This is a genomic window from Oceanobacter sp. 4_MG-2023 (genome assembly GCF_030689165.1).
In the GTDB taxonomy this organism is placed as follows: domain Bacteria; phylum Pseudomonadota; class Gammaproteobacteria; order Pseudomonadales; family Oceanobacteraceae; genus Oceanobacter.
Window position 1 is genome coordinate 1 of record NZ_JAUYVV010000010.1, and the last position, 57,671, is coordinate 57,671.

The window sequence follows — 57,671 nt, forward strand, 5'->3', positions numbered from 1 at the left end:
GATCGGCCATCGTTTGTTGATGCTGCCTTCCCAACCTTCCCAACCTTCCCAACCTTCCCAACCTTCCCAACCTTCCCAACCTTCCCAACCTTCCCAACCTTCCCAACCTTCCCAACCTTCCCAACCTTCCCAGTCGTTTCAGGCTTTGGCTGCCTGCACACCAGATATCATGGCTGCAAAGGCCCCTGACCCGTCACAACCACCATCGACGCTTGATTGTCGTCGTGTTTGAATCCAGCCATCACCGCCTCCTGCGTTTCAACATTCGATCAGACCATGGTTATGTAGGTTTTTCTACAGTTTGAACGGGTTGGTACAGGGCCGAAAAGCACCATGCAATACAAAAAAGAAAGGAACCCGGTGTAGAAAATCAATACCTTGTTACCAACCACTGGCACTATTTCAAAGCCTGTAAACACAGGATTTTCGCTATCTCGGCAGCGGCAGGCAGGACAAAATTTTTACCATGAGTCAGTCTATATTATCAAAATTGAATCACCTGTCCGGTTTATCAATTACCCTGCAGACAGAGCCGATGCTAGATTAAAGTTCTCGAACTTGGTCGTTTTGAGTGTTGTGACATTACCCGTCGCCACTGCTCCCCGGTGTATTCCTTCTCATCGTTACAAGCAGTGGCCGACGGGCTTTTTTCAAGACCGTTCGATGTCCATCGTCAATACGCTTGCCCATGACCAGCAGTGAGCCAAATAACGCCTCGCGGATAACCGGCTAACCCGTAACATGGACAAGCGGCACCATGCATGACTAACCCGGCCAACAACCGGCATCCGGTGCTACAGATACACCGATCAGGAGAATAAAATGAGATTATGTGTTGCAGGTGCCGCAGGCGCCTTTGGCCAGAAACATCTGGACGCCGTCGCTAACATCGACGGTGCTGACGTCGTATCCGTTGTCGGCACCCGCCCCGACGTGATCAAACAAGTCGCAGAAGAACGTGGTATTCCACACTATTGCACCGATCTGGCAGAAGCCCTCGCCCGCGACGATATCGATGGTGTCTTGCTCGCTACGCCAACCGGCATGCACGCTGCCCAGGCCATCCAGTGTCTGGAAGCTGGCAAGCACGTCATGGTTGAAATTCCGATGGCGGACAACATAGAGGATTCCCGCAAACTGGTGGAAGTCCAGCAGCGTACCGGCTTGGTGGCGATGTCTGGTCAGACTCGTCGCTTCAACCCTTCTCATCAGTGGATTCATAACAAGATTCAGGCCGGTGAACTGAACGTGCAGCAAATGGACGTGCAGACTTATTTCTTCCGCCGCACCAATACCAACGCCAAGGGGCAGGCCCGCTCCTGGACTGATCATTTGCTGTGGCATCACGCCTGCCACACGGTTGACTTGTTCCAGTATCAGACGGGTGAAACCTGTAGCCAGGTTCAGGCTTTGCAAGGGCCGATTCATCCGGATCTGGGCATCGCCATGGACATGAGTATTGGTCTGAAAGTCCCTGGTGGCGCTATTTGCACGCTGTCGTTGTCGTTTAACAACGAAGGGCCCTTTGGCACTTTCTTCCGCTATATCTGTGACCAGGGCACCTATATTGCCCGTTACGATGATTTGGTGGATGGTTATGAAAAACCGATCGACCTGTCTGGTGTCGCGGTCTCCAACAACGGTATCGAACTGCAGGATCGTGAGTTTATCGCCGCGGTCAAGGAAGGCCGGGAGCCAAATTCCAGCGTCGCGCAAGTGTTGCCGGCGATGGAAACCCTGGATCAGCTGGAGCAACTGCTGAACGCAGACTGAGCAGCCAGCAGGCCTCTGCCTTGAAAGCTTGAAAAGACAGGGGCCGATGTACCATCCAGATGTTTCCAGAAACCGGCTTGGCCGGTTTTTCCGTTTCTGACACGAGGTATTTTATGACTGCGCTGAACACTGAATTTAATCATCCCGGCATCGGTCTTGGTTGTATGAACCTGTCTCATGCCTACGGTGTGCCACTACCGGAAGACGACGCCATCCGGGCCTTACACGCCGCTTTCGATATGGGCTACCGCCATTTTGATACCGCCACCCTGTACGGCGGCGGCAAAAACGAACAGCTGCTGGGCAAAGCCCTGAAACCACTGCGCAACGATATTTTCCTGGCCTCCAAAGGTGGCATGCAGATTGGCGAGCAAAGCGGCCTCAAGGAAATCAACGGCTGCCCGACGACCTTGCAGCAACAGGTCGAAAACAGTCTGCGCCGCTTGCAAGTTGATCATATCGACCTCTACTACCTGCATCGCCTTGACCCCAACACGCCGATTGAAGAATCCGTTGGAGCACTGGCCGAGATGGTCAAAGCGGGCAAGATCGGCGCGATCGGTTTATCCGAAGTCTCCGCCGCAACCTTGCGCCGGGCCCATGCGATACATCCGATTGCCGCACTGCAAACGGAGTATTCACTGTGGAGCCGTAACGCCGAGATTGCCGTACTGCAGGCCACCCGGGAACTGGGCACGGCATTTGTGGCCTTTTCTCCCCTTGCCCGTGGTTTTCTGGCAGATGGCCTGCAAGAGGTTGACTCGCTGGAGCCAAAGGATATCCGTCGCAATATGCCACGCTTCCATCCAGACAACTTTGCCGCCAACCTCACCTTGCTGGACGCATTCAGACTAGTGGCAAAACGGGTTGGCTGTACGCCAGCACAGCTATCTCTGGCCTGGGTCTGCGCGCAAGGAGATCATATTGTGCCGATCCCGGGTACCCGCAGCGTTGCCCATATGCAAGAAAACCTGCAAGCCGCCACGGTCTCGCTATCGGCCGATGTTATCCATGAGCTGAATCAGTTGATCAATCAGCAGACGGTCAGCGGCAGACGCTATAACCTGGCACAGCAAGTCGAAGTGGATACCGAAGAATTCGCAGAGTAAGTGGCTTCGATGACCGCCATGGCATGCCGCAATCGGCAACACCGGTTCGGGCCATGGCACTTATGCTATAAAAATAACAAACATGTATAACAACGCCTTATGAATACCACCCCGTTACACCTTATAGTCGATCAGGCCCGCCCACCTGCTGGCAGCCATCAACGCATTTCCCGCTACACCCTGTATAGTGAGGCCCCATCGGACAGCGATCCCGAATTTGTCCATATCGAGGACATACCCAGTCGAGCCAGACTGTTCGACTGGGCCATTAATATTCATACCCATCCGAACATGTTCCAGCTGATTTTTGTGCGCAGCGGTTCGGTACGCGTCTTTATTGATGGTCAGGAAGAACATCATCAGGCCCCTGTGATTGTTTCGGTGCCTGCCGGTGTCGTGCATGGCTTTGAGTTTGAACGGGAAGCCACCGAAGGCTGTGTGATTACCGTTTCCCGGCTGTTGATTCAGGATGACCAGTTTGCCCGCCAGTTTCCGTTCGGGCAGGAACTGCTGCAAAGTGCCCGGATTATTCAGCTGAGCCAGCACCCAAAAGAGCTGACCTTTATCGACCAGACGGTACAGCAGCTGACCGAAGAGTATCTGGGTAACGCCCTGGGCAAAAAATCCATGTTTGCCTGGTTGCTGTTTGGTTTGTTACTCAAACTTGGACGCCTGCTTGAAGAACACCCGGACAACACCCCGGAAGACATTCATAGTGAGCGTTTTCGCCACCTCAACAGCCTGATCGAAGGGCATTACCGCCAGCATCAATCGGTCGAATTTTACGCCCAGGCACTGCACACCACTCCCACCAGCCTCAGCCGCACCTGCAAACAAATCGCCGACAAGAACATCACCGATCTGCTCTACGACAGGCTGGTTCTGGAAGCCCAGCGCATGCTGATTTACTCCTCCGTCCCGGTATCTCTGATTGCCTACGACCTCGGATTCCACGACCCGGCGTATTTCTCACGTTTTTTCCGCCGCCGGGTGGGTTTGGCACCCACCGCCTTTCGAGAGCAACGTGACGGCACTCATGTGTCCGCTGGATCAGCCGATTGAACGAACATTTGAACGAACGATCAAGTAGGTGGTCTGAAAGCACCATCGACCGCTGCCTGTAACTACTCACGCAGTGATTATTCTCATGCTTGATTTGACAGGCTTCCCCTATGAAACTCACCGCCCCATGTACGCCTATCGAGTTCTCAACCAAAGATATTTATGGCAACTCCGTCAGCTTGAGCCATTACTCGGGCAAAAAAATTCTCTTGGCTTTTTTTCGCGATGCCGCCTGCCCTTTTTGTAATGTGCGCCTTTATGAACTCACCAACCAATACAATGCTTTTCAGGAGGCCAATGTTGAAATCATTGCAGTCTTCAGCTCAACAGCGGAAGAAGTCCGGCGTTTTGTGGCCCGCAACCCGCGTCCGTTTATCTTGCTCAGTGACCCCGATCTACAGCTGTACGAACGTTATGGTATCGAACACTCCACCACCGCCCTTATCAAAGCCATGTTGTTCCGTCTGCCACAGATGATCCGCGGCTTGCTCAAAGGAGGAAAAAGCGATATTCACAACCCGCACATGAAGCTGGTACCGGCGGATTTTTTGATTTCGGAGCAAGGAGAAGTCCAGCTCGCGTGGTACGGCCGCGACACCGGCGACCATGTTCCAATGACTACCCTGAAACAGTTTGCAGCGGGCCAACTCAGTAGCGCAGAGAGCTGCCCAACCCGTTAAACCAACAACTTGCCACACTGTGTGAGCCGAAAGGACCCTGGCTCAGTTCCCCACCAATGACTCTTGCGCCAGCAACTGCTCTACCCAATGTCCCCACAAGGTGCAATAGGACGCCATCGGCGCGGTAAAATAATTGAGGGTGCGAGCATTCAGAAACAACATCCCCAGCAAACGACCGTCACTCATCATCGGCATGGTCAGACTGGAACGATAACCCTGTCCCAGTAACGCCGCACTGTGTGCCGGCAACTCTTCCACCCGAAACTTGCGCATATCCCCCACCACCCGAATACCCGGACTGGCGACCAGGGATTGCAGCGATGGCACATTTTCCAGCAACATCTGATAACCGTCCAATAGCCGGGTATCGTCTCCGGCGCAGGTCAGGCTGGACAAGTAACCTGTGTCGGCTTGATAGCGCGCCAGAGAAAAACGATCGATACCGGAGTACTGCTCACGTAAGACACGATAGAGATGGTGTACATGATCCTCAAACGACCGCGATGGCGATAACTGCCGATAAGGGTCGATATAGTGTTGTTCTGAGGCTGGGTTATCGGCCATAGCGGTCTCCGGGGGCTGAAAGCTGAAAGAATACGGCAAAAGCCATTGTTTTCAGTCTAGCCAACGCAACCGGCGATACCGCTGACTCATATCAAGGCAGCCAGGTAACAGCCAGGGCCATTAAACAGACAGACACGCCAATAACACGCCAAACAAGTCAGCGTTGATTAAATCAAATTATTCAGGGAAGCCGGTTTCAGCAGAGCGGCCGGTTACTGACCAGCCGCTTGTTACAATGATTATTGGACGGAGTACGGCGTTCGGCGTTACCCCGTGTCCAACCGTTGGCTAGCGTGGGTTAACCTCAACCTCGCACAGTACCGAGTTGGCAATAAAGCAGTGTTCATGGGCTTTGTGATGCATGGCCAGAATGGCTTCAGCATCGGGAATTTTATCACCTTCAAAGACCGCCAGTGGCGACAGAAGAATACGGCTAATATGAAAGCGACCGTCGTCTCGCTGGGCCAGTTCCGCAACCGCGTGGTCTTCATACGACACCACGTTCAGACGTTTTTTGGCGGCCAACGCCAGGAAGGTCATCATATGACAACTGGCCATGGAGGCTGCCAGCATTTGCTCCGGGTCACTGCCATAATCGTTACCGGCACCGCCAGCGGCCAGCTGTACCTGATGGCCAAAGTCGAGTTGATGGCGGCGCTCAAACCCCTGGTGAGAAAATTCACCTTCGCGCTGCCAGTGTAAATCCATGCTGTGTTCTGAAATCTTCTGGGTCATTCTCTATCCTTCCTGAAACAGGCGGCTGTCCAATCCATTCGTTTACTTGATCCAATACCTACGGCCTGCCAATACCCTGATGCAGGCGATACCTTGGCCATCAAATCATAAAACGCCTCGGTATTATTGCTGCAAGCAGGGTAGTTATTCACATCGGGTATTACTCGGCCAATGTTTTACGCAAGGTAAACGCACCCCGTAGCTGACCGGCCTGATAACCCACAGCCCTGTCATGCGGATACAGTTTACTGAGACGGGTTTGTACTGGCTCTGCCAAGGCCGAACCATGGCAGTTCAGACACAATGCCCCTGTTGGTATCGCTTTCATATAACGATATTCGCCGTTTTCAACGGTACTGGCTTCCAGCGTAGCCGGGGTTTCTCCTGCAGCCAGGCGCTGGTCAAAGTCCTTCAGCGTGGCCAGCTCCCAGCTGTCCGGGGCATTGTCCGGGTTACGTATTTTTAATGAGGTACGTCCTACCGCCCAGTCTCCCTGACTATGTGCTGTAGCAATCTCGGGGGCCTCCACATTGCACAGATGGATCGCTTCGGTTGGGCCACCCGCCTTCATACCTTTTTGTACGGTTTGCATCAGCTGCTTGCCAAACATCATGGCTTGCTGCCGCGCTTCCTGGTTGAGGCTGCCTTCTTCAGGCTGCTCGGCACGAACGGCAGTACTTGCCAGCGCACCTGCCAGGCCGCCAACCAGACACGTCAACGTTAATAGTTTTTTCATTGTTATCTCTCTCAAAAATAACCAAATATGCACAAAGGAATACAATCAGCCTGAAAAAGCGGATTGGTTATCACCAAATCCGCTGTCTGGGTTGTACTGGAATTATCGGTAAACGCTTGGATCAATTTCCACTTTGTGGACATCGCCACTCCAGCCATCAAAACCACCCACCAGCATTTTTACCTGATCAAACCCCATACGTTTCAGGGTATGGGCGGCCAATGTACTGCGGCCACCATTTTTGCAATACAACAGGATGCTGGCGGTGTTATCAGTCAACGCCGGATGATCCCCCACCCTGAATTCCAGCACACCACGCGGTACATTGACCGCTCCCGGCAAGTGGCCCATCTCGAACTCAGCCGGTTCCCGTACATCCAGCACGACTGCGCCATTGGCCAGCAGTCCTTCAGCTTCCTCTGCGTTGACCGGGTTAACGGACACTGAGGCTTCAGACAATAAATCTTCTTTTTTGAGTACCATTGGGTTTCCTCTCGATGATCGATCGTATCAGAACAACATGCCTGCATGGCTATATTGACAGTGTGCCACGTAACGTCAATCGTCACCAACTGGCGTGTGACCCGCTGGCCCAATCTGAGCATGGTTTATCAGTCGTGACATCGTCAGCTGCTCAGAGCAGCCACAGGCCAGCACAGAGACTCATCAATGGCCAACCCGCATAAGGACTGAATAGATAACGCCAAATGCGCAGCACAGGGACATAACCAATACCGTGAACCAAACCCGCCGCAATACCCCACAACCCGAGTGGTAGTAATATGTGCGTCTGTTCATCCGGTGCAACAGCCACCAGTTGCGGCATGGCCAGCCATAATCCAGCCAGTCCCAGCGCTCCCAGGAAGGATAACCCGCGCGCCCAAAAAGCATACAGCGGCCCGTAGGCCGCATAATCCACTGGAGGTTTGTCTGGAACAGGCATTGCCTTACTCCGCATCCCGATCCATATCTTCGTAAAACTCCAGCCACATAGCGTTTATCAGGCCAAATGAGCAGGCCAGTAATACACCGAGAATCCAGGCAAAATACCACATACTATTTTCCTCGTAGTGCGAGCCAGACGTCTGTGTCTGGCTACCTGTTTGGGTTTTGCTGTTTCCGTTTACCGGGTGTGGCCAGGCCAGATCATCCGAGCACTGCTCGGCTGATCTGGACGCTGCCAGCAACAGCCTTGATTCATTAATACGTGCTGTATTTGTTGTCTTCAATAAACTGATTGGTCAGGCGACCCCACATTTTGTAGTAGCCCCAGATGGTGTAGCTCAACACAATCGGTACAAACACCATGGCGACCCAGAACATGATATTCAGCGTCATTTCACTGGATACCACATCCCATACGGTCAGGCTGTGAGACGGCTCCAGACTGGATGGCATAATGAACGGGAACAGTGAGAACCCAGCGGTCAGAATAATGCCGGTAATCGCCAGCGAGCTGGAGACAAAAGCCATCACACCACGATTCATCATCGACATCAGTACCGTCAGTGCCAGTCCGGCAAAACCCAACAAGGGTGCGATCATCATCCAGGGATGCTGGCCATAGTTGCTCAGCCAGGCCCCTTCTTGCGTTGTCACCACTTTATCCAGAGGGGTCACTGCCGCAGCGGTGCTTTTGATATCCATGATCACATAGCCATCAATACCCATCCAGATCCAGACACCGGCGAGGGCAAACAGCGCCGCCACCAGTACTGCCAGCGCAACCGTAATCCGGCGGGCGCGCTCATGGAGTGCTCCGTCAGTCCGCATTTGCAACCAGGTGCCACCGTGCATCATCAACATTCCCAGACTCACCAGACCAGCCACCAGACCAAAGGGATTCAGCAAGGCCCAAAAAGAACCGGTATAGGTAGAACGCATAAACTCATCCAGACTGAATGGCACTCCCAGAATCAGGTTGCCAAACGCCACACCAAACACCAGGGCAGGCACTGCACCGCCGATGGTCAGGCCCCAGTCCCACAGGCTGCGCCAGCGGGGATCATCCACTTTGGCGCGGTATTCAAACCCGACCGGGCGAAAAAACATGGCGAACAACACCAGTAACATTGCCCAGTAAAAGCCCGAAAATGCCACCGCATAAACCACAGGCCAAGCGGCAAAAATGGCCCCACCGGCAGTAATAAACCAGACCTGGTTACCATCCCAGTGCGGCCCGATGGTGTTCAGCATCACCCGGCGCTCGGTATCGGTACGGCCGATGATTCGCAGCAGCGCACCAACCCCCATATCAAAGCCATCGGTAACAGCAAAGCCGACCAGCAATACGCCAATCAGTACCCACCACACCAGTTTCAATACTTCGTAATCCATAATTCCCCCTTACGCCTGTTCGTTACGGGCTTGCAACGGCTGCGCTTTTGGCCCAGCTGCTGTACCGCCTGTCATGGAGTGACTTGCCTCTTTCTCGAAATGATAACGACCAGTATGCAGAGCAGATGGCCCCAGACGGGCAAACTTGAACATCAGATACACTTCGGCAACCAACAAGGCGGTATAGAACAGTACAAAACCGGCAATACTCATCCACAGCTCTTCAACCGACCGGGTTGAGGTGGATAAATGAGTTGGCAGGACTTCACCAATAGACCAGGGCTGACGACCGTATTCCGCTACAAACCAACCCATTTCACAGGCCAGGAAAGGTAATGGGATCGCCCATAACAAGGCTTTTTGCAGCCAGGTCTGCTTATCGATGGTTTGACGGGCAGAATGCCAGAACGCCAGCGCCACCAGCAGGAACATGGTAAAGCCAATAGCCACCATGATACGGAAGGTAAAGAACATGGGGGCAACGCCCGGAATAGTGTCCCGTGCGGCCGACTTGATCTGGTCTTCTGTAGCGTCAATAACGTCCGGAGTATATTTTTTCAGCAGCAGGCCGTACCCCAGATCGTCCTTGACCTCATCGAATGCCGCCATGGTTGCAGGTGATTCATCCCCGGCTTTCAGTTGCGTAAAGAGGTCGTAAGCACCGATACCATTACGCACGCGCTCCTCGTGTTCGACCAGCAGGTCCTTGATACCCACCACTTGTTCGTCCGTTGATCGGGTCGCAATCAGGCCCAGCACCCAGGGAATCCGAATCGCGTAGTCGGTCTCCATGGTTTCTTCATTAGGCAAACCAAACAGGGTAAAGGCAGCAGGAGCCGGATGGGTTTCCCATTCCGCTTCAATGGCAGCCAGCTTGGTTTTTTGTACATCGCCAATTTCGTAACCTGATTCATCACCCAGCAGAATCACACTCAGAATGGCCGCCAAACCAAAGCTGGAGGCAATGGCAAACGAGCGACGGGCAAAGGGCAGGTCACGTTTTTTCAGCAAATAATAAGAGGAAATCCCCAGTACAAACATGGCACCGGTGACATAACCAGCCGACACGGTATGCACAAATTTGACCTGGGCAACCGGGTTAAACAACACCTCAACAAAGCTGGTCATCTCCATACGCATGGTGTTGTAGTTGAATTCAGCGCCGACCGGGTTTTGCATCCAGCCATTGGCAATCAGAATCCACAAGGCCGACAGGTTCGAACCCAGTGCCACCAGCCAGGTGACGATCATATGCTGTATCCGTGTCAGGCGATCCCAGCCGAAGAAAAACAGGCCGATAAACGTACTTTCAAGGAAGAAAGCCATCAGACCTTCAATCGCCAGCGGTGCGCCAAAAATGTCACCGACATAATGGGAGTAGTAAGCCCAGTTGGTACCGAACTGGAATTCCATCGTCAGGCCTGTCGTCACACCCAAGGCGAAGTTAATACCAAACAGCTTGCCCCAGAACTTGACCATGTCCTGATAGACCTGCTTGCCTGTCATCACATAAGCCGATTCCATGATGGCAAGAATAAACGATAACCCCAACGTCAGGGGTACAAACAAAAAGTGGTACAGCGCGGTCATAGCAAATTGCAGCCGCGACAAGTCCACCATACTTTCACTGATCATGGTTGATCCTCCAAAGGCAGTGCCGTGGAACGTTCAGTTGAGTGTTGTGAAACGAAAATTCAGCGACTGAACCTGGCGGAAATACAACGCTCCGCCATCGCTCAGCGACTGTAACAAAACAGCTTGTGGATCACGCAGATCTCCAAGCTGAGACAAAACCGGTCTTACAAAACAATGATCAATCTGCCCCGCAAACAACCACCAGTACCAGAGATATTCCGGCAGCAGCGAAGCAGCTGTACTAACCCGATGGAGCGCCAGCACAAGCCGGAAGCGGGTCGTAACACAGGGCTTTTTCCTGTGCCACCGAACTGATACACAAAGACCCGATCGCCCGGCCGGGATACAGTACATAGTCATCGGGAAGTTGGAGAAGCGGCAATTTATCAACGTCAGCTTCCGGCTCAGATGCAACAAAGGGACGTAACCCACCGGGAAGCCACCACATACCGCTAAAAATCAGTCCATCACACACATAGGCAACCCGCAGCGCCGCAGGGTCCACCACCACCCGGATGTAGCTTTCACCCAGTGCCAGTGTGTCTGGAGCGGCCGAGCCTGACAGGGCGCCAGCATCCAACATCTGACCCGGTATATTCATGATCTGGGTCATTTCTCCAGTAAACAGTAAATAGGCATTGGCGACCCCCAACTGCTCCAATGTCTGGATGTAGCAAGACACCAATGCAGGTTGCGGATCAATCAGCGCACCACGGCGAGAAATAGGATCAAACAATAAATAACTAAGCTGTTGGTTAACCCGCCACTGCTTTACTCTAGCCATAGCCTTCCTGCCAATTCCGCCGAATTTGTCACCACAGACATCCGTCTGTACCCCATCAGGGTGAAATAGCAATTCACGGGCCAGTCCGTTCCCACCAGCAAGAATTCATATTAAAAACCCCGGAGTCTTGCCACCAGCCACAGCAATCGCGGCTATCATCAGCGTTTCAGGGGTGGCTAACAAGATCACTGCGACAGTTTGCCCCGCTGCCAATCCTTTGCAAAATGGCCGACATCCACTAATATCATGTCAATATTGACAGCCTGGTGACACCAATGTCAGATCCCCGCAGTTACAACCACTTGCCTGGTATCTCTTCTTTACTGGACGCCATTGCTGCTCCCGCCATTCTGATGGATCGCGAGTATCGTATTTGTGCTGCCAACCAGGCATACCGGGAACACTTTTCCGGCAACAGCGCCCTGCTCGGTCGGCATTGCTACGAGGTCTCCCATGGCTACAAAGTCCCTTGTGACCAGGCCGGAGAAACCTGCCCGCTACAGGGCTGTCTGCGTACCGGCCAGCGCCAGCGTATCCTGCATATTCATAACACCTGCCAGGGCAAGGAACACGTTGATGTGGAGCTGAGCCCGGTACGTAATGACGATGGCCAGATTGAGTTTTTTGTTGAAATCATGTCGCCCGTACGCACTCCGGACACCCCAGGGTCGCGGCCCATGCTGGGGTTCAGTCAGGCCTATACCGACATGCTGGCCATGCTCAGCCGAGCGGCTCCGACCGAGATCAATGTACTGCTGCTGGGTGAATCCGGCACCGGCAAAGAGCTCGCCGCCCGACACATTCATCAGCACAGCAGCCGCGCCAACAAGCCATTTGTAACGGTGGAATGTTCTGGTCTGACCGAAAGCCTGTTTGAAAGTGAACTGTTTGGTCACGAAAAAGGCGCCTTTACCGGAGCCACCCAACGCAAGCCAGGCCTGGTCGAAGCCGCCCGGGGCGGAACGTTGTTTCTGGATGAAGTAGGGGATATTCCGCTTGCCATGCAGGTCAAGCTGCTGCGTCTGATCGAAACCGGCAGCTACCGCCCGGTGGGCAGCGTAACGCTGCAACAGGCCGACTTCCGGTTGGTGTGTGCCACCCATCGGCAACTGACCCAGATGGTTGATGCCGGCACTTTCCGGCAAGATCTCTACTACCGGATATCACCCTTTCCGATTCTGTTGCCCTCGCTGGCAGAACGGCGGGCTGATATTGTTCCACTGGCCCGCAAACTGCTGCAACAACTGAGTCAGGAACGGCCACACGTACTGTCTGCTGCCGCCTGCGACTGGCTCGAACAACAGCAGTTTCCCGGTAATATTCGCGAACTGAGAAACCGCCTCGAACGAGCCACTATCTTATGTGATGATCGCGAAATCGAACCACGTCACCTGACGTTACCCGATGCCCTGAGACCGGAAGCCACGGAGACTCCCAGCCATTCCGCCACCCGGATACCAACAAAACGGATCACCGGTCTGGCCACCGATCCAGATCAGGCCATGCCACTGGACCAACTCGAAGCCCGTTACCTGCTTGCCATTACCCAACAATTTGATGGCGACAACACCCGTTTAGCCAAACAACTGGGCATCAGTGAGCGTACCTTGTACCGCAAGCTGGCCAATGCCCGAGCCAGTCAAACCAACAACGCCAGTGATTCGTCAACCGACTGAGCCATCAGCAGCAGCAAAACACTGAATTTTGCTGCAATAATGACCACTTCAGGGCGGTTATGACTATTGTTCATTAGATACCAGCGTTCAGGTGTGTACAATTGCGCCAAATTTTTACAAGCACCCGTGACTATGAAACGACTCACTATTGCACTGGCCGCTTTGGCACTGAGTGCCTGCTCGGTTGGCAACCTGCCCAAGAACCTCTCACGCTCGATGATGAACAACGACAATCCGGAAGTCGTGGCCGCGGGAGCACCGGCATATCTGCTTTTGCTCGACGCGCTGGTACTCACCTATCCCCATGACGAAGACTTCTTGCTGTCTGCGTCCCAGCTGTATGGCGCTTACTCGGGTGTCTTTTCCCGCGACCCAAGCCAGGCACAACGGATGGCCGACAAGGCTCTGGAATACGCCACCCGCGGCTTGTGTGAATACGATGACGACGCCTGTGAAGCCGTCGAGTTACCGCAGGACGACATACTGACGGCGCTCGACCGGCACTTTGATGAAGACGATATTCACGTCTTCTATGCCTATGCCGCCGCCAAGGCCGGCTGGATTCAGGCCAACAGCAGCGACTGGGGTGCCATTGCCGAACTGGGTAAAACCAAGGCTTTGATGCAGTGGGTCGCCAATATCCAGCCGGACTACGACCAGGGAACCTTGCAGGTATATCTCGGCGTCATGGAAACCCAGCTGCCACCATCTCTGGGTGGTCGCCCGGAAATCGGCCGCGAGCATTTTGAAAAGGCCCTGCAATACAGTGATGGCAAACATCTGATGGCCAAGGTGCTGTACGCCAAACAATATGCCCGCTTGATGTTTGATCAGGAACTTCACGACCGTCTGCTCAACGAAGCTATTGCGGCCGACCCGGAAGCCGAAGGTCTGACCCTGATTAATCATCTGGCCCAGAGCCAGGCCACTGAACTGTTGGCAGAATCTGCCGATTTTTTTGAATAATCGCCTTTTGAATACCAGCCAAGAGTAACCACACATGAAAAACAAACTGATTGCCCTGGGTCTGATGCTGCTATGCCTGAGCCCGCTGTCCCAGGCTGCAACATTAAAAATAGCCACCCTCGCTCCCGATGGCACCAACTGGATGAAGCAGATGCGTTCCGCCGCAGCTGACATCAAAAAAGCGACCGATGGCCGCGTCAAAATCAAATACTTTCCTGGCGGTGTGCAAGGCAGTGACAAAAGTGTGCTGCGCAAAATGAAAATCGGCCAGCTGCAAGGTGGCGCCGTTTCGGCAGGGGCGCTCGCGAATATCGCCAACGAAGTGCAGCTGTACAGCTTGCCATTTACCTTTCAGAACCCGGCAGAACTGAGTGCTGTTCGCCCCGAATTTGACCACTACATTATTGATGCGCTGGAAGCCAAGGGTTACGTCGTCCTCGGTCTGACCGAAGGTGGCTTTGCCTATGTCATGGGCAACAAACCCCTGAAAACCACGGCCGACTTCAGTGGCCAGAAAGTCTGGACTCCTGAAGGTGACCTGGTCACCCAGACCGTATTCCAGAAAGCCGGTGTCGAGCCGATTTCGCTGCCGATTTCGGATGTCTACACCAGCTTGCAAACCGGCCTGATCGATACTGTTGGTGTTAACCTGACGGCCTCTATCGCGCTGCAATGGCACAGCAAACTGAGCCACGCAACCGACCTGCCATTACTCTCGCTGCTGGGCATGATGGTGGTCGATCAAAAAGCCTTTAACAAACTGTCGGCGGAAGACCAGACCACCGTGCGCAGCATTATGAAATCCACCTACGCCCAGATGGACAAACAGAATCTTGTTGATGAAGCCGGCGCACGTCAGGCACTGGAAAACAGCGGCATGACATTTGTACAACTGACCGATGCCGAAAAAGCCACCTGGCAACAACTGGCCAATGACAGCCTGACCGAACTGGCCAGCCAAGGTGTTTACCCGGTTGAATTGTATCGTCAACTACAGGCACATATTGCCGGTATCCGTGCAGGTCAATAACCTTGAAACACTCCCCTTTGCGGCGTCTGCTCGGCGCCATTCACACCCTGGAAGATGGCATTCTGGTGCTGGTGCTGATGGTCATGGTGTTGCTGGCCGGTATTGATATTGTCGCCCGCAGTGTCTTCGGCGGCGGTATCATGTGGATTCCTCCCGCCCTGAGGGTGATGGTGCTGTGGCTTGGTCTGATCGGAGGCATGGTCGCCACCCGTGGCCGTGAGCATATCGCCATCGACCTGGTTAACCGACTGGCTCCCAAGGTTGTCGCTGACACCATCGCGATTATCACCTCGGCCTTTGCCGCCTTTATTTGCGCAGTTATCGCCTGGTACGGCTATGCCTATATCGAACTGGCCATTGAATTTGGTGATATCGCCTTCGCCAATATTCCTGCCTGGCCCTTACAGTTGATTATCCCCTTCAGCTTTGCCGTGATGGCGTTGCGCTTTGCCATTCAAAGTATTGAATCCTTGCTCAACATACTGGGTAACCATGCTGTAGCCGACGAGGCCCACTCATGAGCGTTCTGGTTCCACTGATTTTATTGGTATTGGCGCTGTCCGGTACGCCGCTGTTTGTGGTTATTGCTGCCAGCGCCATCTGGGGGTTTTACCAGACGGACGTTGATCTGATGGTTATGGCCATCGAGATTTACCGGATTGCCGAAATGCCGGTACTGATCGCCATCCCATTGTTTACCTTTGCCGGTTATTTGCTCGGGGAAAGCAAGGCACCGCAGCGGCTGGTACGTATTACCGATGCCTTCCTTGGCTGGATGCCCGGCGGACTGGCGATCGTTGCCCTGGTGACCTGTGCCCTGTTTACTGCCTTTACCGGTGCCTCCGGCGTTACCATTGTCGCCCTGGGCGCCCTGCTGGTACCAGCGTTACAGAAGTCCGGTTATCCGGAGCGCTTTAATCTTGGTCTGGTCACCACCTCTGGCTCCCTCGGGTTGCTGTTTGCACCGTCGCTGCCCTTGATCCTGTACGGCGTTGTAGCGCAGCAAATGTCGCTCGACGTCGCAGTCAGTATCGATGACCTGTTTCTGGCTGGGTTACTGCCCGGCGGCCTGATGCTGGTTGCGCTGTCGCTGTACAGTGGCTGGGTATCCCGTAATGCTGAACGTAATCACCACCCGTTCGACAAGGCCGAGGCCTGGGCTGCACTGAAGGATACCAAGTGGGAAATGCCGCTACCCTTTCTGGTACTGGGAGGTATTTATGGTGGCTGGTTTGCGGTTTCAGAAGCGGCGGCCATTACTGCGTTTTACGTACTGATTGTTTCCACTCTGATTCGACGTGAAATTCCGTTCAAGCAGCTAGTGACCGTGATGCGGGATTCCATGAAGCTGGTTGGCGCAATCTTGCTGATTCTGGCGGTTTCCATGGCATCCACCAATTACATGATTGATGCCGGTGTGCCGGAAAAAATCTTTGGTTTTATTCAGCAGCACGTCAGTGACAGCTTTACTTTCCTGCTGTTACTCACCCTGTTCCTGCTGATACTGGGCATGATGCTGGATATATTCTCCGCGATTGTGATCATGATTCCCATTATTCTGCCGATTGCGGTGGAATATGGTATTCATCCGATTCATCTGGGGATTTTATTCCTCGCCAATATGCAGCTGGGGTACTTTACTCCACCGGTCGGGATGAACCTGTTTATTGCCAGCTTCCGCTTTAACAAGCCGGTGATGGAGTTGTATCGCGCTACCTTGCCGTTCTTCTTTATCCTGCTGGCAACAGTGCTGATCATTACCTTCTGGCCCGGCCTGAGCCTGGCCTTTATCGGGGAATAAACGCCACTCCCGGAGAGTCGTCGTGAATGGCGGCTCTCTTTTTTCTCTCCTCGCTACAAAACCTCTACTCTCTTATCCATACCTTCTGATTCGCACCCTGTTCCCTATCGGCTTGTTATCCGCGTTAGCCAGTCCAGAACCAACGGTCAGGTCGAGATCGACGCCCTTGTTTGTTTGTGTACAGAACATCAGCTGCAATCAATCACAACCAGATCTGGCAACCACAAGCAATAGCCGACAGCACTGGCTTGACTGCTGTCTCTGTCTATATTGGTGCGGGTGCGGGTAGCGGAGCAGTTGGTGCAGGGTTAATCCCCACACCAAAACAATTTAATGCGCGTGGCCCCGGCTTTTGCGAATCAGGGCATAGGAGGTTTGGATCTGCTGGGTTTTTTCCTTGGCCAGTCGCAGCATTTCTTCAGGCATACCGCTGGCAGAGAGTTTGTCAGGATGGTTCTGGCTCATTAATCGCCGATAGGTTTTTTTCAGGGTATCGTCATCCACATCGGCCGGGACACCCAGCGTGGCGTAGGCTTGTTCCAGCTGATCACTTTGGCTGACACCGCCATTACGGGCCTGGAACATGGCCGCTTCAATACGATCCCGTACCCGCTCAATCTGGGTCTGACTGATCCCCAGCACATTACTGAGGCGTTCGATCATCGCCCACTCCAAAGGCGACAACTCACCATCGGAATAACCGATGGTCATCACCACCTCAAGAAACATTTGCGCCATCGGCAAACTCAGTTGTGGTCGTAGCTGTTCCAGGTCGGCATTAAAGTCACAGTCCATATCCTTGCCTTCCTGAAACCAGGCAATCGCCCGTTGGCGGTCATCGCCCTTGAGCTGCATGCGGTCCATCACAAAATTGGCGGCGGCGATTTCTTCTTCGCTGACGCGGCCATCGGCTTTGGCTATCCGCCCCATGCAACGGCATAACGATGAAATATAAAGCAGTCGCACGTTATTGGCTGTACTGGTACGAACCAGAACAGGAAATTGACCGCTCCAGATATTTTCAAGATTCTGGTCAAACATATGACCAACAAATGCGCCTATCATCATGCCAAACGGGCCACCGGTCATCAATCCGACCATGCCGCCCATGGCTTTTCCCATCCATAGCATCAGAACGTCTCTCTGGTGAGTTGCTGTTCCAGTTCAGCCAGACGTTGTGGCGTTCCCACATCCGTCCAGCGGCCATCCAGCAGGCAACCCTTGACTCGCCCACTGTCCATTGCCTGTCGCAGTATCGGAGCCAGTGGCTGCTTTGCCACCGGCAAGGCTGCCAACAGATCCGGGTGGATCAGGCTGATCCCGGTAAAGGTGAAACCGGGGCCATCAGCCTCTGCCGCAACGTCGGTACCGTCAAGGAAAAAATCACCCGTCGGGTTATGATCAGGATTATCGGTTAACCAAAGCCAGGCCAATGTGTTCCCCGTCACCATTTCGGAAGATGCCACTTGCACAGCTTCCCGGTAATCCCAATCAGTCCAGACATCGCCATTGATCACTAAAAACGGCTGATCACCTAACAATGGTAACGCCTTGCGAATACCACCAGCGGTTTCCAGTGCATCGGTTTCGGCGGAGTAGCGAATGTTGGCGCCAAACTGATGGCCATCCTGCAACCGGGCCTCGATCATCTCCCCCAGCCAGGCGTGGTTGATGACCAGATCGGCCATGCCGGCGGCAACCAGTTTGTCAATATGGTGTTCAATCAGAGGCTTGCCGGCCAGCGCCAGCAGCGGCTTCGGGCAGTGATCCGTGAGCGGCGCCATACGTTGACCTCGCCCGGCTGCCAGTATCATGGCTTTCATCGTGATAACTGCACCAATTCTGGCATCAAACGCTGGTTCAGCCAGTGACTGAAGTCACTCAACTCGTCATACCGTCTGGCGATATCGATCAGGTACTGGCAGGTATTGGGAATATCCGCCAGGTAGGTCGGCTTGTGATCGCGCAGGTTCAGACGGGCAAAAATACCCGCGGCCTTGAGGTGTCGCTGCAATCCCATCCAGTCGACGTCACGCACACACTGTTGCCAGTCGCCGAGGTAATAACCACAGGGCCGCGCCAGCTCCCAATAATAGGCCACCAGCTCATCCACCAGCCCCTGTGGCCAGCGTACGTAACAATCCCGCACCAATGACACCAAATCGTAAGTGGACGGGCCTGCCAGAGCGTCCTGGAAATCAATGATGCCCAACATGCCATCCGGCTTCAGCATCAGGTTGCGGGAATGGTAATCCCGGTGCACAGTGACAACCGGTTGCGCCAAGGCCTGCCGAGCCAGCAAATCAAACACGCGGTCAAACATGGCCCGTTCAGCGTCCGTCAACGTCATTTGCAGCTGCTGTTCACATAACCAGTCACGGAACAGCGCCATCTCCTGCAGCAGGAGAGTGTTATCGTAAGCAGGCAGGTCGCGACAGCTGACACCCTGAAGCTGCACCAGCTGCTCTATCGCCTGGCGATACAGGCCCAGTATCTGTTTTTCGGTCACATCCGGCTCATGCAGGGCAGTCCATAACAGCTGGTCACCAAAGTCTTCCAGTAGCATAAAGCCCTGATCAAGATCGGCGGCCAGCACCTGTGGCACCTCGACCTGCTGGTGACGCCACTGTTTGGCGATACGGATAAAACGCGGATTATCTTCCTTGTCTGGTGGAGCATCGACAAGAATCCAGCTCTTGCCCAGACCGCGCAGGCGGAAGTAACGACGGAAACTGGCATCACCGGATACCGTTTCCAGGCTGGCATTGACGTCCAGATTCGCTTTGCGGCGAATGGTGCTGGACGCCCAGTTGATCAGGTGATCAAGGCGCGGGTCCATGTTGGCCTCACATTTGTTATCGATCTAAAATTGCGCGCATTGAGCGCCCCCCGTATCATCTGCGCGCTAAGATACCACACTTCACTGTACAGGCACCCACGCTCAGCCATGGCGGATCACAGACATTCAGATGCAATATCCCTCCAGCGGCTCCCCATCCGGGTGTCGTTTCTGCCAGCGCGTCTGGCGCTTTTGGGCAGCTCCGAGCGGTTCCTGGCGGTGCTGTGCCTGACCGCGACCAGTATGATCACCAGTGTCTCCGTCCAGGCGGACACACCGGCATTAAACTGGTACCCACGGGCATTACTGAGCGATGCCGAGCAGGCCGACCTGCCATCGTTTTGCTCCGGGCGTTATTTGCCCAATACCTTGCAACCTGTACCTGATGGCCGTCTCGAAGCAGAATCCGAGCAAGCCTTTGTTGATCGTCTTGGCAACGCAGAGTTTACTGGCGACGTCATCATGCAGCGGGAAGATTACGTTTTAAAGAGCCGGTCAGCGTACTGGGATGCGGACTTGCGTCAGGCCGAATTTGAAGGCGATGTCAGCTTTTTGAATAATGAAGTGACCGTCCACAGTGACAGCGCCCGTTTTCGCGAGCGTCTGAACGATACGGCAACAAGCCCAGATAGCACCGACAGCACGAATAGCAGCGAGCTGGTTCTGCAAAACGCCCGCTATGCCCTGCCCGCTCGCCATATGCGCGGCACCGCCACCCGCATGATCACCCGCTCGGAAGGGACTATTGAGCTGAATGAAGCCACCGTCACCTGGTGCGAACCCGGGCAGAACGACTGGCGTATTGCTGCCAGCAATATTTATCTGGATCAGGAACGCGGTGTCGGCAGCGCCTGGAATACCCGTCTGGAAGTGATGGACGTACCGGTTTTTTATATTCCCTACTACCGCTTTCCGATTGATGACCGTCGCACCACAGGTTTTCTCGACCCCAGTTTCTCTCTTGGTGGCGACGCCGGACTGGACGAGCTGAAAATGCCGTTCTACCTGAATCTGGCCAGCAACCTGGATGCCACCATTACGCCCCATTACTTCAATCAGCGTGGCTGGTTATGGGAAAGCCAGCTGCGTCATAAAACCGGGTTATTCGGCGATGGTGAGCTGAACTACGCCTATATCGATCAGGATGCCACGGAAGATAGTGAACGCTGGCTGATCAATTACCAGCAATCCGGCAGGTTTGGCCAACACTGGCAACATCGCTGGATCTACAACCATGTCAGCGATGACGACTACCTGTCCGACCTGAACTCCTCGGCCACCATCGACCGCACCACCCACTTGCCGCGAATGGGGCTACTGAGCTACCAGAAAGACGCCTGGCAGCTGGATCTCCTGGTCGAAGGGTTCCAGACCATTGACGACAGCATTGACCTCGAAGACCGGCCCTACAAACGCCTGCCGCAAGCCACACTCGATTACCGGCAACAATACGACCGCTGGCAGGTCAGCAGCCGTTTGCAAGCGACCCGTTTTGAGCGGGATAACAGCGCCGTAATCGATGGTACGGAACAAACCCTGACGGATTTCGATTCACTGAATGGCCGTCGACTGGTCAGTGACAACACCATCGCCTGGCGTTTCGAACAGCCGTACAGCTATCTTCAGCCAGAAGCCAGTTATCGCTACCGCTATTACCGTCTCAGCAGTCAAGACAGCTTTGATTACGATGACACGATCAACTACGGCGTTCCCCGTTACAGCCTTGATTCCGGCCTGTTTTTCGAACGGTCGTTACACTGGTTTAATGAACATCAGACACAAACGCTGGAGCCTCGACTGTTTTGGGTCAAAAGCCCTTACCAGTCTGGTCAGGATGACATTCCGGCCTTTGATACCAAGGTCACCAGCGTCACCTACGACAGCCTGTTTGTCGGCGATCGTTTTATCGGCTCTGACCGGCTTGCCGACCTGGAACAGGTCAGCCTCGGCATCACCAGCCGGATTATCGATCAAAGTGGCGACGAATGGCTGCGCTTCAGTCTTGGCCGGGTCTACTTCGGTGACGAACGCCAGGTGCTGCTCGACAGTGACGAAGTCAATGACAGCAATAATACATCCAGCACTATCGCCGAAGTGGAATGGCGGCCCGGTGATCACTGGCGGCTCAATCAGACGCTGGAGTGGGACGCCTACGGCGATTATGCTCGTCAGCACCGTTTTGGCGCAGGCTATACACCGGGCAACAACCGCATGCTGAACCTTTCAGTCAACAAGGTTCAAAGTGAGGATTCCGACAGCGGTGACATTGAAACCGATCTCTATCAGGCCGATGTCAGTGCTTACTGGGCACTGAATGACAGCTGGGCCTTGACCGGGCGCGTACTCAAGGACATGAAAGACTATCCTGCAGACGAGCGTCGCCCGGTCAGCTCCGTACTCGAAGCACTGGCCGGATTTGAATATCAGAATTGTTGCTGGCGTCTGCAAGTGCTGTACAAGGAGTATTCTCCGACAGCCGACGACGACAGCAGCTATAGTACCGAAAAGACCGAGAGCCTGATGTTCAGTATTCAGCTCAAAGGTCTCAGCACGCTGGGGGGTGGCACCGACGCCACCATAAGCAACAGCATCAAGGGTTACTCCAAACGGCAATACCATGACTATTAACAAGCTGATTTTTTTGTTTTTTCTTACCCTCGGCAGCACGCTGAGCCAGGCCCAGCCAGTACTGATTGACCATGTGGTGGCGATTGTCGACGATGACGTCATTATGGCGTCCCAGTTGCAGCAACGTATCCAGAATGTCCGCAACCAGAACCGGGGCGCCAACCTGCCGGAAGACGCCGTGCTGGGCAAACAGGTACTGGATCGCCTGATTGAGGAAAGTATTCAGCTGCAACTGGCCAAGCGGATTGGTATCCGTATCAGCGATGCCCAGTTGAACGACTCCCTGCAACGTATTGCCGCCCAGAACAAGATGAATCTGGAGCAGTTCCGGGTGGCGATGGAAGCCGAAGGTATTCCCTTTGCCACTGCCCGGACGCAGATTGAAACCGAGATGATCACCAGCCGTTTGCAGCGCATCCGGGTCGGCGAAACCATCCAGATTACCGATCAGGATGTGGATTATTTCCTTGCCTCCGAAGTGGGCAAAATGGCCTCCGCTGCCGAATACCGTCTTGGCCACATTCTGGTATCCATCCCTGCTGACGCCAACGCCAGCGACCTGCAAAAAGCCGAGTTGAAAGCCCGCAGCCTGGCGTCCCGCATTCGTGGCGGTGCCAACTTCAGCGATGTCGCCATTGCCGATTCCGACGGCCGCAATGCCCTCAAGGGTGGTGATCTCGGCTGGCGTAAAGAAGGCCAGTTACCCGGAATTTTTGCACCCGTCGTACCAGACCTGGCTATTGGTGATGTCTCCGATCCAATCCGCAGCTCCAGTGGTTATCACCTGGTTGCAGTGCTGGAAAAACGCGGTGGTAACAGCCAGATGATCACCCAGTATCAAGTGCGCCATATTCTCGTCAGCCCGAACGAATTACGCAGTGAAAGCGACACTGAAACCCTGATCAACCAGCTTTATCAGCGCCTGCAACAAGGGCAGGACTTCGCCGTGTTGGCCAAGGAGTTCAGTGATGACCCTGGCAGCGGTGCCGCAGGCGGAGACCTTGGCTGGGTCAGCCCGGGTGCCATGGTGCCAGAGTTCGATACCACCATGCAGCAATCCCAGGTTGGCCATATCAGCGCACCATTTGAAACCCAGTTCGGCTGGCACATTCTGCAAGTACAGGATCAACGCCAAAGTGATATCGGCAAGGAAATGCAGCGTAATCAGGTGCGTCAGTTACTGTACTCGCGCCGCTTTGAAGAAGAGCTGCCCTTGTGGCTACGTAAAATCCGCACCGAAGCGTACGTCGATATCAAGGAGCCGGCATGACCCTGCGCCTGGCTATCACCGCCGGTGAACCCGGTGGCATTGGCCCTGACCTTTGTATTCAGCTGGCCCAACAAGGCAGTGAGCACCAACTGGTCGTGATCGCCGACCCGCAGCTATTGGCCGAACGGGCACAGTTGCTCGGTTTGCCACTGACGCTGGCAACCTTTGATCCGGCCACCGCGGCCACTCCAACGCCCGCGGGCACCCTGTACGTACAGGCCGTTGCCCTGCAACAACCTGCCGTGGCCGGTGAACTTGACCCGGCCAATGCCGCGTACGTTCTGGCCACCCTGACCATGGCCGCACAAGGCTGCCAGCAAGGTCATTGGGACGGTATCGTCACCGCGCCGGTACACAAGGGCATCATCAACGATGCCGGTATTCCGTTCAGTGGCCATACCGAATACTTCCGGGATTTTGCCGGCGTTGAAGAAGTCGTCATGATGTTGGCCACCACCGATTTACGCGTCGCACTGGTGACCACTCACTTGCCGCTGCGCCAAGTGGCGGATGCCATTACCCCGGAACGCCTGAGCCGGGTGATTCATATCCTGGATCATGACCTGAAAACCTTTTTTGGCTGCGTGCAACCTCGTATCCTGGTCGCGGGCCTCAACCCCCATGCCGGAGAAAACGGTCACCTCGGTCACGAAGAGCAAGATATTATCGAGCCAACGCTGGCCCAACTTCGAGCGCAAGGTATCGATCTGGTTGGGCCACTGCCCGCCGATACCCTGTACACCCCCAAACATCTGGCTGGCGCCGATGCCACCCTCGCCATGTATCATGACCAGGGCCTGCCGGTGCTGAAGTTTCATGGCTTTGGCCGCGCCGCCAACATTACGCTGGGCCTGCCCTTTATTCGTACTTCTGTTGACCATGGCACCGCCCTCGACCTGGCCGCCACCGGCAAGGCAGACAGCGGCAGCTTGCACACGGCCATCGCCGTGGCAGCCCACATGGCCAACAGCCGCCACACCGCTGGAGCCAAACCCGCATGAGCCGTCATCCCAAACCCAATAACATGCACGGCCACAAGGCCCGTAAACGCTTTGGGCAGAATTTCCTCCATGATCCTTACGTCATTGGCAAAATCGTTGATGCCATCTACCCCAAGGATGATGACTGCCTGGTCGAAATCGGTCCCGGAATGGGAGCCATTACCGAGCCGTTACTGGAAGCCACTGGCAAGCTGAACGTGGTCGAGCTGGATCGCGATCTGATTCCAATCCTGCGCACCAAGTTTTTCAACTACCCCGGCTTTCAGATTCATGAAGGCGATGCGTTAAAATTCGACTTCAGTCAATTGGTCAACGATGGCCAGCGCCTGCGCATTATTGGCAACCTGCCCTACAATATATCGACGCCTTTGATTTTTCATTTGCTCAGCCACCACACCTTGGTGCAAGACATGCATTTCATGTTGCAAAAGGAAGTCGTCGAGCGTTTGGCAGCCCGACCAGGTACGTCGGACTATGGCCGCTTGAGCATCATGACGCAGTACTACTGCAAGGTAGAACTGCTGTTTGTGGTGGGTCCGGGATCATTTAACCCGCCCCCCAAAGTGGATTCAGCCATTGTCAGAATGACGCCCTACAAAGAACTGCCTCTCGTTGCAAAAGATACAAAAATGCTACAGCGCGTTGTACGTGAAGCCTTTAGCATGCGCCGTAAAACCATACGAAATACATTAAAAAAGCTCATCAGTGCCGAACAGCTTCAAGCACTGGGTATCGACACACAGCTGCGCCCGGAAGTACTGACACTGGAAGAGTACGTTCGTATTTCTGATGCCGTATCGCAGCTGACAGAGCAAGCGGAGAAAGACAATGGAATTGAATGAAACCATCATGGTGAATGTACTGCCAGAATACCTGGAAGAGCAATCCGACCCGGAAGATGAACGTTTTGTCTTCTCCTACAAGGTTTATATCAGCAATATTGGGAAGCAGGGTGCCACGTTAAAAACCCGCCACTGGTTTATTACCAATGGCAATGGTGATGTGCAGGAAGTCAAAGGCGAAGGAGTCATCGGCGAGCAGCCCAACATCGCCCCTGGACAACAGTTCGACTACATATCCGGAGCAGTATTAAGCACTCCGGTGGGGAGCATGCGAGGCTATTACGTTATGGAAGCGGATGATGGCACCCTGTTTCATGCCAATATTCCGGTGTTCACCCTGGCGACCACCTTTGCCCTGAATTAACCCTCTTGGCCCAAACCTGCAGTGATGGACGGCAATACAGGTTGTTTATGCCGTCCCGAATACCGATACAGCACCTGAGACAACACCTGAGACAACACCAGCGACAGCAACCGATACAATCGACAGGTATTGAACACAGATTCTGATACCGACCAATAACCAGCCCGGGCAAGACAGGCACACAACACCGGCCAATGCCCACAGACAACCAGAGAGGCAAATCGTGACCACTTACGCCATTGGTGATATCCAGGGCTGCTATGAACCCCTTCAGCGCTTGCTCGATCGTATTGAGTTTGACCCTCAGCACGATCAGCTCTGGCTCGCCGGAGATCTGGTCAATCGTGGCCCGCAAAGTCTGGAAGTGCTGCGCTGGGCCAAATCCCTCGGCGACCGTGTGGTCGCCGTACTTGGCAACCACGACCTGCACCTGCTGGCGCGTTATTACGGCAACAACCACAAAAGCAAAAAAGACACCCTCGACGCAGTACTGACGGCCCCGGATCGCGACGAACTGATGTACTGGCTCCGGCACCGCCCACTGGTACACCTGAGTGCAGACAAGCAATGGTGCATGAGCCACGCGGGTATTCCACCGTTCTGGTCCGCCGCACACGCCAAGACACTGGCCAGTGAGGTCGAACAGATATTACAGGGCGACCAGTATTCGCAATTGCTGAACTCCTTGTACGGTAACAAGCCAGATCAGTGGGATGAACACCTCACCGGCACGAATCGCTGGCGTGCAATTGTCAATTATTTGACACGCATGCGCTTTATCGATGCCCATAACCGCCTGGATTTCAGCGCCAAAGAAGGACTCGACAGCGCTCCCGCCGGTTTTATGCCCTGGTTTGAGGCAAGCAAGACCCAAACACGCCTTGTTTTTGGTCACTGGGCGGCCCTTAACGGCGAAGTCAACCATACTCGAATTGATGCCCTTGACACCGGCTGTGTCTGGGGTGGTTCTCTTACAGCCATGCGCCTGGACAACCGGCAGCGTTATGCCGTGCCGGCTCACCCCTGAGCCTGATGACAGCAACCACCGATAAAAAGGAGTAACAGATGAGCGGTTTTACCCAAATCAGCGCGGAAGACGCCAAAACCATGATCGCCAATAACGATGTCCAGATTGCCGACATTCGTGACGCAATGAGCTACGAAGTCGGTCATATGACCGCGGCACAGCGGGTCGACAACCAGAACCTCAACGAGTTTATTGCCGCCACCAGCAAGCAGAAACCCCTGATCGTCTGTTGCTACCATGGCAACTCCAGCCAAGGCGTGGCGCAGTTTTTTTCTGAACAAGGCTACGAAGCGGTATACAGCCTGAAAGGCGGTTACGAAATGTGGAAAATCGCCTGCCCGGAATTGTGCCAGCGCAGTTAGTTCGCCACTGCCAATCATGATATGACAACAACAGGCGTTGCCCATGGTCAGCGTCTGCTTGCTCTCGCCTTTTGAATTTGCCGTCCCTCTGTTCTTTACCTCCCTGACCTTCCTGCTCTCTCGCCAACGCTGCTGAAACGCTGTTGTCTCTGCCCTGACGACCGTTTTATTACCACTTGCAGAGCCACCCCTGCCTGCTTGTCAGACGCTTTTTTATGGTCGCAAACCGGCCTGCCGTTCGTGTCAGACCACGCATTTTCAAACAAGTCCACGCTGTTACGGCACACTCGATGCATAACATTTTCTGTATCAACACATCATTCATCAGCCACCACCGCCGGACTGAACCAATCGATTACTGTCTGGCCAAAGTAAAAGATAACCCGTTTTAAAGGCCTGTTTACACGGGTCTTTGCATCTGAAAACCGAATCAAAAAGAGGAACGCCGCCGTTCTGGACATCAACTGAACAACGATATTTATCAGCCGAAGAGGTGCCAAATGAGTGTATTCAGCCGCTATCAAGATCGTTACCAGGCCACTCAGCAAGAAGTCATGAGCCTGCAAGACTACCTCGATCTCTGCAAACAAGACCCGAGTGTGTATGCCACCGCCGCCGAACGTTTGTTATTAGCCATCGGTGAGCCACAACTGGTAGACACGTCCAAGGACCTGCGGCTCAGCCGCATCTTCTCCAACAAGATCATCAAGCGTTATCCAGCCTTTAACGAGTTTTACGGCATGGAAGAAGCGGTCGAAAGCATCGTGTCCTACTTCCGTCATGCCGCCCAGGGCCTAGAAGAACGCAAACAGGTATTGTATTTACTGGGGCCGGTGGGCGGAGGTAAATCCTCGCTGGCAGAACGTCTGAAACTGTTGATCCAGAATGTACCGTTTTACGCCATCAAGGGCTCACCGGTATTTGAATCACCACTGGGGCTGTTCGACCCGGCCGAAGACGCCGAGATTCTGGAAGAAGACTTTGGTATTCCACGTCGCTATCTCGGTCGCGTCATGTCGCCCTGGGCAGTCAAACGCCTGCATGAAATGGGCGGCGACATCAGCAAGTTCGAAGTCGTCAAACTCTACCCCTCCAGCCTCGACCAGGTTGGTGTGGCCAAAACCGAACCCGGCGATGAAAACAACCAGGATATTTCCTCACTGGTCGGCAAGGTCGATATTCGTAAACTGGAAGATTTCCCCCAGGACGATCCAGACGCCTATTCCTACTCCGGCTCCTTGTGCCGCGCCAACCAGGGGATGATGGAATTTGTCGAAATGTTCAAGGCTCCCATCAAGGTGCTGCACCCGCTGCTGACGGCCACCCAGGAAGGTAACTATAACGGCACTGAAGGCATGGGCGCGATTCCCTTCGAAGGCGTGATTCTGGCGCACTCCAACGAATCCGAATGGCAGACCTTCAAGAACAACAAGAACAACGAGGCCTTCCTCGACCGGGTCTATATCGTCAAGGTACCGTACTGCCTGCGCGTCGATGAAGAAGTCAAGATTTACGAAAAACTGCTCGAACACAGCTCTCTGGCCAGCGCTCCCTGCGCCCCCGACACCTTGAAAATGCTGGCCAAGTTCACCGTATTGTCACGACTGAAAGAGCCTGAGAATTCCAGCGTCTACTCCAAGATGCGTATCTACAACGGCGAGAATCTCAAGGACACCGATCCGAAAGCCAAGTCGCTGCAGGAATACCGGGATGCCGCGGGTGTCGATGAAGGCATGAACGGCATATCCACCCGTTTTGCCTTCAAGATTTTATCCAAGGTGTTCAACTTCGATGCCACCGAAGTGGCCGCCAATCCGGTGCACCTGATGTATATCCTCGAACAGGCGATAGAACAGGAGCAATACCCGGAAGAAACCCACAACCGCTACCTTAACTACCTGAAAGAATACCTGGCCCAGGATTATGTCGAGTTTATCGGCAAGGAAATCCAGACCGCCTATCTCGAATCCTATTCCGAATACGGCCAGAATATTTTTGACCGTTACGTCACCTACGCCGACTTCTGGATTCAGGATCAGGAGTACCGCGACCCGGAAACCGGTGAAATTCTGGACCGGGTCTCGATCAACGAAGAACTGGAAAAAATCGAGAAATCTGCAGGTATCAGCAATCCAAAAGATTTCCGTAACGAGATCGTCAATTTCGTCTTGCGCGCCAGAGCCAACCATAATGGCAATAACCCATCCTGGCAGTCGTACGAGAAAATGCGCTCGGTGATTGAGAAAAAAATGTTCTCCAACACCGAAGATCTGCTGCCGGTTATTTCCTTTTCTGCCAAATCTTCCCATCAGGATCAGAAAAAGCACAACGACTTTGTCGCCCGCATGACCGAACGAGGCTATACCGAGAAACAGGTTCGCCTGTTATCCGAATGGTACTTGCGTGTACGCAAGTCCCAGTAACCGGTGAACCCCGTGCAGCAGCATAAACGGTTGCTGTGCGGCTGAGTGCCGCAAACGCAGGGCCACGCTTCACGGGGAAGCTTCTGACGAGTGGAGACACTGTATGTCTTATATTATCGATCGACGCCTGAACGGCAAAAACAAGAGCATGGTGAACCGGCAACGGTTTTTACGGCGCTATAACCAGCACATCAAGGAAGCGGTTGCGGATGCCGTAACGCGCCGTTCCATCACCGACATGGAACGCGGCGAGCAGATCAGCATCCCGACCCGCAACACCCACGAACCGGTTATCAGCCATGGTCAGGGCGGCAAGCAGCACCGGGTATTTCCGGGCAACAAGGAATTCAACACCGGCGACCAGCTGGAAAAACCCAAAGGTGGTGGTGGCGGTTCCGGCTCAGGAAAAGCCAGCAACCAGGGGGAAGGTGAAGACGACTTCCGCTTCTTTATTACCAAGGAGGAGTTTCTCAAATACCTGTTCGATGACCTCGAACTGCCCAACATGATCAAGAAAACCCTGTCGCAGTCAAAAGAGTTCAAGACCCGGCGCGGCGGCTTTGTTTCCGAAGGTACCCCCAACAACCTCTCGGTAGTACGGTCACTGCGTAATGCCCACGCCCGTCGTATTGGCATGGGCGCAGGCAAACGCCGCCGGATTCGTGAACTGACCGCCACCATCGATGCCTTGCTGGCCGACGGCGCAGGCGACAGCAACGCCGACCAGATCAACGCCCTGCGAGAAGAAATTCTCTCGCTGGAGAAAAAACTCAAACGGCTGCCGTTTATCGACCAGCTCGACTTGCGCTATCGCAACCAGATCAAAGTGCCCACCCCCACCAGCAAGGCCGTTATGTTTTGCCTGATGGATGTTTCCGGCTCCATGACCCAGGACGTCAAGGATCTGGCCAAGCGTTTTTACCTGCTGCTGTATCTGTTTCTGGAAAAGAACTACGAACACATCGAGATTGTTTTTATTCGTCACCACACCAGCGCCAAGGAAGTCACCGAAGAAGAGTTTTTCTACTCCAGAGAAACCGGCGGCACCATTGTCTCCAGCGCACTGAAGCTAATGAATAATATTGTCCAGGAACGCTACCTCAGTGGCGGCTGGAATATCTATGGCGCCCAGGCATCCGACGGCGACAACTGGGATGACGACTCACCGCTGTGCGCCAGTATTCTTGCCGAACAGCTGTTACCCGCCATTCAGCACTTTGCCTATATCGAAATCACGCCCCATGAACACCAGGCACTCTGGTACGCCTATCAGAGCGTCGCCAAAGCCTATAGCCAACAGTTTGCAACAGCCCAGATCCGCAATCCCGGCGATATTTTTCCGGTCTTCCGGGAGCTGTTCGCCAAAGAGCGTTATAAGGAGGCGGTATGACCCCAAAACCAGCGACAGACCAGCGTGAGTACCTGTCGACCGATTCCGACTGGAGCTTTGCCCTGCTGGAAGACTACGATCGGGAAATCGCCCGCATTGCCAAAAGCTACGGCCTCGATACCTACCCCAACCAGATTGAAATCATCAGTGCCGAACAAATGATGGATGCCTATTCCTCGGTGGGTATGCCGATTGGCTACAACCACTGGTCTTACGGCAAACAGTTTCTCGCCACCCAGAAAAGCTATCAGCGCGGACAAATGGGTCTGGCCTACGAGATCGTTATCAACTCCGATCCTTGTATCGCCTACCTGATGGAAGAAAACACCATGCCGATGCAAGCGCTGGTGATTGCCCACGCCTGTTACGGTCACAACTCCTTTTTCAAGGGTAATTACCTGTTCCAGACCTGGACAGATGCCAGCTCCATTATTGACTACCTGATGTTTGCCAAGCACTACGTCCGCAAGTGTGAAGAACGTTACGGCAACGAAGAAGTCGAACGAGTGTTAGATGCCTGTCATTCCCTGCAAAACTACGGCGTCGATCGTTATCGTCGGCCACGGCCGATCTCCGCCGCCGAAGAAAAGTTGCGCCAGGAAGAACGGGAAGACCAGATGCAACGGCAAATCAACGACCTCTGGCGTACCTTGCCGACCCACAGCACTGATGAAGTCAAAAACAAACCGCGTAAATTCCCGGAAGAACCACAGGAAAACCTGCTGTATTTCCTCGAAAAAAACGCCCCTCTGCTCGCCCCCTGGCAGCGTGAGCTGGTGCGTATCGTACGCAAGATTTCGCAGTACTTTTACCCGCAACGCCAGACTCAGGTGATGAACGAAGGGTGGGCCACCTTCTGGCACTACACATTGCTGAATCACCTGTACGATGAAGGCAAGGTCACCGACGGCTTTATGATGGAAGTGCTGGCGTCACACGCCAATGTGGTGCATCAACCGAGCTTCGATTCTCCACACTATTCCGGCATCAATCCCTACGCCCTCGGCTTCAATATGTTCCGGGACATCAAGCGCATTTGCGAAAACCCCACCGCAGAAGATCGCGACTGGTTTCCGGATATCGCCGGTAAAGACTGGCTGGAAACCCTGCACTTTGCCATGCACAACTTCAAGGATGAAAGTTTTGTCCAGCAGTTCCTGTCGCCGCACTTGATGCGGGAGTTTCATCTCTTCAGTATTTACGACGACGATGAACGAGCCCACTACGAGGTTGAAGCCATTCATAACGACAGCGGCTATCGCAAGGTTCGGGAAATGCTGGCGCGGCAGTACGACTTGTCAGTCCGGGAACCCAATATCCAGGTCTGGGCAGTCGATTTGCAAGGGGATCGCTCGATGACATTACGCCACACCATGCAGGATGGTACCCCACTGTCGGAGGATGTACATGAAGTACTCAAACATCTGAATTATTTATGGGGATTTGATATTCACCTGGAAACCTACAAGGACGGCAAACAAGTCAACAAACAAAGTTGCCCAGCCATGACCGTGGCGCACTGATCCCCACAGCCACTCCACGGGCAGCGTCTCAGCAGAGGCGCTGCCCGGTTCCCGCCTCCGCACTCTTCTTTGAATAAGTGTCATTTACAAATCACATCTCCGTAATGGTAAATTCATCAAATTTACTTACGTTTCTATGCTTTCGACGACCCCTATATACTATTCAGAGGAAAAGGACATGAACCTGTTCAGATTATCCACGCTGGCATTGGCCATTTCATTGGCAGCCTGTGGTAGCGATGGCAGTGATGGCAAAGATGGTGTCGACGGTATCGATGGCACCAATGGTGTTAACGGCGTAGACGGCCAGGATGGTACTGATGGTGTTGACGGCCAGGACGGTACTGATGGTGTTGACGGCCAGGACGGTACTGATGGTGTTGACGGCCAGGACGGTACTGACGGCCAAGACGGTCAAGATGGTGCCGATGCATCAACTGCCAAAGCCATCGACCTGACCATTCTGCATATGAATGATCACCACTCACACATCGCCGCCGACACCTTTGACTTTGATGTCTCCGGTCTGACTCTGGACACCAGCCTGACAGACGGTTCGGACATTGCCGAAGTAGAGGTCACTTACGGCGGTTTCCCGATGATGGTGACCCTGTTCGACACCCTTGCCAGCCAAAGTGACAATGTCCTGAAGCTGCATGCTGGTGATGCCGTCACCGGAACACTTTACTACTCGCTGTTTAATGGTCTGGCCGATGCCGAAATGATGAACCAGGTGTGCTTCGATGCTTTCGCACTGGGTAATCATGAGTTCGACAATGGTGATGATGGCCTTGCAGTCTTTATCGATGCCTTGAACGCTTCTGCTTGCGAAACCCCGACGCTGGCAGCCAACGTCGTGCCTCACGATGACTCAGCCATCAAGGACAAGATCCAGCCTTACCAGATCTTTGAACGTGACGGCGAGCAAATTGGTGTTATCGGTATCGATATTGCCAATAAAACCAAAAACTCCTCATTCCCTGATGACGGCACCGAATTCCTCGACGAAACCACTACCGCACAGCAATATATTGATGAGCTGGAAGGTATGGGCGTTAACAAAATCGTGCTGATGACCCACTACCAGTACAACAACGACCTGACGCTGGCCGCAGCACTGACCGGTGTTGACGTGATTGTGGGTGGTGATTCCCACACCTTGCTCGGCGATGACACCTTTGCCAGCGTCGGAGTTGGCTCCTCGGTCGCTGAATACCCAACCGTCGTGACCAACGCCGACGGCGAAACTGTCTGTGTGGTACAAGCCTGGGAATACGCCCACCTGCTGGGCAAGCTGACGGTCAGCTTCGACGCCGATGGTGTGGTTAGCGCCTGTGAAGGCCAGCCATACATGCCGATTGCCAACAGCTACCAATACGAAGACAGCACTGGTGAAGATGCCACGCTGAGCGGCAACTCGGCCTTTGCCATCAGCCAGGCTTTGACCGCCCATGACGAAATCGTCCTGACTCAGGAAGATTCTGTTACCGCCGACCTGCTGGCCGTATACGACGAACAGACCTCAATACTGGAACAAACCGTTATCGGCACTATCGCTGAAGATATGTGTTTCGAGCGAATTCCTGGTCAGGGCCGCTCCAACATCTGTGACGTCACAGCCACCAGCGCCCACGGTTCTGATATTACCGGTCAGGTCGCCAAGGGTTTTGTCACCGTCACACCAACCGCGGATATCGGCATTCAGAATGGCGGTGGTGTTCGTGATGATCTGGCTGCTGGCGACGCCACCATTGCCGATGCCTTTACCCTGATGCCTTTTGCCAACACATTGGTAACGCTGGATATGACCGGCCAACAAATTCAGGATGTACTGGAAGACGCGCTGGATTACACACTGGATACCGACGGTTCAACCGGTGCCTACCCTTACGCTTACGGCCTGCGTTTTGATGTCGACCTGACTCAGGAAAAAGGCAGCCGCTTCAGCAATATTGAAGTCAACTCCCGTGGCGCAGGCGACTGGAGCAGTATGGATCTGGCGACCACCTACACCGTCGTAACCAATAACTACATTGCGGCAGGCCAGGATGGCTACACCACATTTGGCACCATCACTGGTGACGCTTATGTGGATACTTTCACTGAGTATGCCCAGAGCTTCGTTGACTATATGACGCTTCTGACCGACAATGGTGAATCCCTGAGCAAGCTGCCGGTTACTGAGTACTCGACTCAAACCTTGATCGATACCAATGGCTGCAACCACAGCACAGAAACCTGTACTGGCTACTAATAAACCGGCCATCAGGCTTCACCGGGCAACGAACGTTGCCTGACTAAAACAAAACCGGCCAACCTGAAACAGGTTGGCCGGTTTTTCTGTTTTTATCTTGCCGTCTTAACCGATCTCACTGCTCTCGCTACTTGCGCGACCAGCAACCAAGCATAAACCACCCATTCCCCCTATTGAACCCGGCAACTATTAACAAGCAGGCGGTAACCATAACCAACCGACTATTGGGACGGCGGATTATAGCCTTCAAGCTGCCGGGCCAGACTGGCGGCAAAGGTGTCGGTCATTCCGGAAATATAATCCAGCGTACGCATATAACTTTCATACAGGGTCCAGCCAGGCTTGGGGGCAGAACCGCCCATCAACGCCAGCAAGCGCGTATTCCGAAACGTGGCGGCCTGACCCAAGGCACATTCCCGCGCCGCACTGAGAAAGGATTCCAGCAGCACCCCCAATGTGGTGTACGAGCCGATTTCAATGGTCAACTTGCGGCCGTCGCGGAAAATACGCTGACGGGCCAGTTCCTTGGCATCCGCCACCACCTGGCGTACCGCTGGCGGGCAATAATCGATAATGCCGCCGGCCAGGTTCCCTTGCAGCAATTGTGCTTCATGGCGTGTAAAACTGGCACTGACAGCCTGCACCATCACCTCCATGGCGTAGCCGCGTAAAATCTGCAGCTTGCGGCGATCGCCGTCTTCATTGGCAATATCTTCCTGCACCTGCTCCCACTGATCCACCAGCAATGGACTGAGCAGGGCTTCAACCTCGTGGTACTGCAGCAGGCCAACTTCCACACCATCTTCCAGATCAATCAGCCCATAACAAATATCATCGGCGGCCTCGACCAGATACACCAGAGGGTGACGACACCAACGATCTTCACCACGCGGCAACAACCCCAACGTCGCGGCGACTTCACGCAAGATCGGCAATTCTGACTGATAACAGCCAAATTTTTTCGCCCGCCCCTCGGTTACTTCCATCACACTCCAGGGGTATTTGAGAAACGTCCCCAAGGTGGCATAGGTCAGCCGCATTCCCCCCTTGAAACGGTTGTATTCCACCTGAGTGACCAGCCGCAGCCCCTGGGCGTTACCTTCAAACGTCATCAGGTCAGCCTGCTGCGCCACCGTCAGGTCTTCCAGAAAATGCCGGTTCTGTGCATCCATAAACCAGTGCCGGATCGCTTCTTCTCCACTGTGGCCGTAAGGAGGGTTGCCGATATCGTGGGCAAGACATGCCGCCTGTACCAAGGCTCCCAGGTCTCCGGCATCCATAAATTCCGGCAGTTGATGCGCCATGGCATTTCCTACCATGCTGCCCAGCGAGCGCCCCACACACCCCACTTCCAATGAATGCGTCAGGCGACTGTGCAAGTGGTCGTTCTCAGTCAGGGGGTGCACCTGGGTTTTACGATTCAGGCGCCGAAACGCCGATGAAAAAATAATACGGTCATAATCCTTGTGAAAAGGCGTTCGACCGATATCCAGCGCCAGCCGGGCCTGGGTTTCGCCATAACGCAGCGGCAACAACAATTGCCGCCAGTTCATACTGCTGCCAGCCATTCCCTCAGTGCCACCATCCGCTTGTTTTGCCATCAATTATTCTCTCCTTGCGCCGGGCCAGGCCTCTGGCTGTTCGACGACACCATGCCGTTATGACTGAATTCTGGTCTTTTAACCGCAGCGGTCATCTTTCCTGTCTCTCCATGCCACCCACTGCAAGGTCGCCAGCGGTCACTTGCGACCATGGTATAGCCTTTTAAAAAATATATTTAACTTATTGATTTTATTGAATTTTTCAAAAAACTTCCGATTTATCCCGAAGCTAATACCAAGGTCTATCTATTGCCCAATCGAACTTAACTGATAGGTTACAACTGACCTATAAAATAACAATTAGGAGGGGTTATGTCTTTCAAGTCTGAAGACGATAAAAAAGCCTACTGGCGCAGAAACATCAACTTGATGAAGGTGCTGCTGGTTATCTGGGCTGTCTGTTCATATGGATTCGGTATTTTGCTACGGCCATTACTCGACAATATCCCGGTGGGTGGTGTCGGCTTGGGGTTCTGGTTTGCACAGCAAGGTTCAATCTACGTGTTCCTAGCAATCGTATTTTATTACGCTAAAAAAATGCGTGATCTCGACCGTGAATTCGGCGTTGACGACTAATAAAAATAAATAGCTGAGGAATCAATAATGGATCTCACGACCTTAACCTACATTGTTGTAGGTCTTACGTTTGCCCTGTATATGGGTATTGCAGTTTGGGCCCGAGCGGGTACTACTGGCGAATTCTACTCTGCTGGCGGCGGTGTTCACCCGGTCGCTAACGGTATGGCAACCGGTGCTGACTGGATGTCTGCTGCTTCTTTTATCGGCATGGCTGGTCTGATTGCATTTAAAGGTTACGACGCGTCTATCTTTCTGATGGGCTGGACCGGTGGTTATGTACTGCTGGCTCTGTGCTTGGCACCTTACCTGCGCAAGTTCGGCAAGTTTACCGTGCCTGATTTTATTGGTGATCGTTACTACTCCAGAACAGCCCGTATCGTTGCGGTTGTCTGCCTGATCGTTGCTTCCCTGACCTATGTAATTGGTCAAATGAAAGGCATCGGCGTGGCTTTCTCCCGCTTCCTCGACGTTGATTATGCAACTGGCCTGTACTCCGGTATGGCGATTGTATTCTTCTACGCCGTACTCGGCGGTATGAAAGGCGTTACCTACACCCAGATCGCACAATACTGTGTACTGATCTTTGCTTACACCGTACCTGCGGTCTTTATCTCCCTGAACCTGACTGGCAACCCAATCCCACAACTCGGTTTCATGGGTGATACTGCCGACGGCACTCCCCTGCTGATCAAGCTTGACCAGACCCTGGTTGACCTCGGCTTTGCGGAATACACCGCCCAGAAAGGCGGCACCTTCAATATGATGATGTACACCCTGTCACTGATGTTTGGTACAGCCGGTCTGCCTCACGTTATTATCCGCTTCTTCACGGTTCCTAAAGTATCTGATGCGCGTAAGTCTGCAGGCTGGGCATTGCTGTTTATTGCCATCCTGTACACCACGGCCCCTGCAGTTGGCTCCATGGCTCGTCTGAACCTGACCAACACCATCCAGAATCCTGAATTTGCCGTTGGTGATCCACAAGCCAACCTGGAATACTCCGAACGTCCTAACTGGTTCAAAAACTGGGAAACTACAGGTCTGCTGCAGTTTGAAGACAAAAACGGTGATGGCCGCATCCAGTACTACAACGATCAAAACCCTGAATTTGCTGCCAAAGCCGAATCTTATGGCTGGAAAGGCAATGAAATGGTGAAAGTTGACCGTGACATCATGGTACTGGCCAACCCTGAAATCGCTAACCTGCCTAACTGGGTAATCGCTCTGGTTGCTGCCGGTGGTCTGGCTGCAGCACTGTCTACAGCCGCTGGTTTGTTGCTGGCCATTTCCTCTGCTATCTCGCACGATTTGCTGAAAAGCACCTTCATGCCGAATATCACAGAGAAACAGGAACTGCTGGCCGCTCGTGTTGCCATGGCCGGTGCCATTATGGTCGCAGGCTACCTTGGCCTGAACCCTCCTGGCTTCGCCGCTCAGGTAGTTGCCCTGGCCTTTGGTCTGGCTGCCGCGTCTATCTTCCCGGCCTTGATGATGGGTATCTTCAGCAGCAAGATTAACAACACCGGTGCAGTAAGCGGTATGTTGGCAGGCCTGGTTTCAACACTGGTTTATATCTTCGTCTACAAAGGCTGGTTCTTTGTTGCCGGTACCGAGATGTTGCCAAACACTCCAGATAACTGGTTCCTGGGGGTATCCCCTGAGGCCTTCGGTGCTCTGGGTGCGTTGATCAACTTTGTGGTTGCTTTTGTTGTCACCAACATGACAGCACCAGTACCGAAACATATTGAAGAAATGGTTGAAAGCATCCGTGTTCCTAAAGGCGCCAGCGCCGCTCAGGATCACTAAGATGTGATAAACGAACTCTCGTTATAACCCGGCTTCGGCCGGGTTTTTTTATGGCTGTTGTTTGGTGTTGCAGATACAGGCTCAAGCAGCTTGAAAGGTCTCAGCCGCAACAGAGAAAGAGGAAAAGCTGTCGTGAAGGCGGCAATCTCCGCCAAGGTCAGAATAGCCTCGGTATTGTAAACCCTGATAAATTTACAGAGGCGTTTACAGGGGCGTTTACAGGGACAGGTCACTGGGCATTCAACCAGAACAGAGGTTGCGCGTTTTTTCAGTGGCTGCTAGCTTGAATAGCTGAATGATAGAGCATTGCCTTGGTGTACTGTCGTTTTACATGTCAAGGCTACTTGAAAAATGCGCATTCGAAGAAACAAAACGGCTAAACAGAAAGGACAAGAAGAATGTCAGAAAACGATAGGTTGGCTGTACTCATTGATGCCGACAATGCCCAGGCTGCAATCTGCGAAGAACTATTGGCGGAAATATCAAAATTTGGTGTAGCCAGTGTGAAACGAGCATATGGAGATTGGACAACAACCAATCTGAAAAGCTGGAAGCCACACCTTCACAAGTACGCGATCCAACCAATACAGCAGTTCAGCTACACACAAGGTAAAAACTCCACGGATTCATCTCTGATTATTGATGCAATGGATCTGTTACACGAGGGAAGGCTTGATGGTTTTTGCCTGATTTCTTCTGATAGTGATTTCACCAGGCTGGCGAACAGGATTCGCGAAAGTGGATTGGTTGTATATGGTTTTGGCGAAAAGAAAACACCAGAGCCATTTGTAGCCGCATGTGACAAATTTGTATATACAGAAGTGTTAAGAAAATCTGAACATCAAAATATCAAGGATGAATCCGGCAACCCGGAATTAAAAAGAATTATTATCGATGCAGTTAATGCTGTATCCAAAGATGATGGCTGGTCACCGTTATCAGCGGTTGGAGGATATATCAATAAGAAAACACCCTCGTTTGATCCAAGAAATTATGGTTTTGAAAAACTCGGAAAACTGGTTAGATCGTTGATTTACCTGGAGTTTCAGGAACGGAAATTTGGTGATGAATCCTCTAATGTACATATTTATGTTAGAGAAAAAACGGCGTAACAAGTACGGTAACGTCTATTTATTTCCAGAGGATATTTCAGGGTTTTTTTGGCTACAACAAATATATCCTGAAACACTCTGAAACAACCACATCACAGCAAGGATTTCAGCTGCTGCAGTTTTTCTTGCTGTTGCTGACGCGCCAATGGCCGTTCGCTGGTTTCTGGCAGTGCTTTCTCAATGGTCAGCTGAATATCCTCGCCCTGTTGCAGCCGCTGCAATAGCAGGTCGTAGTTACGTTTGAATACCGGAAAGGCTTTGTATTCCGCATTATTGGCAAGAAAAAACCAGTCACTGGCCCGTCCGGCGAAATACACCACCGGGTGACTCCAGGCGAAGGTTTTTTTCGGCGAAGGCGCCCGGCAGGCTTCAATATACGCGGCATAAGCATCCGGTACGCCCAACTCCCCTGCCAGGTCACAACGAGAAATCACTTCATGGACATTGGGCAAATAGCTGGATTCCTTAACGGCGCGCTCCGCGGCCGCCAGGATCGTACTGGCCGGGTAATCCACCAGCAGCCGGGACCACAAGCGCTTGGCGGTGATCAGGGTCGCGGCATCGGGAAAGGCTTTGAGAAACTGGTTGTGGTAGTTGAAACGAAACAGCTCAAACATTTGGTTCAAGGCCGATTTCTGCTCGGTGTTGGCGGCTTTTTGCCCTTCACCAGCTGGTGTCGTTGAGTCGGCGCAAACTTGCTTCAACTGTTGTGTAGTCCGGTTCAGCAGTTGCTTGTCCATTCTTGCCTCCTGATGTTGTCGACGGGGTCGGTTGTGACAGCTGCCGCGCCCATTGCTGTTTGATGTATTGCAAGAAGCGGCTGTTCCAGCTGTTGTGTACCTGACGGGAATCACGCCAGTAAAGCACAAATTCGGCTACCCGTTCACGGGCAAATTGCGGGTCGATATGTGCCATGGAGAGAATATCGTAACAGTCGCTCGAGGGTTGCCAGTCGCTGGGAATCGGCAAGGGTACGGTCGAATGTTCCACCGCCGCCGAATAACGCGCCCATTGCTGACGAATGTGCTGGATAAACTTGCTGTTCCAGGTTTTTAGCGCATCGCCCCGCTCACGCCAGTACAGGATAAATTCCGCCACGGCATCATCAATAAACTGCTGTTCAATCCCGGAACGTTGCAATATCTGCAAGGCATCTTCACTGGGGCGCCACTGATGGCCAATGGGAGCGGCTTCGTCACTGGCAACACTGAAACCACTGCGGTTCAGCTGGCCTTCTTGCTGCAGCCGTTGACGTTCGGCGTCGTTCTGGGCGTATACCCACTGTTTTTTGACGAAGCGGAAAAAGCGGGTATTCCAGTCGTTCCGGTTAGCCCCTTGCTCTTGCCCTTGTAATAAAAAGACATCCCGCTGGGCCCAAATAAAACTGGCCGGAATACCATGCTGTTGCAGTCGGGTCAGTGTATCCGCACTGGGCTGCCAATCCTGGCCAATGCTGTGGTGAGCATGGGCGGCTGGTATTCCCTGTGCCATCGGTACTGCGCTAGCACCACCCAGAGGTCGGGCCGGTGCTGCAGCGGCCGACTGGCTGTGTTCAAAACTCAGTACCAGTTCAACGCTTTCCGGGTACATCGGGCCATGCAAGCGAATAAGCCCCTTGTCTACCAGGCTTGCCAGCGTACGACGAATCGTCACATCATCCCAAAAAGGCAGTTGCTGGCGCACGGTATCACGCGCCAGCCGGATACCCTGATGGTGGCTGTCGGGCTGTAATATCGCAGCCTGGTTGATAATCGTCAGTAAGACTGCATCTTCCAGCCCGATCGTTGCGGCCAGCGTCACAGACAAAGGGATGGAATAATCGTTGAACAGAGGGTGATTACTCATGATGCATTGCTTGAATTAACCTGAATCAAAAACGGAAGAATAAAACGAGAGCATTAACCGTAGCGGCTAGTGGCATTGCACCATGCTACCGTCATAGCGCCAGAGAGTCATACGATTCTGTGATGCCAGTGTTTGCTGTTCGGGGCCGGGGCACGATAAAAGCGCATCCGGCTCCTTTACTGCGACATTGTGCCGCCGCTCAAGAGCACCTGCGATCCACGCTCTCCATTAATCCTGAAAAAACCTGTCACCAGAGAAGCGTTTATCGTGTTTAAAATGCTTAAAAAAGCCGCTCAATCAAGCGGCTTGATTTTACCGGCAGGCAAGTGCCGGTATTCTGGAACGAATTACGCCAAACGCTTGTATTTCATACGTTTTGGCGCTGCGTCGGCACCCAGGCGTTTCTTCCGATCGGCTTCGTATTCAGTGTAGTTGCCTTCAAAAAAGCTGACTTTTGAATCACCTTCATACGCCATGATATGAGTGGCGATACGGTCGAGGAACCAGCGATCGTGGGATACCACCATCACGGCTCCGGGGAAGGCCAGTACGGCTTCTTCCAGTGCGCGCAAGGTTTCTACATCGAGGTCGTTGGACGGTTCGTCCAGCAACAGAACGTTGGCTCCCTGTTTCAGGGTATGGGCCAGCTGCAGGCGGCCACGTTCACCACCGGAAAGGTCTCCAACCCGTTTTTGCTGGTCTCCACCCTTGAAGTTAAAGCGGCCAATGTAAGAGCGACTGGGGTATTCCTTGCCATTGATGGTCAGCATGTCCAGACCGCCAGAGATGGCTTCCCAGACGCTTTTGCTGTCGTCCAGCTCGTCACGCAGCTGTTCTACAAAGGCCAGTTTGACGCTGTCGCCCATAACCACTTCGCCGCTATCGGGTTGCTCTGTCCCGGCAATCATACGGAACAGGGTGGATTTACCCGCTCCATTACCCCCAACGATCCCGACGATCGCACCCGCGGGTACGGTAAAGCTGAGGTCATCAATCAGAACGCGATCACCGTAAGCCTTGGTCACATTATGAAATTCGATCACTTTGTCACCCAAACGTGGGCCAGGCGGGATGTAGATTTCGTTGGTTTCGTTGCGGGTCTGGAATTCGCGGGAGTTCATTTCCTCGAATCGGGCCAGACGTGCCTTGGATTTGGACTGACGCCCTTTGGCACCTTGTCGCACCCATTCCAGCTCGTGTTTGATGGCCTTGGCATGGGCATCTTCTTCTTTCTTTTCTTGCTCCAGGCGTTTCTCTTTGGCTTCCAGCCAGGTGGTGTAGTTACCTTCGTAAGGAATACCATGGCCGCGATCCAGCTCCAGAATCCATTCGGCACAATTGTCGAGGAAATAACGATCGTGGGTAATTGCTACCACGGTGCCAGGGTATTCTTCCAGGAATTTCTCCAGCCAGCCGACGGATTCTGCATCCAGGTGGTTGGTGGGTTCGTCCAGCAACAGCATGTCGGGTTTTGACATCAACAGACGGCACAGGGCAACACGACGACGCTCTCCCCCTGACAATTTGGTAACATCAGCATCCCAGGGTGGCAGTCGCAGCGCATCGGCGGCAATTTCCATCTGGCGGTCGCTGTCATGGCCGTCAGCCGCTTCGATCAGGGCTTCAAGCTGGCCCTGCTTTTTGGCCAGGGCGTCAAAGTCGGCATCCGGCTCGGCATAGGCGGCGTATACGGCATCCAGTTCGGCCTTGGCGTTCATCAGTTCGCTGAGGCCATCTTCAACATTGCCTCTGACGTCTTTGGCCGGGTCCAGTTCCGGCTCCTGGGGCAGGTAGCCAATATTCAGGTCGGGCTGTGGACGCGCTTCGCCAATAAAATCCTGGTCAATACCTGCCATGATTTTTAACAGGGTCGACTTACCGGAACCATTCAGGCCGAGCACACCAATTTTGGCACCCGGGAAAAAAGATAGTGAGATATCGCGCAGAATCTGACGCTTGGGCGGTACAATCTTGCCCAGACGGTTCATCGTAAATACATACTGTGCCATGGTGAAACCTTTAACTGAAAATGCTGCGCCAAACTACTGAAATCCACCGTGAATGGCAATCAGCGACAACACGATCCACACACCCAGTGACCAGGTGTGCAGAAACCGCTCCGGTTTCTTATCTGTCAGAATAATGAGCAGAGATCAGATTCATGCAGCATCATGACCCAGCAGGCCATTCCGTGCGACCAGCAACGCGCCTACATTATTTTTTTCTTCCCTCATTGATCATCATGGTGGCGATTGTTGTCTTCAATGTGTTCCAGCATATACACACCGACCGTAAGCGATTACTCACCAACGCCACCACGCTGGTGCAGCAACAAGCCACGGTCATGCACTCGCTGTTGTTGGCATATACGCCGTTACAATGCAGTGTAAGTGGGCAGATATCTGCCACTCCTCCAACCTCAGCCAGTACCCACAAGACGCTCCCAAATCACAGCACTGACCTCGACCAGCTGACAGCATTAACGCCTTCGCTGGAAGCCATCGCCATGGTGACAACCACGCAGCCGCTGGTTTATGTGCAACAAATGGGGCCGCTACTGGATCACAATCATCTGCTGACATTGGCAGAACAGCCGGACTCGCCCTTGCTGACACAACCGTATCGAGTCGACCAGCAGCTTTATCTGCAGTCCTGGTGCCATCGTTCTGGACAGTCTTATCGGGTTATCAGCCGCCACTCGCTGGACCGTTTCCGTGGTCATATTTTACCCAGCGGCAACCCCGGCATTACGCTCCGGCTGATCGATACCCTGGCGCCGTACGCTGAAAGCCATCGCCAGATCAGCCATCCTCCGACCAGCCCATTGGTACAACAGGCGATTCCCGGCACGCATTGGTCTGTGGTGGCCTTCCCGTTACCGGAGGATCTGAAGCATCATCTGACCGGCTATTTACTCGCCCCGCTATTGCTGATTTTGATACTGATTTCTTCGGTATGGGCGTTTCGTCGTTCGGTGCAGCAGGCGGAGCAGGCTGCGACCCAAGCCGATACCCAGCGCCAGCAAGCGGAAGAACGGGCCAATCGGGTGCTGCAGTCAATCGAAGATGCCCTGATTTCTACCGATGCCAACGGTGAAGTGAACTATGTCAATCACCGGGCCAGTGAGCTGCTGGCACAAAATGGTTATACCTTGCTTAAAGGCCACACTCTCGCGGCGATCTGGCCACACCCACAAGCCTTGTGGGCCCATGGGCTGAGTGTTCAGGAGCTGGCACACTTGCACGACAAAGGCCGCACCCTGACGGCTAGCCTTGATGGAGAATCACGCATCATGGAGCAGAGCCATTACCCGCTGTATCGCGATCAGCAGCTTGATGGCATCGTCTGGATACTGCGCGACATCAGCACCTCGGTACATACCCGGCGCGAACTGGAACGCAGCCGTCAGCGTTATATGTCACTGTTTGAGGAATCAGGTGTCGCGCATTGGTTGCTGGATATCGCGGAGTTTCACAACAGTCTCGACAGCCTGAGCATTATCAATGTCAATCAAGCGGCCATTGCCCTGGCGGGTGCCAGCAGCCGCTCCCAGCTGCAACGGCAATTCCGCCAGCTGTTTACTGACGACCGCCACGCTTTTCTCGATGCCGTTCAACAAAGCCGCCAGGAACAATCCCGGTTTACCCATACCCAGGTTGCGATTACCCGTTTTGATGGCCAGCAACGGGAGCTGTCGATTCATTTCAGTCCGGGTTTCGAGCACAAGTTGATGGTTTCCCTGATTGATGTCACCGAAGAAAAACGAGCGGCGGAACGGGCAAGGGAACAGGAAAACTTCTGGGCGGCGGTCATGGCCGCCATGCCGGATACCGTTTTTGTCGCCGATCTGGACGATCAGCTGGAGCCTGCCATCATTTACCGCAACCGCTCCGGTTCGGAAACACTGGGGTATCCGGCGCTGGCCGATAACGATGGTTGTTGCGACTGGTTACTGTATGCCTCGGACGAAGAAAAACAACGCTGCCATCAGGCGCTGACTGTCCTCAGAACCCTGCCACCGGGCAAGGCGCATATCATCTGTTTACAATGCCGCCACCACGATGGCAGCACCCGGCTAATCCGCTTCGAGCTGACGCCATTCCGGTACGATCAGAACGGTAATGTAAACAGCTACATTGGCACCGCCCGAGATGTCACCGACGACCGCGCCAAACAGCAGCAAACCATCGAAAGCGAAGCCCGCTATCGCATGGTGGCGGAAAACATGACTGACGTCATCTGGGCCACCGACAGCCATATGAAGCTCAATTTCGTCAGTACTTCCGTACACCGACTGTTGGGGTATCAACCGGACGAATTGCTGAAGCTGGGAATCGACGTGATTTTCAGCCTCCGCGATATCCGCTCATTACAGCTCGATTTGCGCCAGGCCTTGCAAACAGCAACCAATAACCCCGACCTGCACCACAATCTGTTACAAAAGGATATTCAGGCGACAACCCGGGATGGCGAACGCCGCCTGTTGAATATACAGGCCAGCATGATTCGCAACCCGGACGGCAGCACACAGGGCATCACAGGGATTTGTCGCGACGTCACGGAAGAACGCCGTAACGAGCAAGAACTGCTGCTGGCCGCCGATGTGTTTGAAAACACCAACGAAGCCATTATCGTCGCCGATGACAACTTCCGGGTAGTCAAGGTCAACCGGTCCTTTACCCAGATTACCGGCTTTCCGGCGCATGAAATTATCGGTAAAACCCCGGATCACCTGGTCGCTCCGGAGCATCGCAACAACCACTATATGCACGATATTATCGAAACGCTGGTGGTTGATAATTACTGGCAGGGCGAACTCAAATATCGCTGCATGAGTGGCGAAACGCGCACTTCCTGGACCGGCATCAGCATCATTCGTGATCCACAACACGAGATCCAGAGTCTGACCATCATTATGTCGGACATCACCGAGCGTAAAGCCAACGAAGAGCGCATCCATCACCTCGCCTACTACGACCCTCTCACCGGCCTCGCCAATCGCGCCCAGATGCACGAGCGGCTGGAAGCACTGATGCACAAGACCAGCCATCACAACAGCCATCTGTCGCTGCTGTTTATTGACCTTGACCGATTCAAGCCGATCAATGATTCCCTTGGCCACCCGGCGGGAGACAAGGTCTTGATTGAGGTCGCCGAGCGGCTGCGCCAATGTGTCAAAAGTGGCGATATGGTGTGCCGGATGGGCGGTGACGAATTCACCATCGGACTGGCCTTTGATAATACCAATCACGACGTGGTCACCATTCCCCAGCGAGTGGCAGAGCGTATTCTCAAAGAACTCAACCAACCCTATTACATTGGCAAGCACCAGTTATTCCTCAGTGCCAGTATCGGTATCGCCACCTACCCGAACGATGGCGACAGTGTTATCGAACTGCTGAAAAACGCCGATATGGCCATGTACCATGCCAAGGACGCTGGCCGTAACAATCTGCAGTTTTATAATGCCGCCATGAACCGCCAGGCGGTGGAACGGATGGAGCTGGAAAATGATCTGCACCAGGTGCTGCAAAAACAGGAACTGTACTTGCTGTTTCAGCCACAGTACGACTCCCGGACCTTGCGCGCCGTGGGTGTCGAAGCCCTGCTGCGCTGGCATCACCCGGTTCGCGGCGAGGTTTTGCCACAGGAGTTTGTACCGATTCTGGAAGATACCGGGCTGATTGGCCCAGTTGGCTGCTGGGTGCTGGAGCAAGCCTGTCTGAAAATGGCGGGCTGGCTTGAGCTGGGGCTGTCGATTCAACTGATTGCGGTCAACGTCTCTGCACGTCAGTTCAAATACCCCGGCTTTGTCGACGAGGTCAAACAGGCACTGCAAAAATCCGGTATTTCTCCACACCATCTGGAGCTGGAGCTGACCGAATCCGCATTGATCGACGATATTGATTTCACCCTGTCGGTGTTGCACGAATTACGGGCGCTGGGCGTACGCATCTCGATTGATGATTTTGGGACTGGCTATTCGTCACTCAATTATCTGAAACAGTTTCCGGTTGATATTCTCAAGGTAGACCGCAGTTTTATCCAGAACCTGCCCACCAACCGTGATGATGCCCAGATTACCCGCACCATTATTGCCATGGCCCATAATCTGGGGCTGGGGGTGATTGCCGAAGGGATCGAGAACTGCGAACAACTGGCATTTTTGATCGAAGCACGTTGTGAAACCCTTCAAGGCTATCTGCTATCGGTTCCTGTCACCGCTGACGAGCTCGAAGCCCGTATGACCGACCAGCCGGTATGCAGCCTCAAAGCAGTTGAGCGAGATTCAGTCTGATGGTGAATAACACTCACGTGCCAGAACGCCATAATTTAGGGTAGAATGCTCGCCCTTTTAAATTGCCCGGCGTAGCCACGACCGATGCACCCGCCCACACACCGAGGATCACCTGATGTTTAGCCGCGACATGAACATTGCCGACTTTGACCCGGATCTCTGGTCTGCCATGCAGGCTGAAGATCAGCGTCAGGAACACCATATCGAGCTGATTGCTTCCGAAAACTACACCAGCCCACGGGTGATGGAAGCCCAGGGCTCCCAGCTGACCAACAAATACGCGGAAGGTTATCCGGGCAAACGTTATTACGGCGGCTGTGAGCACGTTGACGTAATTGAACAACTGGCCATCGACCGCGCCAAGGCACTGTTTGGCGCACCTTATGCCAACGTTCAGCCACACTCTGGCTCCCAGGCCAATGCTGCGGTTTTCATGGCACTGGTCAAACCCGGCGATACCGTTCTGGGTATGAGCCTGGCACACGGTGGTCACTTGACCCACGGTGCATCGGTCTCTTTTTCTGGCCGTATCTACAATGCCATCCAGTACGGTCTGAACCCGGAAACCGGCGAAATCGATTACGCAGAAGTCGAGCGTCTGGCCAAAGAACATCAGCCCAAAATGATTATTGCCGGTTTCTCTGCCTATTCCCGAGTGGTTGACTGGCAGCGTTTCCGCGATATCGCCGATGCGGTGGGCGCTTACCTGTTTGTCGATATGGCTCACGTGGCGGGTTTGGTTGCTGCAGGCGTTTACCCGACACCGGTTGGTATTGCCGATGTCGTCACCACCACAACCCACAAAACCCTGCGAGGCCCTCGTGGTGGTCTGATTCTGGCAAAAGAAGACGAAGAGCTGAACAAAAAGCTCAACTTTGCCGTCTTCCCGGAATCCCAGGGTGGCCCACTGATGCACGTGATTGCCGCCAAGGCTGTGTGTTTCAAGGAAGCCATGTCGAATGAATACAAGGCGTATCAGGCCCAGGTGGTCAAAAACGCCCAGGCCATGGCCGCTACCTTTATTGCCCGTGGCATCAATATCGTCTCTGGCGGTACTGACGACCATCTGTTCCTGGTTGATCTGATTGGCAAGGAATACACCGGTAAAGATGCCGACGCCGCCCTCGGCCGCGCCAATATCACGGTGAACAAAAACTCCGTACCAAACGATCCACGTTCACCTTTCGTGACTTCTGGTCTGCGTATCGGTAGCCCAGCGATCACCAGCCGTGGGTTTGGTGAAGCGCAAGCAACAGAACTGGCTGGCTGGATCTGTGACGTACTGGACAGCCTGGAAAACGGCACTTCCGAGCAAGTGGAAGCCGAAGTGAAAGCCAAGGTCATCGCCTTGTGTGATCAGTTCCCGGTTTACCGCTAAGCCCTGCCAGACACCGGTCGCCACTGCACATCGTGGCGACGGTGTTTCCAGACTCGACAGCTCGCCTTCACACTCCCCATATTTTCCCGTCTGTTTGCCATCTGACCTGTCCCTGGCCAGCCACCCTGGCGAATTCACATAGACTTTGATCGGATATGGCAATTTTTTATTGCAACCAGACCTCAACGTTCTAGAATCGCAGCGCTCGCGCAAGAAGTTCCGACCGTACTCTTTCGATACTCAGGATGCCTCTCATGACGACGTCGAACCTGCATGCCCACACCCAATGGTCTCCTATTTCCGAGTCCCGCTTACTCAATTTGATCCAGCACACTGAAGCCAGTATGGAGGCGCCGGTCAAAACGCTCTGGCAGCTGATGCGTTTGCCAACCGCCGAAATATGGCAACAGCACCCCTGGGCCGATGAAGGCTGTGGTTTCTGGGTACTGGCTACCTTTGGCCGCCATTGCCTGTACTTTAATGACGTGACCCAGGGGTTTGCCATCAGCCCGTTCCAGCGCTGGGGAAACATCGACCACTTTGATCCAACCCCAACCCCTCTCAATGAACTGATTCAGCGCCTGACCCATACTGTCCTGGCCAATCCCGACTGCGAACGTGCCTGAAAACGTGCCGGAACATGGTTTACCCGGTGATGGCCTGGCCGAAGTCCATGTGTGAAATCATTGCCTGATAATCACGGCAGGAGTACACTGGCGCGCTTTGGCCACCATGGCCGTATCGCTCTTTAGTCAGTTCCGCCTATGCATTGTCCATTCTGCTCACATCCGGAAACCAAGGTGGTCGACTCACGCTTGATGGCTGACGGTGCCCAGGTTCGTCGCCGTCGCGAATGCTCCGGCTGTGGTGAGCGTTTTACCACCTTCGAATGCGTCGAACTGACCTTCCCTCTTGTGATCAAGCAGAACGGTGTCCGGGAAACCTTTCGCGAAAGCAAACTCCGCAGTGGTATCCAACGGGCATTGGAAAAACGCCCGATTCCTGTCGACACGATGGACGCGGCTATCCACCATATCCTGCAAACCATCCGCAACAAAAATGACCGGGAAATATCCAGCCGCCAGATTGGCGAATACGTGATGGCTGAATTACATCAACTGGATCAGGTTGCCTATGTTCGCTTTGCCTCGGTGTATCGCAGCTTCAAGGATCTCGACGAATTCCGCGCCGAAATTGAACGCCTGTCTGCCAGCGTCAGCACCACGGTTATTACGGAAACCAACCCATGAAGACATATACGCCAACCCATAACCCAGAAGCCCATGGCGATGAGTACTGGATGGCCAGGGCTTTACGTCTGGCAGAGCAAGGACTCTATTCCACCAGCCCCAATCCCCGGGTTGGCTGCGTCATCGTCAAGGATAATGTGCTGGTGGGTGAAGGCTGGCACCAGCAGGCCGGAGGCCCCCACGCAGAAGTCCACGCCTTGCGCATGGCGGGCGATCAGGCTCAAGCGGCCACCGCTTATGTCACCCTCGAACCTTGCAGCCATTTTGGCCGCACGCCACCCTGCGCCCATGCTCTGGCCAACGCCGGTGTTGCCCGGGTTGTTGGTGCCTGTCGCGACCCTAATCCGCAAGTGGCTGGCCGGGGCTTTCAATATCTGCGTGATGCCGGTATCGAGGTGACGGAAACCTGCTTGCAAAATCAGGCTGAATCCCTCAACGCCGGATTTATCCAGCGTATGCGCAGTGGCCTGCCCTGGGTCAGAATCAAGCTGGCCCAAAGCCTCGACGGCCGCACCGCCATGGCCAGTGGCGAAAGCCAATGGATCACTGGCCCTGCGGCCCGCCGCGATGTACAGCGGTTACGAGCGCGCAGCTGCGCAGTGATTACCGGTGCCAGCTCAGTACTGATCGACAATCCTTCCATGACCGTACGGCCAGCCGAAACCGGTATCAAACAACCGGAACATCTCTGGCGTCAGCCTTTACGGGTAGTGATTGACGGCCAACAACGGCTCAGCGGCAACGAAGCTGTTTTTGACCAGCCTGGTGATATCCTCCTGGCGGTTACCAATACCTCTCTGGTCACCGTGCAGCGAGCAGCAACCTTGGGGCAACTGACGCTCTGGCAAAGCCCGGCAACACAGACAGGCAAGGTTGATTTGCCAGCGCTACTACGGTTTTTGGCCGAACAGGGCCACAATGACATATTGGTCGAAAGTGGTGCCCGGCTGGCGGCGGCGTTTGTAGAAACCGGGCTGGTGAATGAACTGGTGTTGTATTGCGCTCCAACCTTGCTGGGCAGTAATGCCCGGCCGTTGCTGGCATTGCCACTGGATAGCATGCAGCAGCAGATTCGCTGGCACTGGCAGGATATTCGTATGGTTGGCCAGGATTTACGCCTGACCTTGCAGCCGGAAGCCGCTCGGCCATAACCCGACCCATCGTCAACAGAGACAGATTGAGAAAGCCATGTTTACAGGAATTATCGAAGCAATCGGCACCGTCGCAAGTGTTACCAGCGTATCCGGTGACTTGCGCCTGACAATCCGCACCGGGGCGCTGGATCTGGCCGATGTCAAACTCGGTGACAGCATCGCCACCAATGGTGTGTGTCTGACCGTCGTGGCACTCCCCGGCGACGGCTTTGTTGCCGATGTGTCACGAGAATCCCTGGCCCATACCCGTATCGGCAGCTGGCAAGCAGGCACCCAAGTCAATCTGGAAAAGGCCCTGCTGCCCACCACTCGCCTCGGTGGCCATATGGTCAGCGGGCATGTGGATGGCGTTGGCCGTATCAGTCAGCGTCAGGCCGATGCCCGCTCGATTCGCTTGACCGTCGAAGCCCCTGCGGAACTGGCTCGTTATATTGCCGCCAAAGGCTCTATCACTGTCGATGGTGTCAGTCTGACAGTGAATGCACTCAGTGATGCCGGGTTTACTCTGAATATTGTGCCCCATACCGCCGCAGAGACAACATTGATTTCCAGCCAGCCAGGTCAGCAGGTTCACCTGGAAGTTGATATGATTGCCCGTTATCTGGAACAACTGGTCAAAGCGCCAGACAATACAGAAAAAACGCCGATGGATGCGGCTTTTCTGGCACAGCATGGATTCTGGAAATAAACCGATTCATCGAGCGCCAGACAATCAGTAATACAACACATACTCACAGATTATTCTGAACAGGCTTATTATGGCACTGAACACCATCGAAGAAATTCTGGCCGACATCCGTGACGGTAAAATGGTCATTCTGATGGATGACGAAGACCGTGAAAACGAAGGCGATATTATTGTTGCCGCAGAAAAAGTAACGCCAGAAATCATCAATTTCATGGCCACCGAAGCGCGTGGCCTGATCTGTCTCCCCTTGTCAGCAGAACGTTGTGATTACCTCGGTTTACCCGCCATGGTAACCGCCAACGGCGCCAGGTTTTACACCCCGTTTACCGTCTCAATTGAAGCCGCAGAAGGTGTCACCACCGGTATTTCTGCCGCCGACCGTGCCGCGACTATCCTGGCGGCAGTCAACCCGATGGGTAAACCAGAAGACATTGTCCAGCCAGGTCACATCTTTCCGTTACGCGCCCGCCCCGGCGGTGTTTTGAGTCGTGCCGGTCATACCGAAGCAGGGAGCGACCTCGCCCGTATGGCAGGTCTGACCCCGGCAGCCGCCATTGTTGAGGTTCTGAACCCTGATGGCACCATGGCCCGACGTCCACAACTGGAAGTGTTTGCCGCCAAGCACGGCCTCAAGATCGGTACCATTGCCGATCTGATTCATTACCGCATGGCCAATGAAAAAACCGTTGAGCTGATCAGCAAAGACAAGATTGCCACCGAATATGGCGATTTTATGCTGCACACGTTCCGCGATACCATCCAGAACGAGACCCACCTGGCCTTGACGCTGGGCGACATTCAGCCGGATAGCCCTTGTGTTGTCCGGGTGCAGACCAATAATTACCTGCGCGATGTCCTTGGCATAAAACCCAAGTCCGGTGCCAGCTGGTCATCATCCCATGCGCTACAGCGCATTGCCGCAGAGGGCGAAGGTGTACTCGTGCTGTTATCCGCCGGTCAGCACGATGCCATCGAAGACAGCCTCGACGACTTTTTTGGTCGCGCGCGGCCGATTCCCAGCCCCAACACCGATAGCTCTGGTGCCTTTCTCACCATCGGCACCGGCTCCCAAATCTTGCGTGAGCTAGGCGTACAAAAAATGCGTCTGCTCAGCTCGGAAATGAAATACAGCGGCATCTCGGGTTTTGATCTCGAAATCACTGAATACTTGCCGTTTGACGCCTGACACCACCGATTACGAACTGGAAATACACATGAAACAGATCAGAACTATTGAAGGCAACCTCACCCCGAATGACGGCAAATACGCCATTGTGGTTGGCCGCTGGAATGCCTTTGTTGTTGAAAGCCTGCTCGAAGGCGCAGTCGACAGCCTGTTGCGTCACGGCGTTGATGAAGAAAACATCACCATTATTCGTGCGCCCGGTGCGTTCGAGATTCCTCTGGTTGTGCAACGCATCGCATCATCCGAACGCTACGATGCCATTATCGCACTCGGTGCCGTGATTCGTGGTGGCACCCCACACTTTGAATACGTCGCGGGTGAATGCACCAAAGGACTGTCCAGCGTCTCACTGGAATACAGTGTACCGGTGTCCTTCGGTGTCCTGACCGTCGATAGTATTGAGCAAGCAATTGAACGCTCAGGCACCAAGGCAGGTAACAAAGGGGAAGAAGCTGCGATGTCTGCCTTTGAAATGGTTTCCCTGCTGTCCGCCCTGGAGGCCTGATCCGCATGTCACGTGCTTCTGGCAACCATAAACCCAGTCCCGCTGCCCGCCGCAAAGCACGTGCTTTTGCTTTGCAGGCGCTGTACCAATGGCAAATCGCCGGGGCCAATCTGACCCAGATCGAGTCGGAATTTCGTGCCGATAACGATATGAGCAAGGTCGACCTGGAGTATTTCCACGACATACTCCACGGCGTCCCCCGTGAGCGCTCAGCCCTGGATGAGAAAATTGCGCCGCTGATGGATCGCCGCCTTGATGAGATGACGCCAGTTGAGCTGGCCATTCTGCGCCTTGGGGCTTTCGAAATGTGCCGCCGTCCGGATGTACCCTACAAGGTCGTTATCAATGAATCGGTCGAGCTGGCCAAAGTCTTTGGCGCTACCGATGGTCACAAGTACATCAATGGCGTCCTCGACAAGCTGGCCCAGCGCGAACGGGGCGTTGAAATCCGAGGTGCCCGTGGTGGCGCCCAACGGCGAGACAACCAGGAGCAGTGAGCAGACAACAGCCCGGCAGTTCTGAATTTGAACTGATACAGCGCTGTTTTACTCAGGGGTATCCGACAGATGCGGCCACTCTGCTTGGTATAGGTGACGATGCCAGCGTCATTGCTCCGCCAGCCGATCAGCATCTGGCACAAAGCCTGGATACCCAGGTTGCCGATGTTCACTTCCCCGCCAATGCCCCTGCCCATTTGATTGCCCAGCGCGCCTTGCGCTGTGCTGTCAGTGACCTGGCGGCGATGGGGGCCTCCCCGCAAGGTTTTTTACTCGGTCTTACCCTGCCCGACAACCAACCGGACTGGCTTGATGATTTTGCCCGTGGTTTACGGGATGCGGCCACTGCATGCGGTATCACCCTGCTCGGTGGTGATACCACACGCGGGCCAGCGCTGGTGATCAGCCTGCTGGTTCAAGGCTGGGTACCGACACTCTCATATCCCCGCGGGCTGACTCGTGGTGGGGCCCAGCCAGGGGACGATGTCTGGGTCAGTGGTTGTCTTGGGCAAGCGGCATTGGCATTACCCATGGTACTCGCCAATCCGGCCATCCACACCGGCTTGGCCGCCGCCTATTATTACCCAGCGCCACGGTTAACTCTGGGCCAGTCGCTATTAGGCATCGCGACAGCAGCACTGGATATTTCTGATGGGCTGTTACAAGATGCCCACCATATTGCTACCGCCTCAGCCGTTAACCTGGCATTGACCGGCGAACACATTCCAACAGCTGTTGCACTCGGTCATCCTGGCTGGCCCGACTGCCTGAGCGGTGGTGATGACTACGAATTGTTGTTCACGGCACCGGTGGATCAACAGACACGTATTGCGACACTGGCACAACAGCTGGACGTGCCCTTGACCCGTATCGGCCAGTGCCAGTCGAAGATCAATGATCAGCAGCCGACAGTTACCGTGTTACTACAGGACCAACCAGTGCAATTGACAACGTCCGGCTATCAGCACTTCTAGCTCATTACGGAGTCAGAGACACAGTAAATCTCCAGACGAACATCAAACGAAAAGGAACTCTTATGATACGCCTTACCCGCACCGCCCTGATGTTATGCTTGCCGCTGGCAGCTGTGTTATCCCAACCCGTCCTGGCCGGTGAACCTGCCTACGTCCAGGTGTCTGCCAGTGCTGATATTCAGGCAAATCCGGATTATTTGCTGCTCAATCTCTCAATCAGTGATATCCAGCCCACTCTGGCCGCCGCGAAACGGCAGGTCGATGACAGCTTTCATCAATTGATGGCGGTAACTCGCAAACTGGATATCGCCGAAGAGCATGTCCGTGCGGAACAAATCTCGAACTACCCCCAATACCAGTGGATTGATAAAAGCCGTACCTATACCGGCGAGCAGGTCACCCGCCGGATAGAAATTACCCTGCGCGATCTGGGCAACTACGGTGACCTGGTCCACCAATTGATGCAGAACCCGCTGGTGCAAATCAGCCAGAGCCAGTTCCGTTTTGACAATCGTGATGCTCTGGAAAACCAGGCATTACAAAACGCCTTGTTAAAAGCCAAAGACAAAGCTCACTTGATGGCCACTACGCTGAATAGTGAGCTGGGGGATGTACTGGCTATCAGCGAAAGCGGCTCACGTATCAATCAGCCCGTTTATGCCATGCGCGAAATGTCTGTCAGCAGCAAACAAAGCGCTCCTATGCTGGTACAGAAACAAACCATCAGCGCCAGTGTTGATGTCCGGTTTGAACTTGAATAAGGAAGGTAGACATGAGCCAAACGTCAACCGCGAACACAACGTCCCACAAGCCAATCCCGCCAGCCCCGGAACCATTACGTCCTGGGCGCTATCGTCATTACAAGGGTCAGGATTACGAGGTATTTGGGCTGGTTCGCCATAGCGAAACCAACGAATGGCTGGTGCATTACCGCACGCTTTACGGTGACTTCAGTCACTGGGTACGGCCGTACGAAATGTTTATGGAAACCGTCGAGGTCGCAGGGGAAATACTGGCTCGATTTGACTATCAGGGGCCAATGAAACAAGCAGACTCCACAACAACCAATACCTCGACACCATCAATGGCTCAAACAGAGGATGATTGACGTATGACCCCCGCTGTTAATGCGGCCAAAAAAGCCGCTGTCCGTTTTAGCTTGCATGAATATCAACACGACCCCAAAGCAGCATCCTGGGGTGAAGAAGCCGCTGCAGCTCTCGGCCTCGCCCCGTCACAGGTTTTCAAAACCTTGCTGGTCAGCCTTGGTGGTCACAAAAGTACCCTGGCGGTTGCCATTCTGCCGGTGAACAAAAAGCTGAATCTGAAAGCCATCGCAAAAGCACTGGGGGCCAAAAAAGCCGAGATGGCCGATCCGGCTATCGCAGAAAAAACAACCGGCTATGTCGTTGGAGGAATCAGCCCGTTAGGACAGAAAAAGAAACTGCCTACCGTACTCGACAGCTCCGCCGAGCCGCAAACAACAATCAACGTCAGTGCCGGTCGGCGTGGGCTGGAGATTGAGTTGGCTCCGGCTGATTTACTGGCATTAACTCAAGGAACGTTCGCCGCGATTAGTCACTGACGCGGTCGTATTGTCATTGTCATTATCCACACACAACCAGCACAGCTGACCCAAGGCCGGCGTGACAGTACACTCATCACCGTCAGGCGTTGTTCCATTTACGCTCCGGCCAAGGGCAATATGGCTCACTTGATCATCATAGTACTCATGAGCCATGGATATGGCTTTCCGAACTGGTAATAAATAGCTGCACGCCTCGCTGTCCAGCGTCGGTACATATATATCAGTCCAATCAATAGATGAAAGCTATTCCAGCAAGCAACAAGATTTCACTAATTTCCGAGTCGTTCCAATCTGTAATCTCCATTTAATACAGACGACCACCAGTCTTCATTTTCCAGGTACCACTGAACCGTTTTTCGGATTCCGCTTTCGAAGGTTTCCATCGGTTCCCAACCAAGC

Annotated in this window: 54 protein-coding genes (1 of these 54 running past the window's edge); 37 read left to right on the forward strand and 17 right to left on the reverse strand. The window is 53.9% G+C overall.

Annotated elements, in window-relative coordinates; genetic code table 11:
- The 5 genes from Q8W24_RS08905 to Q8W24_RS08925 form a co-directional block, all read left to right on the forward strand.
- A partial coding sequence (locus Q8W24_RS08905; protein WP_305475077.1) for a hypothetical protein occupies window positions 1-232 on the forward strand: 232 nt, incomplete at its 5' end.
- A 590-nt stretch (window positions 233-822) separates the two neighbouring features.
- Complete coding sequence (locus Q8W24_RS08910; RefSeq protein WP_305475079.1) at window positions 823-1,773, forward strand: Gfo/Idh/MocA family oxidoreductase; 951 nt, start codon at window positions 823-825, stop codon at window positions 1,771-1,773.
- Between the two features lie 113 nt (window positions 1,774-1,886).
- Window positions 1,887-2,882, forward strand: a complete 996-nt coding sequence (locus Q8W24_RS08915; protein ID WP_305475080.1) for an aldo/keto reductase — start codon at window positions 1,887-1,889, stop codon at window positions 2,880-2,882.
- 99 nt (window positions 2,883-2,981) lie between these two features.
- A complete protein-coding gene (locus tag Q8W24_RS08920) occupies window positions 2,982-3,944 on the forward strand; it encodes a helix-turn-helix domain-containing protein (RefSeq protein WP_305452594.1) in 963 nt (320 codons plus the stop codon).
- 110 nt (window positions 3,945-4,054) lie between these two features.
- Window positions 4,055-4,624: a peroxiredoxin gene (locus Q8W24_RS08925; RefSeq protein ID WP_303432599.1), complete on the forward strand. Its 570-nt coding sequence runs from the start codon at window positions 4,055-4,057 to the stop codon at window positions 4,622-4,624.
- Window positions 4,625-4,666: 42 nt separating this feature from the next.
- Here the strand turns inward: Q8W24_RS08925 and Q8W24_RS08930 are convergent, their stop codons facing one another.
- The 9 genes from Q8W24_RS08930 to Q8W24_RS08970 form a co-directional block, all read right to left on the reverse strand.
- Window positions 4,667-5,188, reverse strand: a complete 522-nt coding sequence (locus Q8W24_RS08930) for a GAF domain-containing protein (protein ID WP_305475082.1) — start codon at window positions 5,186-5,188, stop codon at window positions 4,667-4,669.
- Window positions 5,189-5,476: 288 nt separating this feature from the next.
- Window positions 5,477-5,923, reverse strand: coding sequence for an OsmC family protein (locus Q8W24_RS08935; RefSeq protein ID WP_303432602.1), 447 nt, complete (start codon window positions 5,921-5,923; stop codon window positions 5,477-5,479).
- Between the two features lie 160 nt (window positions 5,924-6,083).
- Window positions 6,084-6,659 (reverse strand): DUF3365 domain-containing protein, encoded by a 576-nt coding sequence (locus tag Q8W24_RS08940; protein ID WP_305414171.1) that lies wholly within the window; start codon window positions 6,657-6,659, stop codon window positions 6,084-6,086.
- A 102-nt stretch (window positions 6,660-6,761) separates the two neighbouring features.
- A complete protein-coding gene (locus Q8W24_RS08945; protein ID WP_303432605.1) occupies window positions 6,762-7,142 on the reverse strand; it encodes a rhodanese-like domain-containing protein in 381 nt (126 codons plus the stop codon).
- Between the two features lie 151 nt (window positions 7,143-7,293).
- Window positions 7,294-7,602, reverse strand: coding sequence for a cyd operon YbgE family protein (locus Q8W24_RS08950; RefSeq protein WP_303605453.1), 309 nt, complete (start codon window positions 7,600-7,602; stop codon window positions 7,294-7,296).
- A 4-nt stretch (window positions 7,603-7,606) separates the two neighbouring features.
- A complete protein-coding gene (cydX, locus tag Q8W24_RS08955) occupies window positions 7,607-7,714 on the reverse strand; it encodes a cytochrome bd-I oxidase subunit CydX (protein WP_303432607.1) in 108 nt (35 codons plus the stop codon).
- Between the two features lie 145 nt (window positions 7,715-7,859).
- Window positions 7,860-8,999 (reverse strand): cytochrome d ubiquinol oxidase subunit II, encoded by a 1,140-nt coding sequence (gene cydB, locus Q8W24_RS08960; protein WP_368501372.1) that lies wholly within the window; start codon window positions 8,997-8,999, stop codon window positions 7,860-7,862.
- Window positions 9,000-9,005: 6 nt separating this feature from the next.
- Window positions 9,006-10,631, reverse strand: a complete 1,626-nt coding sequence (locus Q8W24_RS08965) for a cytochrome ubiquinol oxidase subunit I (RefSeq protein ID WP_303432609.1) — start codon at window positions 10,629-10,631, stop codon at window positions 9,006-9,008.
- A gap of 241 nt (window positions 10,632-10,872) precedes the next feature.
- The gene (locus tag Q8W24_RS08970) at window positions 10,873-11,415 is read right to left on the reverse strand and encodes a hypothetical protein (RefSeq protein WP_303432610.1); all 543 of its coding nucleotides are present in this window, start codon (window positions 11,413-11,415) and stop codon (window positions 10,873-10,875) included.
- 275 nt (window positions 11,416-11,690) lie between these two features.
- Here Q8W24_RS08970 and Q8W24_RS08975 point away from each other — a divergent pair, with 275 nt between their 5' ends.
- The 5 genes from Q8W24_RS08975 (at window position 11,691) to Q8W24_RS08995 (ending at window position 16,888) form a co-directional block, all read left to right on the forward strand.
- A complete protein-coding gene (locus Q8W24_RS08975; protein ID WP_303432611.1) occupies window positions 11,691-13,091 on the forward strand; it encodes a sigma-54-dependent Fis family transcriptional regulator in 1,401 nt (466 codons plus the stop codon).
- A 132-nt stretch (window positions 13,092-13,223) separates the two neighbouring features.
- Window positions 13,224-14,057, forward strand: coding sequence for a TRAP transporter TatT component family protein (locus Q8W24_RS08980; RefSeq protein WP_305475084.1), 834 nt, complete (start codon window positions 13,224-13,226; stop codon window positions 14,055-14,057).
- A 34-nt stretch (window positions 14,058-14,091) separates the two neighbouring features.
- Window positions 14,092-15,087: a TRAP transporter substrate-binding protein DctP gene (gene dctP / locus Q8W24_RS08985; protein WP_303432613.1), complete on the forward strand. Its 996-nt coding sequence runs from the start codon at window positions 14,092-14,094 to the stop codon at window positions 15,085-15,087.
- Between the two features lie 2 nt (window positions 15,088-15,089).
- The gene (locus tag Q8W24_RS08990) at window positions 15,090-15,608 is read left to right on the forward strand and encodes a TRAP transporter small permease (RefSeq protein WP_305414174.1); all 519 of its coding nucleotides are present in this window, start codon (window positions 15,090-15,092) and stop codon (window positions 15,606-15,608) included.
- Window positions 15,605-16,888: a TRAP transporter large permease gene (locus tag Q8W24_RS08995; protein ID WP_303432615.1), complete on the forward strand. Its 1,284-nt coding sequence runs from the start codon at window positions 15,605-15,607 to the stop codon at window positions 16,886-16,888. Before Q8W24_RS08990 ends, Q8W24_RS08995 begins: the two co-directional genes overlap by 4 nt.
- Window positions 16,889-17,218: 330 nt before the next feature.
- On the opposite strand, the gene djlA is transcribed toward Q8W24_RS08995, so the two are convergent.
- From djlA to Q8W24_RS09010, 3 genes are read right to left on the reverse strand one after another with little or no spacing between them, the layout of a single operon-like run.
- Entirely contained in the window at window positions 17,219-18,019 is an 801-nt protein-coding gene (gene djlA, locus Q8W24_RS09000) for a co-chaperone DjlA (protein ID WP_303432616.1), read from the reverse strand.
- Entirely contained in the window at window positions 18,019-18,711 is a 693-nt protein-coding gene (gene murU, locus Q8W24_RS09005) for an N-acetylmuramate alpha-1-phosphate uridylyltransferase MurU (protein ID WP_305475086.1), read from the reverse strand. Before murU ends, djlA begins: the two co-directional genes overlap by 1 nt.
- The gene (locus tag Q8W24_RS09010; RefSeq protein WP_303432618.1) at window positions 18,708-19,727 is read right to left on the reverse strand and encodes an aminoglycoside phosphotransferase family protein; all 1,020 of its coding nucleotides are present in this window, start codon (window positions 19,725-19,727) and stop codon (window positions 18,708-18,710) included. The genes murU and Q8W24_RS09010 overlap by 4 nt, the downstream gene beginning before the upstream one ends.
- A 162-nt stretch (window positions 19,728-19,889) precedes the next feature.
- Between Q8W24_RS09010 and Q8W24_RS09015 the strand changes: the two genes are divergently transcribed.
- From Q8W24_RS09015 to nadN, 11 genes are all read left to right on the forward strand, one after another.
- Window positions 19,890-22,355, forward strand: a complete 2,466-nt coding sequence (locus tag Q8W24_RS09015) for an LPS-assembly protein LptD (RefSeq protein WP_305414177.1) — start codon at window positions 19,890-19,892, stop codon at window positions 22,353-22,355.
- Window positions 22,345-23,625 (forward strand): peptidylprolyl isomerase, encoded by a 1,281-nt coding sequence (locus Q8W24_RS09020; protein WP_305475087.1) that lies wholly within the window; start codon window positions 22,345-22,347, stop codon window positions 23,623-23,625. The genes Q8W24_RS09015 and Q8W24_RS09020 overlap by 11 nt, the downstream gene beginning before the upstream one ends.
- The gene (pdxA, locus tag Q8W24_RS09025; protein ID WP_305475088.1) at window positions 23,622-24,626 is read left to right on the forward strand and encodes a 4-hydroxythreonine-4-phosphate dehydrogenase PdxA; all 1,005 of its coding nucleotides are present in this window, start codon (window positions 23,622-23,624) and stop codon (window positions 24,624-24,626) included. Before Q8W24_RS09020 ends, pdxA begins: the two co-directional genes overlap by 4 nt.
- Window positions 24,623-25,468, forward strand: a complete 846-nt coding sequence (rsmA, locus tag Q8W24_RS09030) for a 16S rRNA (adenine(1518)-N(6)/adenine(1519)-N(6))-dimethyltransferase RsmA (RefSeq protein WP_303432622.1) — start codon at window positions 24,623-24,625, stop codon at window positions 25,466-25,468. The genes pdxA and rsmA overlap by 4 nt, the downstream gene beginning before the upstream one ends.
- The gene (gene apaG / locus Q8W24_RS09035; protein ID WP_303432623.1) at window positions 25,455-25,832 is read left to right on the forward strand and encodes a Co2+/Mg2+ efflux protein ApaG; all 378 of its coding nucleotides are present in this window, start codon (window positions 25,455-25,457) and stop codon (window positions 25,830-25,832) included. The genes rsmA and apaG overlap by 14 nt, the downstream gene beginning before the upstream one ends.
- Window positions 25,833-26,055: 223 nt before the next feature.
- Window positions 26,056-26,859 carry a symmetrical bis(5'-nucleosyl)-tetraphosphatase gene (locus tag Q8W24_RS09040; RefSeq protein WP_303432624.1) on the forward strand — a complete coding sequence of 268 codons (804 nt, stop codon included), beginning with the start codon at window positions 26,056-26,058 and terminating at the stop codon, window positions 26,857-26,859.
- 38 nt (window positions 26,860-26,897) lie between these two features.
- Window positions 26,898-27,221, forward strand: coding sequence for a thiosulfate sulfurtransferase GlpE (glpE, locus tag Q8W24_RS09045; protein WP_303432625.1), 324 nt, complete (start codon window positions 26,898-26,900; stop codon window positions 27,219-27,221).
- A 500-nt stretch (window positions 27,222-27,721) separates the two neighbouring features.
- Window positions 27,722-29,644, forward strand: a complete 1,923-nt coding sequence (locus tag Q8W24_RS09050) for a PrkA family serine protein kinase (protein WP_303432626.1) — start codon at window positions 27,722-27,724, stop codon at window positions 29,642-29,644.
- Between the two features lie 103 nt (window positions 29,645-29,747).
- Entirely contained in the window at window positions 29,748-31,034 is a 1,287-nt protein-coding gene (locus Q8W24_RS09055) for a YeaH/YhbH family protein (protein WP_303432627.1), read from the forward strand.
- Complete coding sequence (locus Q8W24_RS09060) at window positions 31,031-32,557, forward strand: SpoVR family protein (protein WP_303432628.1); 1,527 nt, start codon at window positions 31,031-31,033, stop codon at window positions 32,555-32,557. Before Q8W24_RS09055 ends, Q8W24_RS09060 begins: the two co-directional genes overlap by 4 nt.
- 178 nt (window positions 32,558-32,735) lie before the next feature.
- Window positions 32,736-34,811, forward strand: a complete 2,076-nt coding sequence (gene nadN / locus Q8W24_RS09065) for an NAD nucleotidase (RefSeq protein ID WP_305475089.1) — start codon at window positions 32,736-32,738, stop codon at window positions 34,809-34,811.
- Window positions 34,812-35,032: 221 nt separating this feature from the next.
- On the opposite strand, the gene Q8W24_RS09070 is transcribed toward nadN, so the two are convergent.
- Window positions 35,033-36,412: a deoxyguanosinetriphosphate triphosphohydrolase gene (locus tag Q8W24_RS09070; RefSeq protein ID WP_303432630.1), complete on the reverse strand. Its 1,380-nt coding sequence runs from the start codon at window positions 36,410-36,412 to the stop codon at window positions 35,033-35,035.
- Between the two features lie 312 nt (window positions 36,413-36,724).
- On the opposite strand from Q8W24_RS09070, the gene Q8W24_RS09075 reads away from it, so the two are divergent.
- From Q8W24_RS09075 to Q8W24_RS09085, 3 genes are all read left to right on the forward strand, one after another.
- The gene (locus Q8W24_RS09075) at window positions 36,725-36,988 is read left to right on the forward strand and encodes a DUF4212 domain-containing protein (RefSeq protein ID WP_303432632.1); all 264 of its coding nucleotides are present in this window, start codon (window positions 36,725-36,727) and stop codon (window positions 36,986-36,988) included.
- 27 nt (window positions 36,989-37,015) lie between these two features.
- The gene (locus tag Q8W24_RS09080) at window positions 37,016-38,797 is read left to right on the forward strand and encodes a sodium:solute symporter family protein (protein ID WP_303432634.1); all 1,782 of its coding nucleotides are present in this window, start codon (window positions 37,016-37,018) and stop codon (window positions 38,795-38,797) included.
- 398 nt (window positions 38,798-39,195) lie between these two features.
- Window positions 39,196-39,909, forward strand: coding sequence for an NYN domain-containing protein (locus Q8W24_RS09085; protein WP_303432636.1), 714 nt, complete (start codon window positions 39,196-39,198; stop codon window positions 39,907-39,909).
- A 92-nt stretch (window positions 39,910-40,001) separates the two neighbouring features.
- Here the strand turns inward: Q8W24_RS09085 and Q8W24_RS09090 are convergent, their stop codons facing one another.
- The 3 genes from Q8W24_RS09090 to ettA all read right to left on the reverse strand — a co-directional run bounded on the left by Q8W24_RS09090 (window position 40,002) and on the right by ettA (window position 43,763).
- Window positions 40,002-40,649 carry a replication protein P gene (locus Q8W24_RS09090; protein WP_305475091.1) on the reverse strand — a complete coding sequence of 216 codons (648 nt, stop codon included), beginning with the start codon at window positions 40,647-40,649 and terminating at the stop codon, window positions 40,002-40,004.
- Entirely contained in the window at window positions 40,573-41,754 is a 1,182-nt protein-coding gene (locus Q8W24_RS09095; RefSeq protein ID WP_305475094.1) for a DnaT-like ssDNA-binding domain-containing protein, read from the reverse strand. Before Q8W24_RS09095 ends, Q8W24_RS09090 begins: the two co-directional genes overlap by 77 nt.
- Window positions 41,755-42,101: 347 nt before the next feature.
- On the reverse strand, window positions 42,102-43,763 hold the full coding sequence (gene ettA / locus Q8W24_RS09100) for an energy-dependent translational throttle protein EttA (RefSeq protein ID WP_303432642.1): 1,662 nt from the start codon (window positions 43,761-43,763) through the stop codon (window positions 42,102-42,104).
- Window positions 43,764-43,915: 152 nt separating this feature from the next.
- Between ettA and Q8W24_RS09105 the strand changes: the two genes are divergently transcribed.
- The 13 genes from Q8W24_RS09105 to ybaK all read left to right on the forward strand — a co-directional run bounded on the left by Q8W24_RS09105 (window position 43,916) and on the right by ybaK (window position 57,269).
- Window positions 43,916-48,052: an EAL domain-containing protein gene (locus Q8W24_RS09105; protein WP_305475096.1), complete on the forward strand. Its 4,137-nt coding sequence runs from the start codon at window positions 43,916-43,918 to the stop codon at window positions 48,050-48,052.
- Window positions 48,053-48,167: 115 nt separating this feature from the next.
- On the forward strand, window positions 48,168-49,430 hold the full coding sequence (glyA, locus tag Q8W24_RS09110) for a serine hydroxymethyltransferase (protein WP_305475097.1): 1,263 nt from the start codon (window positions 48,168-48,170) through the stop codon (window positions 49,428-49,430).
- Between the two features lie 254 nt (window positions 49,431-49,684).
- On the forward strand, window positions 49,685-50,056 hold the full coding sequence (locus Q8W24_RS09115; RefSeq protein ID WP_303432646.1) for a hypothetical protein: 372 nt from the start codon (window positions 49,685-49,687) through the stop codon (window positions 50,054-50,056).
- Between the two features lie 138 nt (window positions 50,057-50,194).
- Window positions 50,195-50,680, forward strand: coding sequence for a transcriptional regulator NrdR (gene nrdR, locus Q8W24_RS09120; RefSeq protein WP_305475098.1), 486 nt, complete (start codon window positions 50,195-50,197; stop codon window positions 50,678-50,680).
- Window positions 50,677-51,831: a bifunctional diaminohydroxyphosphoribosylaminopyrimidine deaminase/5-amino-6-(5-phosphoribosylamino)uracil reductase RibD gene (gene ribD / locus Q8W24_RS09125; RefSeq protein WP_305475100.1), complete on the forward strand. Its 1,155-nt coding sequence runs from the start codon at window positions 50,677-50,679 to the stop codon at window positions 51,829-51,831. The genes nrdR and ribD overlap by 4 nt, the downstream gene beginning before the upstream one ends.
- Window positions 51,832-51,868: 37 nt before the next feature.
- Window positions 51,869-52,522 carry a riboflavin synthase gene (locus tag Q8W24_RS09130; protein ID WP_305452557.1) on the forward strand — a complete coding sequence of 218 codons (654 nt, stop codon included), beginning with the start codon at window positions 51,869-51,871 and terminating at the stop codon, window positions 52,520-52,522.
- Between the two features lie 70 nt (window positions 52,523-52,592).
- Entirely contained in the window at window positions 52,593-53,708 is a 1,116-nt protein-coding gene (ribB, locus tag Q8W24_RS09135) for a 3,4-dihydroxy-2-butanone-4-phosphate synthase (RefSeq protein WP_303432650.1), read from the forward strand.
- Window positions 53,709-53,736: 28 nt separating this feature from the next.
- Window positions 53,737-54,213: a 6,7-dimethyl-8-ribityllumazine synthase gene (ribE, locus tag Q8W24_RS09140; RefSeq protein ID WP_303432652.1), complete on the forward strand. Its 477-nt coding sequence runs from the start codon at window positions 53,737-53,739 to the stop codon at window positions 54,211-54,213.
- Window positions 54,214-54,218: 5 nt separating this feature from the next.
- Entirely contained in the window at window positions 54,219-54,710 is a 492-nt protein-coding gene (gene nusB, locus Q8W24_RS09145; protein WP_303432654.1) for a transcription antitermination factor NusB, read from the forward strand.
- Window positions 54,707-55,684 (forward strand): thiamine-phosphate kinase, encoded by a 978-nt coding sequence (thiL, locus tag Q8W24_RS09150; RefSeq protein ID WP_305414189.1) that lies wholly within the window; start codon window positions 54,707-54,709, stop codon window positions 55,682-55,684. Before nusB ends, thiL begins: the two co-directional genes overlap by 4 nt.
- 62 nt (window positions 55,685-55,746) lie before the next feature.
- Complete coding sequence (locus Q8W24_RS09155; RefSeq protein ID WP_305414190.1) at window positions 55,747-56,445, forward strand: SIMPL domain-containing protein; 699 nt, start codon at window positions 55,747-55,749, stop codon at window positions 56,443-56,445.
- Window positions 56,446-56,456: 11 nt separating this feature from the next.
- Entirely contained in the window at window positions 56,457-56,792 is a 336-nt protein-coding gene (locus tag Q8W24_RS09160; RefSeq protein ID WP_305414191.1) for a DUF1653 domain-containing protein, read from the forward strand.
- Between the two features lie 3 nt (window positions 56,793-56,795).
- Window positions 56,796-57,269 (forward strand): Cys-tRNA(Pro) deacylase, encoded by a 474-nt coding sequence (ybaK, locus tag Q8W24_RS09165; RefSeq protein WP_303432659.1) that lies wholly within the window; start codon window positions 56,796-56,798, stop codon window positions 57,267-57,269.
- A 272-nt stretch (window positions 57,270-57,541) separates the two neighbouring features.
- Here ybaK and rfbB read toward each other — a convergent pair whose 3' ends face one another.
- Window positions 57,542-57,671: the final stretch of a dTDP-glucose 4,6-dehydratase gene (gene rfbB / locus Q8W24_RS09170; RefSeq protein ID WP_303432660.1), read on the reverse strand. Its footprint extends 929 nt past the window's final position; 130 of the gene's 1,059 nt are visible here — the last part of the coding sequence; the start codon falls outside the window, past its right edge — the gene reads right to left on this strand; it ends in the stop codon at window positions 57,542-57,544.

Coding starts and splice junctions, on each gene's coding strand:
- murU (WP_305475086.1), bottom strand. CDS start 18,711: ATGAAAGCCATGATACTGGCAGCCGGGCGAGGTCAACGTATGGCGCCG.
- nadN (WP_305475089.1), top strand. CDS start 32,736: ATGAACCTGTTCAGATTATCCACGCTGGCATTGGCCATTTCATTGGCA.
- Q8W24_RS08945 (WP_303432605.1), bottom strand. CDS start 7,142: ATGGTACTCAAAAAAGAAGATTTATTGTCTGAAGCCTCAGTGTCCGTT.
- Q8W24_RS08965 (WP_303432609.1), bottom strand. CDS start 10,631: ATGATCAGTGAAAGTATGGTGGACTTGTCGCGGCTGCAATTTGCTATG.
- Q8W24_RS09070 (WP_303432630.1), bottom strand. CDS start 36,412: ATGGCAAAACAAGCGGATGGTGGCACTGAGGGAATGGCTGGCAGCAGT.
- Q8W24_RS08980 (WP_305475084.1), top strand. CDS start 13,224: ATGAAACGACTCACTATTGCACTGGCCGCTTTGGCACTGAGTGCCTGC.
- Q8W24_RS08995 (WP_303432615.1), top strand. CDS start 15,605: ATGAGCGTTCTGGTTCCACTGATTTTATTGGTATTGGCGCTGTCCGGT.
- Q8W24_RS09130 (WP_305452557.1), top strand. CDS start 51,869: ATGTTTACAGGAATTATCGAAGCAATCGGCACCGTCGCAAGTGTTACC.
- Q8W24_RS08930 (WP_305475082.1), bottom strand. CDS start 5,188: ATGGCCGATAACCCAGCCTCAGAACAACACTATATCGACCCTTATCGG.
- Q8W24_RS08950 (WP_303605453.1), bottom strand. CDS start 7,602: ATGCCTGTTCCAGACAAACCTCCAGTGGATTATGCGGCCTACGGGCCG.
- Q8W24_RS09155 (WP_305414190.1), top strand. CDS start 55,747: ATGATACGCCTTACCCGCACCGCCCTGATGTTATGCTTGCCGCTGGCA.
- Q8W24_RS08910 (WP_305475079.1), top strand. CDS start 823: ATGAGATTATGTGTTGCAGGTGCCGCAGGCGCCTTTGGCCAGAAACAT.
- Q8W24_RS09060 (WP_303432628.1), top strand. CDS start 31,031: ATGACCCCAAAACCAGCGACAGACCAGCGTGAGTACCTGTCGACCGAT.
- ettA (WP_303432642.1), bottom strand. CDS start 43,763: ATGGCACAGTATGTATTTACGATGAACCGTCTGGGCAAGATTGTACCG.
- Q8W24_RS09020 (WP_305475087.1), top strand. CDS start 22,345: ATGACTATTAACAAGCTGATTTTTTTGTTTTTTCTTACCCTCGGCAGC.
- Q8W24_RS09090 (WP_305475091.1), bottom strand. CDS start 40,649: ATGGACAAGCAACTGCTGAACCGGACTACACAACAGTTGAAGCAAGTT.
- ribD (WP_305475100.1), top strand. CDS start 50,677: ATGAAGACATATACGCCAACCCATAACCCAGAAGCCCATGGCGATGAG.
- nrdR (WP_305475098.1), top strand. CDS start 50,195: ATGCATTGTCCATTCTGCTCACATCCGGAAACCAAGGTGGTCGACTCA.
- Q8W24_RS09050 (WP_303432626.1), top strand. CDS start 27,722: ATGAGTGTATTCAGCCGCTATCAAGATCGTTACCAGGCCACTCAGCAA.
- Q8W24_RS08915 (WP_305475080.1), top strand. CDS start 1,887: ATGACTGCGCTGAACACTGAATTTAATCATCCCGGCATCGGTCTTGGT.
- ribE (WP_303432652.1), top strand. CDS start 53,737: ATGAAACAGATCAGAACTATTGAAGGCAACCTCACCCCGAATGACGGC.
- djlA (WP_303432616.1), bottom strand. CDS start 18,019: ATGCTATGGATGGGAAAAGCCATGGGCGGCATGGTCGGATTGATGACC.
- Q8W24_RS09105 (WP_305475096.1), top strand. CDS start 43,916: ATGCAGCATCATGACCCAGCAGGCCATTCCGTGCGACCAGCAACGCGC.
- Q8W24_RS08975 (WP_303432611.1), top strand. CDS start 11,691: ATGTCAGATCCCCGCAGTTACAACCACTTGCCTGGTATCTCTTCTTTA.
- Q8W24_RS09080 (WP_303432634.1), top strand. CDS start 37,016: ATGGATCTCACGACCTTAACCTACATTGTTGTAGGTCTTACGTTTGCC.
- glpE (WP_303432625.1), top strand. CDS start 26,898: ATGAGCGGTTTTACCCAAATCAGCGCGGAAGACGCCAAAACCATGATC.
- dctP (WP_303432613.1), top strand. CDS start 14,092: ATGAAAAACAAACTGATTGCCCTGGGTCTGATGCTGCTATGCCTGAGC.
- nusB (WP_303432654.1), top strand. CDS start 54,219: ATGTCACGTGCTTCTGGCAACCATAAACCCAGTCCCGCTGCCCGCCGC.
- Q8W24_RS09085 (WP_303432636.1), top strand. CDS start 39,196: ATGTCAGAAAACGATAGGTTGGCTGTACTCATTGATGCCGACAATGCC.
- Q8W24_RS09075 (WP_303432632.1), top strand. CDS start 36,725: ATGTCTTTCAAGTCTGAAGACGATAAAAAAGCCTACTGGCGCAGAAAC.
- rsmA (WP_303432622.1), top strand. CDS start 24,623: ATGAGCCGTCATCCCAAACCCAATAACATGCACGGCCACAAGGCCCGT.
- Q8W24_RS08920 (WP_305452594.1), top strand. CDS start 2,982: ATGAATACCACCCCGTTACACCTTATAGTCGATCAGGCCCGCCCACCT.
- Q8W24_RS09010 (WP_303432618.1), bottom strand. CDS start 19,727: ATGGACCCGCGCCTTGATCACCTGATCAACTGGGCGTCCAGCACCATT.
- Q8W24_RS08925 (WP_303432599.1), top strand. CDS start 4,055: ATGAAACTCACCGCCCCATGTACGCCTATCGAGTTCTCAACCAAAGAT.
- glyA (WP_305475097.1), top strand. CDS start 48,168: ATGTTTAGCCGCGACATGAACATTGCCGACTTTGACCCGGATCTCTGG.
- Q8W24_RS09095 (WP_305475094.1), bottom strand. CDS start 41,754: ATGAGTAATCACCCTCTGTTCAACGATTATTCCATCCCTTTGTCTGTG.
- Q8W24_RS08940 (WP_305414171.1), bottom strand. CDS start 6,659: ATGAAAAAACTATTAACGTTGACGTGTCTGGTTGGCGGCCTGGCAGGT.
- pdxA (WP_305475088.1), top strand. CDS start 23,622: ATGACCCTGCGCCTGGCTATCACCGCCGGTGAACCCGGTGGCATTGGC.
- Q8W24_RS08935 (WP_303432602.1), bottom strand. CDS start 5,923: ATGACCCAGAAGATTTCAGAACACAGCATGGATTTACACTGGCAGCGC.
- apaG (WP_303432623.1), top strand. CDS start 25,455: ATGGAATTGAATGAAACCATCATGGTGAATGTACTGCCAGAATACCTG.
- ybaK (WP_303432659.1), top strand. CDS start 56,796: ATGACCCCCGCTGTTAATGCGGCCAAAAAAGCCGCTGTCCGTTTTAGC.
- Q8W24_RS08970 (WP_303432610.1), bottom strand. CDS start 11,415: ATGGCTAGAGTAAAGCAGTGGCGGGTTAACCAACAGCTTAGTTATTTA.
- Q8W24_RS09115 (WP_303432646.1), top strand. CDS start 49,685: ATGACGACGTCGAACCTGCATGCCCACACCCAATGGTCTCCTATTTCC.
- ribB (WP_303432650.1), top strand. CDS start 52,593: ATGGCACTGAACACCATCGAAGAAATTCTGGCCGACATCCGTGACGGT.
- cydX (WP_303432607.1), bottom strand. CDS start 7,714: ATGTGGTATTTTGCCTGGATTCTCGGTGTATTACTGGCCTGCTCATTT.
- Q8W24_RS09160 (WP_305414191.1), top strand. CDS start 56,457: ATGAGCCAAACGTCAACCGCGAACACAACGTCCCACAAGCCAATCCCG.
- Q8W24_RS09055 (WP_303432627.1), top strand. CDS start 29,748: ATGTCTTATATTATCGATCGACGCCTGAACGGCAAAAACAAGAGCATG.